Origin of the sequence: Streptomyces sp. NPDC093586, from assembly GCF_044764905.1 — a bacterium.
Taxonomy (GTDB): domain Bacteria; phylum Actinomycetota; class Actinomycetes; order Streptomycetales; family Streptomycetaceae; genus Streptomyces.
Genome location: NZ_JBIWJA010000037.1, coordinates 1 through 56,328, shown reverse-complemented (window position 1 = coordinate 56,328; position 56,328 = coordinate 1). Strand labels below are relative to the sequence as shown.

Sequence of the window (56,328 nt, the reverse complement as noted above, 5' to 3'; positions counted from 1 at the left end):
TGCGGTCACCGTCCAGGGTGACCGCTTCGGCGTCGATCAGGTCGATGAGTTCCGCCCCCGCGAGAGCCAGCGAGAGGTCGCCCTCCTCCACGGGACGCTCGGAGGCGACGTCCAAGGTGACGGTCAACAGGTCCATGGCTGTGGTCATGTCGGGCTCCATGTCAGAGTCGCTGGTGGCGACACGTCACCGCTCCCGTCCGGGGCCGGGCGCTGACCGCCGATGCGGGTTCTCGTGACCGGCGCGGCACGTCCCACCACCATGTGCTTCGGGAGCCCGACGCGCAGCACGGGGACGGCAGTGGCGACGGGAACCCACATCGTCCCCTTCGTCACGCCGACGGAGCGAACGGGGACCGTGACCAGAACGGACGAGATCGCGCCGCTCCACATGGCCCGGGGCATCGGGCAGCCCCTTCCGTGCAGCGGCCCCGAGCAGTACCAGCCTACGATCGGCTCCCCGGCCCCGCACACTCCTCACCGCGGACACGCTCCAGGCGTCGACCGGCCTGGGACCGGTAGGGGCGACAGGGTGTCCGCGCCGGGGCCGGACGGGTGGCCGGGCCTGCCCGCCCGGCCGGGTGCTACCGCATCAGCGGTGCCGCTCGTGCTCAGGCAGTGTCTTCCGGTCCGTGACCGCGAAACCCTCCCGGCCCGGTATGAGCCCGGTGCGGCTGCTGGTTCCATACGCGCATGGAGAACGTCCCGAACGTGGAAGCCCCGCTCTCCGACCCATGGCGTGCGCACTTCGCCGACCGCGGGCACACGGGTGTCCGCCGTATCGGCACCGGTGTCGAGGGTGTCGTCTACCGGCTGGGCGCGGGCCGGGCCGCCAAGGTGTGGAACGGGCGGCCACCAGCCGGTTTCGAGCTCATCCGCCAGGTGTAAGCGGACATCGCGCAACACCCCCTGCCGTTCTCCACTCCGGAGATCCTCGACGTCGAGGACCACGGGGGCGTCCTGGTGACGTACGAGCGCGAGCTGCCCGGAGTCCCGATGCGGGACGGCTCCGCGCACACGGACCATGGACGCGGGCCGTCCACCCGGCACAGCGACGTTCTCCTGGCCGTTCTGCGGGGACTGGCCTCCGTGCCCGGCACCGACGCCATGCGCCGGCTGACCGTCCAGGGGGACGACCGTCCGCTGTGGCGGGGTCACGACTGCTTCCGCGATGCGCTCACGGCCCTGGTCACCCGGGCCGTGGCCCGCCACGGTGCTGCCCTGGCCGGTTGCGTGCCGGACTTCGAGGCGGGAGTCGAACGCACACAGAAGGCGCCGCGCTCGCTCCCCGACACCCCGGTGACAGCGATCCACGGCGACCTCCTCCCGTCCAACATCCACATCGACGAGGCCGGCCGGCCCGTCGCGGTGCTCGACTTCGGCTTCCGCACGACCGCGGGCGACCCGGCCTTCGAGGCAGCCGTCGCCGTCGTCTGGGACATGTACGGGCCGCGCGCCGAGGAGCAGACCGCGGAACTCACCGGGCTCTTCGCCCGCGAACTCGGTTACGCACCGGCGGCCCTGACCACCTATCAGGTCGCCTCCATCCTCACCGCCTACGACCTCTTCGGCCCGGACGGCAGCGGCGGGCACTTCCGGTGGTGCGCGGAACCGCTGCGCAGCAACGCCGTGTTCAGCGCCTGAGAAGACCGGCCGCCGTCCAGTGGCGGTACCTCGTGGTGCGGCTCCATCGCCCCGCGGAGACAGGGTCCCGCGGAGACAGGGTCCCGCGCGCCACGGCCCCGGCCCACTCGGATTCGCCGCGCGCTCGCCGCCCATGGCGAGCGGGACGGCGCGTCGTGGCCCGATGACGAACTCCTCGCCTCCCCCGGCCCCTTCTCGTCCTCCGCCGCCGTCATCGTGTGTGCGGGATCCGGACAGAAGCCGCCCGGGCACCGTCACCGGATCAGCGGTCCCGCCTTCGGCCCCGGCCCGGACACCGGCCTCCGCGACGGCCGCAGGGCGCCCCCCACGAGCTTTCGTGATCATTTCATTGCGGTCTTGTGGCAGGACGGTCCGGGCGGTGACCGGAACGGCAGAGTGAGGGCCACGTGACACCGCCCTCGAAGGAGCACCGTCCCATGAAGTCCACGCGCCGCCGAAGAACCGGTGCGACCGTCGCCGTCCTCCTGACCGCCCTGCTCGGCGCGTACACCGCCGACGCGGCCGCCGCCGACACCGCGCGGAAGGCCCCCCGCCGGGTGGTGGAGGACCTCGACCGCGGCCTGGTCGCCGTCCCCTCCGGCGAGGGGACCTTCCTGAGCTGGCGGTTGCTCGGCACCGAGTACGCCCGCGAGGGTGACGACATCGCCTTCGACGTCTACAAGAACGGGCACAGGCTCAACCGCACGCCGATCACCCGCTCGACGACGTACCGGGACGTCTCCAGGGGCAGGGGGACGTACACGGTGCGTGCCGTCGTCGACGGGCGGGAGGAACGGCCGAGCCGTGCCGCGCTCGAACTCGCCGACGGATACGCCGAGATCCCGCTCGCCGCCGCCGACGGCTACACGGTGCAGCACGCCTGGCCGGGTGACCTGGACGGCGACGGGCGGTACGAACTCGTCGTCAGCCGGCTCTCCACGGACCGCACCGGAACCGACCTGCTGGAGGCGTACACGCTCACCGGCCGCAGGCTGTGGCGCGTCGACCTCGGGCCCAACTCGCTCGCCCAGGCACCCGGCAACGGGGCCAACGACCCGGCCCCCGCGGCCGTCAGCGGCTCGACCGCCATCGGCGGCTACCGCAACGACGACAACGTGACCGTCTACGACCTCGACGGCGACGGCCGCGCCGAGGTGCTGCTGCACACCGCCGACGGCACCACCTTCGCCGACGGCGCGAGGGTCGAAGCGGCGTCGCCCGCCGCCCAGTTCGTCTCCGTCGTGGACGGGCGCACCGGCAGGGAACGGACCCGGCAGCCGGTGCCCGAGGACTTCACCGCCGACGGCCCCTCCGGCGGCCACTTCGGCGTCGCCTACCTGGACGGCTCCCGTCCCAGCCTGGTCACCAAGCTGGTCACCCGCGCCGGCGCCAAGCGCGGCGCCTTCCGCATCCTGTTCCAGACCTGGGACTTCGACGGCACCGACCTCACCCGCCGCTGGAAGTACGTGGTGCCCGCCGGCAGCGGCGCGACCAGCTTCCACCAGATCCGCACCGTCGACCTGGACGGCGACGGCCGGGACGAGATCGCCGACGGCAACTACGTCGTCGACGACGACGGCACCCTGCGCTATGTCATCGACGGCGCCGGCCACGGCGACCGCTTCGACATCGCCGACCTCGACCCCGCCCGCCCCGGCCTGGAGGGCTTCGCCATCCAGCAGACCGAACTGGGCGTCACGTCCCGTTTCCCCTGGTACTACTACGACGCGGCCACCGGTGAGCGCCTGGTGACCGGTGCGCACCCGGCCCACCCGGGGAGCGACGCCGACCTGGACGTCGGTCGCGGCAACGCCGCCGACATCGACCCCGGGCACCCCGGCTACGAGTACTGGACGTCCACCGCCGACGTCACCCGGCCCGGCGCGGGCGTCTTCAACGTCCGGGACGGCAGGATCTCCGCGACCACCCCGAGCATCAACTTCCGCATCTGGTGGGACGGCGACCGGGCCGCCGAACTCCTCGACTCCACCCACGTCGAGAAGTGGGATCCGTCGACCGGGACGAGCACGAAGCTCTTCGACCCCTCCGGCGTGGTCTCCGGAGCCCGTAACGCGACACCGTTCTACGGCGACCTGCTCGGCGACTGGCGCGAGGAGATCCTCACCGAGACGGCCGACCACACGGCGCTGCGCCTGTACACCACCACCGAGCCGACCTCCACACGCCTCTACACCCTCGCGCAGAACCCCGCCTACCGACTGGGCTGGACCGTGCGCGGCTATCTGCAGTCCACGTACACCGACTACTACCTCGGCACGGAGACCCGCCGGGTCCCGAGGCCCGCCCTCACCACCCCCACAAGGAGCCGGCTCCCATGACCACCACACGTAGGACCTTCGCCGCGCTGGCGGCGGGAGCGGCGCTGGCCGCCGCCGTCCCCACGGGCACCGCGCAGGCGGTCCCGGGCCGCCGTCGCGGGCGTCTCCTCGCCCACGACGACTTCCGGCACGGCCTGCGCCGGTGGGCCGTCGAGCTGGAGGACGGCGGTACCGTCACCGCCTCCCGGGGCACCCTGGAGATCGACGTGCCCGCCGGCGCCACCGTCTGGTTCAAGGAACGGCTGAGCGGCCCGTACGTCCTGGAGTACACCGCCACGCCGGTCTCCGGGAGCGGCCCCCACGACCGGGTCTCGGACCTCAACAACTTCTGGAACGCCACCGACACGCGCTCCCCGCACGACCTCTTCGCCACCCACCGGGACGGCACGCTGGCCGACTACGACCGGTTGCGGACGTACTACGTCGGCTACGGCGCCAACACCAACACCACCACCCGGCTGCGCCGTTACGTCGGCGAGGCGGGCGTGCGCCCGCTGGTCCACGACTACACCGAACCACTGCTCGTGCCCGATCGGCCGCACCACGTCCGGATCCTCTCCGACGGGCCGACGGTGCGCTGGTGGAACAACGGCCGTCTGGTCTTCGACTACCGGGACCCGGAGCCGTACACCGCCGGGCACTTCGCCTTCCGCACCACGTGGAGTCACTTCCGCATCACCGACTTCCGCGTGTGGCGGGTGGCGTCCGGCCTCCGCTGAGGACCGTTCTCCGCGGTCCGTCGCGGGCTCACGCGCCCCGGACGGCGTCCTGACCGTCCCCGGGGCCCTGGCACCGAGGCGGCGGGGCCGGCAAGAGAGGACTCGTCGAAGGCGAGGTGCCGGTGGCGGGGGAGCCGCCCCGGCGAGCAGGGCCCGGAGCTCCTGGTCCTCCGGGCCCTGTTCGGACCGGCATCTTTTGACAGGGGCCCCGGGCCGTTCCAGGGTGGGGAGAGTTCTGGGCTTCGAGGAACGGGCCCGAGGGCCGGAAGGGGTGAGCCCGATTCTCTCCGCGGACCTCACCGCGCGCGACGGCCGCTCCACTGTGAGCGTGGTCGGCGCCATCGATCCGTCCTGCGTCCAGCAGCTGACAGACGTCCTGGTGGCCGGGCACGTGAGGCCGGCGTGGCCTCGTCGTCACGGGCGTCACCATGCTGCCTGCGGTCAGGTTCTTCCGTCCGGCGGACGTGGGCCCACCGCTCGGACCGCACCCCCTCGACGCCATGCCGGTCGCCCCGCGCGGTCGGGCTGCCCCGGGAAGCACCCGGGGAATGCAAAGGACCGGGTGACATACGGGGCGAGGCCAGGCAATGCCCAGCGTTTCGGCTTCCCGGCGTCCGAGCCGACGACAATGATCGACCACCCGGCGTGGCAGCACACGGCTGCCCGACGTTCGTTCCCCAGCGAAGGAGACAGGCCATGGCCACCGGCACAGTGAAATGGTTCAACGCGGAGAAGGGCTTCGGTTTCATCGAGCAGGACGGCGGCGGGCCGGACGTGTTCGTCCACTACTCGGCGATCACCGGCGGCGGCTACCGGGAGCTCAGCGAAGGCCAGAAGGTCCACTTCGACATCACCCAGGGAGACAGGGGCCCGCAGGCCGAGAACGTCAGCCCGGCCTGAGAGACCCCGCCGGACCCGTGGACCGACACGAGTCCGGCCCACGGACCGGCGCGGACGTCCCGGTACGCGTTCTCCGGCGGCTTCGCCCCGGGAGGCGAGGCCGGCTGCCCTCGGTCGCGTCCTTGGACGTGGTGTACGGGCTCCCCCGCCCGGCTGATGTCGTCGTCCCGCATCAGGCGGGCGGTGCCGACCCTGCCACGCCCGCACGTCGGGGACGTCTCACGCCGTGCGGGCGCACAGCTGTCCGACGGCTTCGCGACAGGGTGCCGGCCGATCGTCCGCCAGGAGGTCCCATCGGCCCGTGTCCGTGCCCGGTCCGCCGGCCTGGCCGCCATGTTCGCGTGCTTCACCACCGTCGGCCTCACCGCGCTGCGACGCGAGCGTTCCGAGGCCGGCCGGCCCAGCTTCGCCCACTGGGCCGCCGGGCAGGAGTGGCCCGTACTCCCGGCCCCCGCCCGTCGGACCGGTGACATCCCCGCCCACGGCTCGCACCCGTCCCTTGCCGAGGGCCTCGCTCTCCCCCTCACTCCACGGCCATCGAACGGAGCCGGGCAAGCCCGACCGAAGCGGCGGCGCGCACCGGGCAGCGGCCTCTGGTCCCCGGCGGGCTCGTCGGCTTTCTCCTCGTGGGTGTTTCGGTCTTGTGAACACCCGGGCGGAAGACGGTCCCCGGGGCCCGCTCCGCGCGGATGAGAGGCATGATCCGTCTGGTGAGAGGCGGCAGGCCCGTGGGGGCACCGGTCGGTGGGAGTCGGGGTGGAGATGGGTGACAGGGCGCTGAAGAGGCTCGGGTTCCTCACGATCGGGCTGTTCGACGAGGACGATCCGGGCCGTGGGCACGAGGACACGCTGCGCATGCTGGAGCTGGGGGAACGGCTCGGCTACGACAGCGCGTGGGTGCGCCACCGCCACCTCCAGTACGGGATCGCCTCGCCGGTGGCGGTGCTCGCGGCCGCCACCCAGCGCACCAGCCGCATCGAACTGGGAACGGCGGTCACGCCGTTGGGGTGGGAGAACCCGCTGCGTCTCGCCGAGGACTGGGCGACCGTGGACATCCTGTCCGGCGGGCGCCTCAACGCCGGTGTGAGCACCGGAGCGCCGATGCACTACGAGCGGGTGAGGGACGCGCTGTACCCGGACACCGCCGACGCCGAGGAGTTCGGCTACGCGCGGGTGCGGCGCCTGCTCGACCACGTCGCGGGTGAGCCGGTCACGGACTTCCGCGGCACGGAGGGCATCGAGTCCTACTCCGATCGCGTGCAGCCCCACTCCCCCGGCCTGCGGCGGCGGATGTGGTACGGGGGCGGCAGCCTGCGCTCGGCCCGCTGGGCCGGGGAGAACGCGATGAACCTCCTCACCAGCAGTGTGGTCAAGGCCGAAGGACCCGAAGGCGGAACCGGGGCCGGGGATTTCGCCGCGATCCAGCTCTCCCACATCCGGGCCTTCCGCGCGGCGCACCCCGACGGGGAGGCCGCACGGGTCTCCCAGGGGCTCGTGGTGGTCCCCACCGACTCCGCCGACGCCGCGCAGCGCGCCAGGTACGAGGAGTACGCCGCGCGGCGGCTGCCCCGCACCAGGAGCCCGCAGGGCCCGGCCCGTCTGCTGTTCGCCCCGGACCTCGTGGGCCCGTCCGAGTGGATCGCGGAGCGCCTGCGGGCCCACGCGGCGTTCCGGGAGGTGGACGAGGTGGCCTTCGCCCTGCCGTTCACCTTCGGCCCGGAGGACTACGAGCAGATCCTGACCGACATCGCCGGCCGGCTCGGTCCCGCGCTGGGCTGGAGGCCGGCGGCCTGACGGTCACCGTGCCGGATGGGCGGCGGAGCCGGCCTCGGCGTGTCCGGGTCGTGGGTTCCAGTCGGTCCGGACGGCGGAAGCCGGCAGAGACGTCCGTCGCGCCCCGGGCGCCTGTGTGCCGAGCCCGCACACGGTATGGGCTCGGCACCCGCTACGGGCTCGAGGGGCTGTACGGCCCGGAGACGTCCCCGTCCCACGGTTTCCCGGCGGCCCCGGCAGGCGGATCTGCGGACCACCGTCCCCGGCGGGGGCAGTGGCCGCGGTCTGCCGTCCGGGGCCGGTGACTGTGCGCCGGTCGGGCGTGGTCGCTCATGCGCCGCTCCCGTGGACGATCCCGGCCGCGATGTCGACGGCGGCGGCGACGTCGCCGCCGGGCGGGTAGAGCAGGGCGCGCCCGACCACCAGTCCCCGCATGGCCGGGAGCGACATCGCCGTCGCCCAGGACGCGTACGTGTCGTGCGGATCGCCCTGCGGGTCACCGCCGAGCAGCAGGGTCGGCAGGGTGGTCGCGTCCAGGACGCGCTCGAGTTCGTCGACGACCGGCAGCTTCAGCCAGGTGTGGGCGCTGCTCGCGCCGAGTGCGCTCGCGATGTGGATCGACCTGATGACGCTGTCGGGGTCGAGGAGGTTGCGGGCGCGGCCTTCCTCGCGGACGGTGAGGAACGGCTCGACCATGGCCATGAGGCTGTGCTCGGCGAGGCTCGTGACGGCGGCGGCGGTCGCCTGCAGGGTGGCCACGGTGCCGGCGTCGTCGAGGCAGATCCGGGTGAGCGTCTTGCCGCCCTCGAGTCCGTGCGCGGCGATCGCCTCCGCGGTGTAGGCGGTGAACCGGTCGTCGAACTCGAAGGAGGCGCCCTGGAGGCCGCCGCGGTTCATCGACCCGATGGCGATCCGATCCTCCAGGGCTCCCATCAGCAGCAGGTCGTCGAGCAGGTCGGGGGTGCCGAGCACGCCGTCCACCCCGGGGCGCGACAGGGCGGTCGCCAGGCGGTCGAGCAGCGCGGTACGGCTCGCCATGGCCGCCTCGTCGCCGCGCGCCCCCAGGGCTCCCCGGGCGGGGTGGTCCGCGGCGACGATGAGCAGGCGGCCGTCCTCACCGGTCAGCGGGCGGCGGGAGCGCTTCTGCCAGGACCGTTCGATACGGCCGGGCTCGCGGACGCGGATCTCGGTCAGGTGTGCTGCGTCCATCACGCGGTCCCTTCGCCGTGGCCGGGCGGGTGGTCGTCGACGCCGGTCCGTCCGTCGACGGCGGGCTCGTGGGCCATCGGTCAGTGCTCCACGGCGTCTGCGGCAGACCCGTTGTCGGTGGCGAGGGAGCGGAGGTGGGCGACCGAGGCGCGGACGTCGTCGAGGGGATCGGCGCCCCCGTCCTCGCCGGGTGCGGCCCGCAGGATGGTGTCCTGTTCGAGTACGTACCATCCGGCGTACCCGTCCGCCTCGAGCAGCCGGACGATTCCGGCGATGTCGACGTCGCCGGCGCCCAGGGGGACGTACATGCCCTCGGCGACGGCCTCGGTGTACGTCGTGCGGCCGGCCCGCACCCGGTCGGCGAGGTCCAGGCGCACGTCCTTGAGGTGCACGTGGGCGACGCGGCCGGGTTGCCGGGCGGCGAGGGCGAGGGGGTCGCCGCCGCCGATGAGCAGGTGTCCGGTGTCCAGGCACAGTCCGATGCCGGACCCGTCGAGCACCCGCTGTGTCTCCTCTCCCGACTCGACCATCGTCCCCACGTGGGGGTGCAGGGTCGCGAGGACGCCCGCGCCGGCCGCGGCGGTGGAGATCCGGTCGAGGTTGGCCAGGAGGACGGACCACCCCGCCGCGTCGAGCACCGGCCGGTCGTCGTAGCCGTCGGCCCCGGTCGCCGCCGCGACGACGACCGTGCGGGCGTCGGCGGCCAGGAGACCGGTGAGGGCCGCCTCGACCTCGGGGAGCGGGTCGTGGTCCGGGTCGTGGAGGACGACCGGCACGAACTGGCCGACGGCGCGCAGGCCGTGCGAGGCGAGCGTCGCGGCCTTGTCCGCGGGGGCGTCGGGCAGGAAGCCTTCCGGTCCGAACTCGGTGGCCGCGAGTCCGGCCTCGCGCATCTGCCGCAGGACCAGGTCCGTGCCGAGCTGGTGTCCCCAGCCCGGGACTTCGCAGACGCCCCAGGAGATGGGGGCTCCCGCGATGCGCTGGGTGAGGGGTGCGGTCACGGCCTGCCTCCTTCGGCGACGTGGACGGCGTGGGTCGACCTGATCGGCATCCGTGCCTCTTCTCTGTCCGTCGTGGTGTGCCGGGCAGGCGCCCGGCTCTCGTGATCGAGCCTGCCCTCACCCGCAGCGACCTGTCAACCTATTGTCCTTACATATTGACTGACATGTTCCGGCGGTGGGGGCGGCGTCCTTCAGTCCGCCTCGTCCTGCAACAGCGTCACCTCGGTGATCCCCTCACGGCCGGAGAGGCGGGGCACCAGCTCGTCGTGCACCCCGTTGCCGGACAGCTCCAGCAGGACGCCCACCTGGGCGGGGGCCGCGTCCACCGACGGGAAACCGGCCGTCCGCAGCCCGGCCACGTGGAATCCCGCCCCCGTGCATTCCCGGACGATGTCGCGCAGCAGTCCGCGCCCGTCCAGGTAGCTGACGCGCAGCAGCACCGTCTCCGTGGGCGAGCGGGGCAACTGCCGCGCGACCAGGGGGAACACGAACGCCACCACGAGGTAGGCCCCGGTCACGGCGGCGGCCAGCACCAGCAGCCCCGCGCCGGCCGCCGCTCCGATCGACGCCGCCAGCCACACGCTGGCCGCCGTCGTCAGACCGCGCACCGCGTCCCTGCGTACGAAGATCAGTCCGCCGCCGATGAAGCCGATGCCGGACACGATCTGCGCGGCGACACGCGACGGATCCAGTCCCACGCCGGGCATCCCCAGCATGTCCGCGAAGCCGTACTTCGACACCAGCATGAACAGCGCCGATCCCAGGCCGACCAGCACATGGGTGCGCAGGCCCGCCGATTTCTGGCGGTACTCGCGCTCCAGCCCGATGACGGCGCACAGCGCGAACGCCACTGCCAGGTGGACGAGTGATGTCCCGTCGTGGTTCACCGCGCCACCACCCCGCCCGCCGACCGGACCGCCGTCGGCCGGGCCACCGTCGGCCGGGCCGGCACGGCGTCGTGGACCAGGCCGTCGCCCGCCACCGTCGTGTCGTCACCGGACTGCCGGGCACGGCCGTCCCGGACCGCCGGGCTGCGGGCGGCCATCGGGATTCCGCGGTAGTGACCGGTGGCGCCGTCCACCGAGTCGGTGAACCGCGTCGGCCGGTCGCGGTCGAAGGGCGCCGGACCGTCGCCCTCCTCCCCGACCACCGCGTCACCGGGGAGGTGGGCGGCGAGCCTGCCGCGGATCGGACGCTCCACCCGCCGGCCGGTGCTCGTCCGGACGTCCGCCACCGACGCCTTCGGGCGGGCCCGCCGCGGTCGGGTGGGCGCTCCGATCACCGTGGCCGCCTCGCGGACGGTGCGGATCGCGGCGGACAGCCGCTCCGTGCGTGTCATCTCTCCTCTTCCGGGTCCGGAGCGCGTGCGGGGCCGCCGGGAGCCAGCAGCAGCCCCGGCCGGGCCAGCAGCACCGGGCCGGGGAACCGTGCCGCCGCCGCGGCCAGCGACCGGCCGGCGTCCTCCCACGGCCGCAGATGGGTCACCGCCAGGAGCCCGACGCCGGCCCCGGCGGCCAGTTCCCCGGCCTGCCGGGCGGTGAGGTGGTGCGGAGGCGGTCCGGTGTGATCGCCGTCCCAGCCGTGCCCGTCCCGGCCGTGCGGCGCGGCATCCGGCCCGTCGCCGGGTCCCAGCGCCGCCTCGGCCAGCAGCAGCCCGCTGCCGCGGGCCAGTTCCACGAGCTCCCGGCACGGTCCCGAGTCGCCGGTGTACGTCAGCGAACCGTCATCGGCCTCGACCCGTACGGCGTACGTCTCCACCGAGTGGCGGACCGGCGCCAGGCGCAGCCGGAACGGCCCGCACTCCAGCTCGCCGGGGCGGGAGTCCTCGAAGGCCAGCGGCGACGGGCGTCCCACCCTCGCCTCCGTCCCGGCCGGTGCGATCACCCGGGTCGGCACGGGGCGGGCGGTGAGCTTCTCCTGGGCGTACGCCAGCGCCGCCAGGTCCGCCGAGTGGTCGCCGTGCCGATGACTGACGACGACGGTGTCCACCTGGCCCGGCCGGGCGTGGGTCAGCAGCGTGCCGAACGCGCCCGTGCCCAGGTCGAGGAGCAGCCGGTGTCCGCGGTGCTCGACCAGGTAGCCCGAGCACGGGTTGCCCGGACCCGGCACCGACCCCGAGGACCCGAGGACGGTGACGATCACCGCCCGGTGCCTTCGACGACGCGCTCGACGAGGTCGGCCACCGCGCCGAGCGCGCACGGTCCCACCACGACGTCCGCGGCGGCACGGACCTCCTTGTGCCCGTCGCCGACCGCCGCGCCCAGCCCGGCGGCCCGCACCATGGCGGTGTCGTTGGGGTTGTCACCGATGGCCGCGACGCGGTCCATCGGCACGCCCGACCGCTCGGCGAGGTGACGTACCGCCACTTCCTTTCCCGCGGCGCCCGGCAGGATCTCCAGGTAGGTGTCCTCCGACTGCAGGAGGCGCGCCGCCGGGCAGTGCCGGGCGGCGAGCCGCGCCAGCGGGCCGAGGCCCGGCCGGTCGGCGATCAGCATCACCTTCGTCGGGGCCTGGCGTACGGGGTCCTCGCGCAGTTCGATCCGGTCGCGTCCGGCGTACGCCGCCAGCGAGGGGGCGTGCCGCAGCACGTGGGCGTCCTCGCCGGCGAAGGCCACCGCTCCCACCCCCTCGGGCAGTTCGGGGAGCAGGTTCTCGCACAGCGCGTGCCACGAGGGGCCCAGGTCCAGGTCGAGCAGCCTCCTTCCGGTCAGCGGATCGACGACGCGGGCACCGTTGTAGACGATCATCGGTGTGCTCAGGCCGAGTTCCCGGTGGTAGCGGCCCGCCGACACCTCGTTGCGGCCGGTGGCGACGACCACGGTGCCGCCCATGTCCTGGTAGCGCCGCAGTGCCCGGGCGCTGCGGGGCACGATCCGCAGGTCGCGGTCGACCAGGGTGCCGTCGAGGTCGGTGACGATCCACAGGTAGCGCAGGTCCGCTCCGGGCGGTGTCATGAGGCGCTCCTCGCGGGCAGGCGGGAGAGGTACCAGTCGACGAACTCCCGGGCGGCGACCGGTTCGAGGTTCGCCCCGTGGGCGAGGTAGCCCGGCTGGTCCCAGCCGTCTTCGCCGGCGAAGGCCTGGTAGACGCCGCCTGAGCGCCGCACCAGCACCCGGGCGGCGCAGATGTCCCAGGCGTTGACGGAGGTGCCCAGGGCCGCGTCGCACCAGCCGGCCGCGACGTGGGCGAGGGTCAGCGCGGCGCTCCCGGTGCGGCGTACGGTGCCGTAGCGGGCGACGAGTTCACCGAACCGGGGCAGCGTCTGCGGGTCCTTCCACGCCAGTTCGCGGGTGGTGGGGAAACCGGTGATGAGCAGCCCGCGGGCCTCGTCGCGCACTCCGCCGGGGCGCAGCGGCTCGCCGCCCAGGTGGGCGCCGGTGGCATCGGCGGTGAAGACGTGTCCGGCGACCGGGTCGACGATCGCGCCCGCCACCGGTTCGCCGTCGACCGTGGCACCGACGGAGGTGCAGAAGAAGGCGAGTCCGCGGGCGAAGTTGGCGGTTCCGTCGATGGGGTCGACGTACCAGGCGATACGGCCGCCGCCGTCCTGGCGGCCGCCCTCCTCGCCGACGACGGTGCTGTCCGGCACCCGGTCGAGCAGCAGTTCGCGGATCCGCTCCTCGGCCCGCCTGTCGTGCACGGTGACGGGGTCGTGCTCGTCGCGCTTGAAGTCGACCTCCATGGCGTCGCGGAAGGCCGCCGCCAGGTCGGGGGCGACCGCCAGCGCCGCCTCGGTGGCCGTCTCGCGCAGCCGCACCGACAGCTCGTCCAGTTCGTTCATGCCGCCGCCTCCTGCCCGGTGGTGTGTCCGGCGCCGTGGGCCAGTGCGGTACGCAGCAGGCCGAGCAGTTCCGTTCCGTCGGCGACCTCGACGTCCGGCTGCGGACGGGCCTTCGGGTCGCGGCGGTCGGCCGGGCGCATCAGGATCGTCGCGCCGGCCCCGGCGCGCTTGCCGCACACCACGTCGCGGTCGTAGTGGTCGCCGACGTACCAGCAGTCGGCGGGGTCGACCGACAGGGCACGAGCGGCCAGCCGGATCATCTCGGGGTCGGGTTTGCGCAGCCCGGTCTCGTCGGAGTAGACCTGCACGTCGAGCAGGGGGTGGGTACCGAAGCGGTGGGCGAGGTCGCGGTTGAGCGAGCCGACCAGGGTGTTGGACACGATGCCCGTGCGCACGCCGTGCTCGCGGGCGAGCCGCAGCGTCTCCAGCATGCCCGGGGCGAGGGTCCTGTCGCTCTCGGCGAGGACCATCTCGCGGCACAGCGGGACCGCCTCCGCGCCGACCAGGGCGCGCGCCGCGGGGGGCCAGTCGGCGGCGATGAAGTCCTCCCACAGCTCGCGGTGTCCGGTCTCGCGGGGCGCGGGGGTGCGGGCGAGCCCGTTCTTCCAGGCGCGGTAGGCGGCCCTGCCGGCCTTGATGTCCCCCAGCACGACGTCGCGGTCGAGGCCCGCCGAGGGGCCGATCAGCGCGTGCACGCGGTCGGCGAAGGCGGCCATCCGCTCGGGGTGCTTGACGGACCGCATCAGCACACCGCCGTGGTCCAGCAGCAGCGCCCGCGGGGGGCGGAGCGTCGTCACGGGGTCTCCCCTCGGGTGGTTCGGGTGGTCGGAAGGGTGCGCGGCGCGCGGCCGGCCGGCCCGGGCCCCCGGGCGGCGCCGGGGCGGGCGGGCCTCATCGGGCCTGCGGGGCAGCGGCCCCGAGGAGCAGTTCGCGCAGCCCGTCCGGGTCGCCGACGACGGCGTCGGGTTCGGCCCGGACGGTGTAGGGCCGGTCGTAGGTGCCGCGGGCTTCCATCAGGACGGTCGCGCCGGCCCCGGCGCGTTTGCCGCACACCACGTCGCGGTCGTAGTGGTCGCCGACGTACCAGCAGCCGGCCGGGTCGGTGCCCAGGGCACGGGCGGCGATGCGGATCATCTCGGGGTTGGGTTTGCGGACGCCGGCCTCGTCGCTGTAGACCTGCACCGCCACCCGTTTGTCGAGGCCGTGCCCGGCCATGTGGTCGCGGTGCACCGATCCGGCGAGCGCGTTGGAGACGACGGCGACGGCGATACCGAGGTCGTCGCAGGTGTCGAGGAGCTCGGGGATTCCTGCGCGGGTGGCGCGGTCCTGCTTGAGTTCGCCGAGGCGGTGGCAGAGCGGATCGGCGTGGGCGGTCACCCAGGCGTGCGCCGCGGGGGGCCAGTCCGCGGCGACGAACTCGCTCCAGAAGCGCCGGTGGGTCATCTCCTCGGGGGCCGCCGGCCGGCTCATCGCGTTCTTCCAGTGCGCGTCGGCCGCGGAGCCCGCCTCGAGGTCCGTCTCGATGTGTTCGACGCTCAGTTCGCGGCAGCCCGCCGCGGTCAGGGCGGTGTGCAGTTCGGTGGCGAGTTCGTGCGCCCAGGTGGGCCGGTTGGTCGTGGCCACGACCACCCCGCCGAAGTCGAGCAGGAGGGCTGTGGGGCGGGTCAGCTGGCCCATGTGGCGGTGTTCTCCTTCGTCGGTACGGCGTCGGACGCTTCGTCGGGCAGCCTGTCCCCCGACGTGTCGAACAGGTGCAGGTCGCTCGTGCGGACGGCGCAGCGCACGACCGAGCCGGGGGCGGCGCGCACGTCGGTGTACGCGACCAGGTACAGCTCGGTGTCCTCGGCGCCCACCAGCACGGTCCAGCTGGATCCGGTGGGCAGCGCGGTCTTCACGGTGGCCTCGAAGACGAAGGCGTCCGCGGGCGGCCGGTCGCCGTCGCCGAGCATCCGCAGGTGCTCGGGGCGGGCGCCGATGGTGGCCGGCCGGCCGGTGAGACCGGGACGTTCGGCCAGGACCCGGTCGCGGGCGGCCTCGGTGAACGCGTCGGCGCCGACCTCGAAGAGGTTCATCGGAGGGCTGCCGACGAAGCGGGCCACGAAGGTGTTGGCCGGCCGGTTGTAGACCTCCATCGGCGGGGCCATCTGCTGGACGAGCCCCTTGTTCATCACCACGACGTGGGTGGCCATGGTCATGGCCTCCAGTTGGTCGTGGGTGACGAAGACGATGGTGTGGCCGGTCTCGTCGTGGAGGCGCTTGAGTTCGGCCCGCATGTCCAGCCGCAGCTGGGCGTCGAGGTTGGACAGCGGCTCGTCGAGCAGCAGCACGTTCGGGTTGACGGCGAGCATGCGGGCCAGGGAGACGCGCTGCTGCTGGCCGCCGGAGAGCTGGGCCGGGTAGCGGTCGGCGGCCCATTCGATCTGCATCATCTTCAGCGCGGCGGCGGCGCGTTCGGCGCGCTCGGCCGGTTTGACCCTGCGGACCCTCAGGCCGAACTCGACGTTCTTGGCGACCGTCAGGTGCGGCCACAGCGCGTAGTTCTGGAAGACGAGGCCCATGCCGCGCTTCTCCGGCGGGACGAAGACGCCGTCGCGGGTGGAGTCCATGATGCGGCCGCCGACGGTGATGGTCCCGGCGTTGAGCGGCTCCAGCCCGGAGATCATGCGCAGGGTGGTGGTCTTCCCGCACCCGGAGGGGCCGAGCAGGCACGTGAACGAGCCGTCGGGGATCTCCAGGTCCAGGTTGTCGACCGCGGGCGGTCCGGAGCCGTAGCTCTTGCGCACCGACGAGAGCGTGATGGTCGGCATGACGTCTTCAGCCTCCGAGTCCGGACGACAGGTTGGTCTTGGTCAGGCGCTGGGTGAGATAGGTGGCGAGGAAGGAGACCAGCGCGATGACGAGCACCACCGCGTTGGCCATCTGGTCGTAGGCGTAGTCGACGAGGTTGATCGACAGCGTGGTCAGCAGCTGGGTGCCGGTGGTGGTGAGCATGATGACGATGCTCAGTTCCTTCAGTCCCGAGATGAACGGCAGGATCACGCCGGTGGTCAGGGCGCCGCGCTGGATCGGGATGATGATCTTGCGCAGCCGGGTGAACCAGCCGGCCCCGGAGACCTGCGCGGCCTCCTCGGGTTCCCGGCCGAGCTGTGTCATGGCGCTGATGCCCGAACGCGAGGCGTAGGGCAGGTGGGTGACGGCGAGGACGATCACCAGCAGGCTGACCGAGCCGTACAGGGCGGGGACCGGCCCGCGGCGCACGGCGAACAGCGAGAGGAAGGCGGCCGCGAAGGCGATGCCCGGCACCATGTACGGCAGGAAGCTGATCTGCCGCAGGAGCGAGCCGATCCTGCTGCCGCCGGCGCGGACCACGACGTAGCCGACGAGCAGTCCCACCACACCGCAGATGAGGGCGGCGAGGCCCACGATGCGCAGGCTGTTCCACGCGGCCTCGTAGAGCGTGCTGCCGCGCAGCACGCCGTGCGGGAAGCCGGGGGCGCCCGGCAGGTGGGCGCCGATCCAGTACTTGAGGGTGAAGTTGTCGGCGCGGAAGACGCCGGGGGTCTTGCTGACGGTGGACAGGGCGAGGGTGGCCACCGGGACGACGACGCCGGCGGTGAACACGGCCAGCGCGGCGCCGAATGCGGGCCGGCGCCAGCGTCCGAGGGCGGAGACGCGGTCCATGGCACCCTTGCCGCCCACCGTAATGAACCGTTTCTGTTCCCGGGCGAGCCGGGTGTCGACGAGGATCACCAGGACCCCGATCACCACGATGACCGCGGTCAGCACGGCGGTGACACCGCGCTGGTGGCTGTTGACGGCCCGGAACAGCGAGGTGGACAGCAGGCTGTAGTCGACGGGCAGCCCCAGGATGTAGGGGGTGCCGAAGGTGCCGAGGATGCGGCCGAAGACCAGCAGGACCGAGGACGACAGCGACGGCAGCATCAGCGGGAGGGTGATCCGGGCGGCGACCGTGCGGCGACCGGCGCCCAGGATGCGCGCGGAGTCCTCCAGCTGGCTGTCGATGCGGCGCAGCGCGTTGCCGAACAGCAGGAGGACGAACGGGTAGTAGTGCAGGCCCAGGCAGAGGATGATCGGTACCTGGCCGTACGCCAGCCAGTCGGGCGTGTGCACGCCCCACGACTCCAGGATGCCGATCTGTCCGCCGGAGGAGTCGTTCTTGAACAGCGCCAGCCACGCCAACGCGAAGGTCCAGGACGGCAGCATGTACGGCACGACCAGCGCGGTGGACAGCCACTTGCGGCCCGCCACGTCGGTGCGGGTCAGCAGCCAGGCCATCGATCCGCCGAGCACCACGGCCACGACCGTGACCCCGATCGCCACCACGACGGTGTGCAGCAGCGGCTCCCAGAACAGCAGCCTGGCCACCGGTGAGCGGAAGACCCGCCAGAAGTAGTAGCTGGTGACGCTGCCGGGCCTCTGCCGGGCCTGGCCCTCGTCGCCGTACTGCACCCGCGTGGAGTCGGAGAGCACCGCGATCAGCGGTGCCAGGACCAGGTAGAGGAGGACGGCGACGAGCAGGACGCCCAGGAGGTGCGTCGGCTCGTGCCTGAGGACGCTCAGCCGGTAGCGCAGCCGGCTGAGCCGGGTCCCGGCCGGCCCGTCGTCGGCTTCGGGCTGGGCGGTGGCGGGTGAACGGGTGGCGGCGGCCATACGCGGGTCTCCGTAACGTGTCCGTGTGCGGGCCGGCCCGGCCCGGGCGGACGGGGCCGGCGGTCGGTCAGCCGTGGTTGAGGCGCCAGAGGTCCTGCATCGGCTGGAGGTTGTCGAAGTCGCTGCCGAGCTTGGCCGGGTCGAACACGAAGAGCTGCTTGTTCCAGTCGGTCAGGCCGTCCGGCATGAACGAGCCCTGCTTCAGCTTCGGATTGCCCGGTACGCCACCGGTCTTCAGCTGGGTGTCCACGCCGTCCTGCGTGAGCATGAAGTACACGAACAGCTTGGCCGCGGCGGGGTGCTCGCTCTTCGTGGCGACGGCCGCGTACTTCGGGTACTGGTAACCGGTCCAGGGCCGCATCCCGGTGCAGACCCTCATGCTGTAGTTCTTCTCCTCCACGTCACGGAACTTCGCGTTGGACACCAGCGCGACGCGGTCCTTGGTCTGGTTCGGCGAGGCGACCGCGGCGGCGGCGTCGTCGTCGGAGGAGGTGAGGATCGGGCTGTTCTTGGCCAGTCCCTTGATCCAGGCCTCCGCGGCCGAGTCACCGGCCGGCAGTTCCTTTCCGTACTTCGCCCGGTACGCCTGCCGCAGCTGGGTCTCCCCGCCGGCCTTCAACTGGTTGAAGAACTCGACGATGTTGGGCTTGCCCAGCGGGTCCTGCAGGGCGACCTTGCCCTTCCAGGCGGGGTCGGCCAGGTCCCAGATGTTCTTCACCGGGCACCCCTTGGGGAAGAGCTTGGGGTTGTAGATCCACATGTTGCCCTTGGACAGGATCTGCAGAGGGCTCTGCCGGGCGGCGGGGATGTCCTTGGCGAGGCTGCCGGGTATCCAGGTGTAGACGACCTTCTGCGCCAGCAGCTGGCCGACGAGCGAGGGCCCGTCCTCGTAGAAGGTGGCGTCGATGGTGACGTTGCCCGCCTGGTTCTCCCGGGTCATCTTCTCCAGGGTGTCGCCGACCTTGCTCTTGACCCCTGTGGCCTTGATGCCGTACTTGGCGGTGAAGGCCGCGGCGGTCTTGGTGATGTCACCGGTGCTGTCGTAGACGGTGACGCTGCCCTCCTTCTTCGCCTCGGCGACGAGCGTGTCCAGGTCGAAGCCGGAGTCGATCTGCGGCTTCGCGCTCGCCTTGGCGCCGGCGTCCGAGCCGGTACCGGTGGAGCCGCCGGACGGCGCGCAGGCCGCCGCGGCGCCGAGCGCGCCGGCGAGGACGACGGAGACGGCGATGCGCCGACGACGACCGCCGGACAGGGCGACGGACCGGAAAGAGGAGCTGGGCATGGTGTGACCTCCCGCGGTGTCCCGGAGGGAAACCGGGCTCGAATGGCGTGGTCCGAGGCCATCGAGCACCGCTCGGCGACCTGATGCCCGACAGCTTCGACCGGCCCGAAGCCGTATGTCAAGACATCAGGATGAAACCAGAACACACGATGTTCACCTCCCGGCAACCCGCAGGCCACCCGCCGTACACCCGGAGAGCGGCCGACAGACCCCTTTATTTGTCAGCACATTCTTATGTAAGGTCCGTTCTCACCGATGGGGTGACCCACCTTCGTCAAGGAGGAACCATGCACAGACGCACCCGCCTGGCCGCCGGCCTCGCCGTGCTCGTGACCGGGCTGACCGCCGCCACCGCCACCGCCTCCACGCCCCCGCACCCGGGCGACCAGACCGTCGCACCGGCGTACGCCAAGGCCGAGACACGGGCTCTCTTCGACGACGAGGCCGGCGGCAACTCCGACGCCGACGACCCCGCGATCTGGTACAACGCCGCGCGCCCGGGCTCCAGTCTGGTGCTGGGCACGGCCAAGGAGGGGGGCCTGGACGTCTACCGTCTCGACGGCGGCCTGGTGCAGACCCTCCCGGCCCCGGCCGCGCCCGCGGCCGACTCCGCTCCCGGCCGCTTCAACAACGTGGACGTGCTCACCGGCCTGCGCTTCCCCGACGGCCGGCGCTCGGACGTCGCCGTCGTCACCGACCGCGGCCGCGACCGCATCCGCTTCTACCGGATCGACGGCTCCCGGCCGGGCACGCCGCTGACCGACGTCACCGATGCGGCCGTCCCACGCGCCTTCGCCGCCACCGAGGCCGAGGTCGACGACCAGTACACGGCGTACGGCACCGCGGTGTGGCGGGACCCCGACTCCGGCCGCTCGTACGTGCTCGCCAGCCGCCGCCACGCCCCCGACCTCGCGCTGTTCGAGCTCCGTGTCACCCGGTCCGGCACCGTCACCTACGAGAAGGTCCGCACGCTCACCCTTCCGAGCAGCTTCCGCACGCCCGGCGGCGTCTGGAGCCCGTGCCAGGACCCGGGCGAGGGCCCGCAGATCGAAGGCCTGGTGGTGGACGCCGAGGAGGGTGACCTCTACATCGGCCAGGAGGACGTCGGCCTCTGGAAGGTGGACGCCGACCTGGACGACGAGCCGGAACTGATCGACCGGACGCGCCAGTTCGGCATACCGGCGGTCTACGACCCGGAGACCGACGAGTGCGTGGCCGGTGCCGACCCGGGGTACGGCGGCGAGCACATCACGGCGGACACCGAAGGGGTCACCCTGTTCCGCGGGCCCTCCGGCCGGCAGTACCTGATCGTCTCCAGCCAGGGCGACTACACCTACTCCGTCTACGACACCTCGGACGACGACGAGTGGGTCGGCTCCTTCCGGGTGGCTCCGGGTGCGGTGATCGACGGCTCCGAGGAGACGGACGGCATCGCCGCCACGGGCCGTGCGCTCGGCAGCGCGTTCCCGAACGGCCTGTTCGTCGCCCAGGACGGCTACAACGCACCGGCCACCGGTGACGACGGCGACCGCTCCAGCACCAACTACAAGCTCGTCGACCTGTCCGACGTGCTGCGCGCCGCCGGGGTGCGCTGACCGCACGGACCGCGCGGGGAGGACGGCGGCCACCGTCCGCGCCGTCCTCCCCCTTCCGCGGACCCGCCGTGTGCCGACCGCGCCCCGCGTCCGTGCCGTACCCGGAACCCAGCCGTGAGAGAGGTCCTCCGTGACCGTCACCGTCGCCCTGTGCGTCACCGCAGTCGCCTTCGTCTTCATCTGCGGGGCCAACGACGGCGGTGCTCTGCTGGAGCTCGCCGTACGGCACCGCAGCCGCTCGGCGGGACCGCTCCTCGCGCTGCTGGTCCTGGCCGTCGGGCTGGGGCCGGACCTCTTCGGCCTCACCGTCGCCCGCACCTTCACCGGGCACCTCGGCCAGGGACCGCCCGACGCGGCGCGGCTGGTCTTCCTCGCGGGCGCCGGCGCCTCGGTCGTCCTCGTCCTGCTGCTGACCTGGCGCGGTGTGCCCACCTCGCTGACCCTGTCCGTCCTGGGCGGACTGGCCGGGGCGGACGTCGCCCTGGGGGTCCGGCCTGCCTGGGGGCACCTCGGCGTGGTGCTGGCCGTCGGCGCCGCCGCGCCGCTGGTGGGGGTGGGAGCCGGCTGGCTCATCGGCCGCGCGGTGCACCGGCTTCCCTCGCTGCGCGGCATGCCACGCGTGGTGAGCGGCCTGCAACTGGCGGCGTTCGGCTCCCAGTGCCTGGCCTACGCGGCCAATGACGGGCAGAAGATGTTCGCGGTGGTCGCCGTGGCCTTCGCCGGCGACGCGCTGATGCCGCAGCCGTGGCAGGCCGGTGACGTCATGGTGGCCGCGGTGTTCGCGGTGGGCGCGATGGCGGGGGCGCGCAGGGTGGCCCGCGGCGCGACCAGCCGTCTGCTCACCACCCGGCCCTGGCACGTGATGTCCGCCGAGTTCGCCTCGTCTGCGGCGGTGCTGTCCACCGCCGGTCTCGGCATGCCGGTCAGCATGACCCAGTCCGTGGCGGGCGGGCTCGTCGGCACCGGCGCCAGCGAGGGCGGACGGCGCGTGCGCTGGCAGTTCACCGTGCCGCTGCTGACCGCCTGGCTGGTGACGCTGCCGGCCAGTTTCGCCACCGGCGCCGTGGCCGGCCTGATCCTCAAGGGAGTCACCTCATGATGATGAGCGCGACCGTGCGCCGCATCATCGGCGACCTCACCGGACGCTCGCACCGCAGGACGATCGACCTGCTGACCGCCCAACTGGACGCGACGGTCGAGGGCGTCGACCTCGCGGCGGATCTCGCCACCGGGCGGGTCGCTCCGGCCGAGGCGCGCGTCCGCATGGCCGACGTGGAGCACGAGGGCGACGGATGCCGGGCCGCGCTGGTGGCGGAGCTGTTCACGACGCTGACCACGCCGATCGACCGCGAGGACCTCTACCGCTTCTCCCGCTCCGTCGACGACGTCCTCGACGGTCTGCGGGACCTGGTCCGCGAGACCGATCTGTTCGGTGTGCCCGGCGACCCGGCCGATCTACCCGCGCTGGAGGCGGTGCGCGAAGGACTGGTCCGGCTGCGCGAGGCGGTCACCGAACTGCTGGGCGACCCCGGGCGGGTGCACGAGGGCGCCATGGCCGCCCGCAAGGCCGCGGGACGGGTGCGGCGCGCGTACCAGGAGGCCGTCGCCGCACTGCTGCGTGAGGAACTGAGCGCCGGCACGCTCAGCCGCCGGGAGCTGCTGCGCCGCCTCGACGGCATCGGGCTGCGCCTGAACGACGCCGCCGCCGACCTGTCCGACGCACTGCTCAAGCGAGGGCACTGATCCGCGCGGCGCCGGGCCTCCCGCGCACGCCGCCCCTGCGGCGGTCCCGCGCCGTGCCCGGGCACCGGTGTGCCGGCCCGCCCCGCACGTCAGTGCGCGGCGACGGTCATCTCGAACGAGTAGCGGGAGGCCCGGTAGACGTGCGTTCCGTACTCGACCGGCCGCCCCGAGCCGTCGAAGGCGGTGCGGGTCATGGTGAGCAGGGTGGCACCGCGGGTCTCGTCGAGCAGCCTGGCCTCCGCGGCCGTCGCCCCCCGGGCACCGATGGTCTGCTCGGCGGTGCTCAGGGCGACGCCGGACCGGCGCAGCATCTGGTACAGGCCCCCTTCGGCCAGCGCCTCGAGGGTCAGCTCGATCAGGCCCTCCGGCAGGTAGTTGTGCAGGAGCGCGATCGGCTGGTCGTCGGCGAGACGCAGCCGCTCGACGGACAGCACCGGCTGTCCCTCCTCCAGACGGAGCGCGGCGGCGACCTCCCCCTCGGCCGGGACGGTCTCGACGGAGAGCACCTGCGTGGACGGGTGACGGCCGTCCCGTTCCAGATCCTCGTAGAGGCTGGTGAACTCGACCTGGCGTCGTATGCGGTTGGTGACGACCTGGGTGCCCACGCCCCGCTTGCGGGCCAGCAGCCCCTTGTTGACGAGGTGCTGCATGGCCTGACGCATCGTCGGGCGGGACAGCCCGAACTCGTCGGCCATGGCGATCTCGTTGCTCAGCCTGGTGCCGGGCGGCAGCTCCCCCGCCTCGATGAGGCTCTGCAACTGCTGGGCGAACTGGAAGTACAGGGGGACCGGGCTGCTCCGGTCGATCGTGATCTTCTTCGTGAGCGGTTCCACGTCATCCTCCTGCGCACTGCTGCCGTCGCCCGTCAGTATGCCTCACCTCCCGTTAAGCTCTGTACGTCTTTATGTCTGAACAAACCCTTGCTCTCCCGCTTCCCGAGGGATAGAAAGCACCTGGGCCGCTCCGGCTCCTTCCCACGTCCGCACGAAAGGCTCCGCACATGCGCATCGGACTCATCGGTACGGGCCGTATCGGCGCGTTCCACGCCTCGACACTGGCCGCCCTGCCGGCCGTCACCGGCCTGGTCCTCCATGATCCCGACGAGCGCTCCGCCCGCACCGTGGCGGACCGCGTCGGGGCGGAGTTCGCCGGTGACCTCGACGCGCTGCTCGGCGCCGGTCTGGACGGAATCGTCATCGCGGCGCCCACCGGTTTCCACGCGGAGCTGATCCTCGCCGCGCACCGCGCGGGACTGCCCGCCTTCTGCGAGAAGCCGGTCGCCGGCACCCTGGAGGAGACCGATCGGGTGCTGTCCGCACTGGAGGGCTCCGACATCCCCCTGCAGATCGGCTTCCAGCGCCGTTTCGACACCGGCTACCGGGCGGTGCGTGAGGCCGTCGCGGCCGGACGGCTCGGCTGGACGCACACCCTGCGGGCCTGCACGTCGGACCCCGCTCCCCCGCACCCCGGCTACATCCCCGGTTCGGGCGGGATCTTCCGCGACTGCTCCGTGCACGACTACGACGTCGTCCGCTGGGTGACCGGCCGCGAGGTCACCGAGGTCTACGCCACCGGCGCCAACCGCGGCGAGGAGTTCTTCACCGCCGCCGGAGACGTCGACACCGGCGTCTCCGTGCTCACCCTGGACGACGGCACCCTGGCCACCTGCACCGCCACCCGCTACAACGGGGCCGGCTACGACGTACGCCTGGAGGTCTGCGGTTCCGAGGGCACCCTCGTCGCCGGCCTGACCGAGCGGGCGCCCCTGACCTCGGCCGAGGGGACGGCGTGGCCGGCCGGCACTCCGTATCCAGGCTTCATGGAGCGTTTCCAGGACGCCTACCGCGCCGAACTGACCGCGTTCACCGAGGTCGTGGCGGGCGTCCGCCCCAGCCCGTGCACCGGCGAGGACGCCCGTGCCGCCCTCGCCGTCGCCGAAGCCGCCACCCGCTCGCGGGCCGAGGGCCGCCCCGTTCCGGTCTCCGCACCGGCGCGGTCCCGGGTGCTCGGCAACCGGCGGGCCTGAGCGGCGCGGGAGGGGCCGCGGACCGTGCCGATCGTCTGCCGGGCCGGCGGACCGCGGGGCACCTGAGGGCGGGCGCGTGCCGGAGCGGTCCGCGCCCGCCGGATGCCCTACCCGGCGGCCCGGGGCGCGATGCCCGCTCATCCGGGGAGCGCGGGGATGCCGGCTCCAGGACCGCTGGTGTGCCGAGCCGGCACGACGGGCCCGCCGTGCGCGCTGTCGGAGGCAGCGGTCGGGATGACGGTCGTGACAGACGGAACGACCTGGCTCGCCGACCGACGGGCCATGGCTTTCGGGGACTACCACGTGGTGCTGGCCCCCGGCCACTGCCCACTGCTCGCCGCCGGACTGGTGGACCGTTTCCGAGTGGTCGTCTTCCCGGTCGTCACCGGTGTCACCGGGAAGGAGCGGATCTTCGACGAGTATCCCGACCTCGCTCTCGACCTGGTCGAGAGCCGCACGTTCGACGGCCGGATCCAGTTGCTGGAGTACGTTCCCACCGTTCTGGACGGGCCCCCGGTACCCGCGTGAACACCCCTGCGGGTCAGTACACCTGGGACACGCCGCACCGCGGACGGCGCCTCGCGCTCCGTCGCGGCGACGGGCCGGTCAGGGTGCGGGGACGGGGCCGCCGGGCCGGAACCGCTCCACCCCGACGATGTGCCGCACCTTGAGCGGGCGCACGATCACCGCGACGCGCTGCTCCCCCGGCATGATCCATTCGAAGCGCTCGCTGCCCAGGTACTTCCGGGCCAGGCGGTCCATCCGCTCGTGTGCCTCCTCGCCCTCGACGAAGCGGGACACCACACCGCTGATCTGCACCCGATCGAAGGGATCGGTGGCATCGGCGTGCGACAGGTAGACGCGGGGATCGCGGCGCAGGTTCTCCTCCTTCACCCGGCCCACCGACGTGTTGAAGGTCAGCTCCCCCTCACCCTCCAGATCCACCCACATCGGGCTGACCTGCGGCGCCCCGTCGGCGAACACGGTGCCGACGTACCAGATGTTGGGGGCCTGCAACCGGGCACGGACGGCTTCGTCGAATGTCGCAGTCATCCCGCGAGGCTATCAACCATGATCAGCGGGGCCGGGGTCCGGGGCGAGCGACTGTTCGGTCCAGATGACCTTGCCGTGTCTCGTGTAGCGCACGCCCCACCGGTCGGCGAGCTGGGCCACGAGGAACAGGCCGCGTCCGCCCTCGTCGAACTCGGCTGCCTGGACCACGCGCGGCGCGGTGCTGCTCGCGTCGCGCACCTCGCAGATCAGGAGGTGGTGGCGAAGGAGCCGAACGGTGACGGGCGGCGCTCCGTACCGAACGGCGTTCGTGATCAGTTCGCTGAGGATGAGTTCCGTGGTGAAACCCGTGTCGGCGAGTCCCCAGCTCTCCAGTTGCCGCATGCACCGGGCCCGGACGGCGCCGACCGCCGCGAAGTCGGCGGGGACGTCCCACTGGGCCATGTCCTCGGCCGGGAACCGGCGGGCGGCGGCGACGAGCAGGGCGACGTCGTCGCGCGACCTGTCCGGCACCATGGCGTCGATGACGGTGCCGCAGGTGCTCTCGCTGCTCGGCTCCGTGCGGGCGAGGACCGATCGCAGCAGCTCCAGTCCGGTGTCGATGTTCCCGTCGCGGTTCTCCACGAGCCCGTCGGTGTAGAGCACGAGGCGGCTTCCCCGCGGAAGGCCGACCTCGGCGGTCTGGAACGGAACGCTTCCCAGTCCGAGCGGCAGATTGGCCGGCACGTCGACGAACTCGACCGAGCCGTCGGGCAGGACGAGCGCGGGCGGCGGGTGCCCGGCACCGGCGACGACACACCGGCCGTCGATCGGGTCGTAGACCGCGTACACGAGCGTCGCGCCGGTGACGGTGTGCTCCTCGCCGCCTGTCTGGTCCGCGGCGTCCAGGCGCGTGGCGAGCTGGTCCAGGTGGAACAGGAGGTCTTCCGGGGGCAGGTCGAGGGCCGAGAAGTTGAGGACCGCGGTTCTCAGTCTGCCCATGGTGGCGGCGGCCTGCAGGCCGTGCCCGACCACATCGCCCACCACCAGGGCGACCCGGGCGCCCGACAGGGGGATGACGTCGAACCAGTCACCGCCGACGCCCGATCGGGCGGGCAGATAGCGGTGGGCCGCCTCCACGGCGTCCTGCGGGGGCAGGTCCCGCGGCAGCAGGCTGCGCTGGAGCGAGACCGCGGTGGCGTGCTCCCGCGTGTAGCGGCGCGCGTTGTCGATGCACACCGCCGCGCGGGCCGTCAGTTCCGCCGCGGGCGACACGTCGTCCGGCTGGAACGGGGACCGGCGCCCGCGCCAGAACATGACGAGCCCCAGCATCACCCCCCGGGCGCGCAGCGGCACCGTGATGAGCGAGTGGAAACCCAGCTGGAGAACGCGCTGCGCGCCCTCCGGGTCGGCCGCCCGCCAGCCCTGCGACCGTGCCAGGTCGGGCACCAGCACGGCGTCGTCCCCGTCGGTCGTCCGGCGCTGCCGCGTGACCGGTCCGTACTCCAGGCCGCTGCCCGTCTCGTGCCAGGGCCAGGCACCGTCCGCCCCACGGACCGCCACGCGCCGCACGGACGACGCCACACCCGGTGTGGGTTCGTCCCCGCACAGCACCGCGTCGAAGAGGTCCACGGTGACGACGTCCGCGAACTGCGGGACGACGAGGTCCGCGAGCTCTTCGGCGGTGCGGACCACGTCCAGGGTGCTGCCGATCTCCGCGCTCGCCCGGTACAGCAGTTCCAGGCGCTCGCGTGCGACCTCCGCCCGCCCGGCGAGGGCGCGGAGCTCGGTGGTGTCCCGCAGCGTGGCGACGCCGCCGACCGGGCCCTCCCCGTCGCGGCCGGTCCGTCGCACATTGACCGCGAGCAGACGGCCGCCCACCGGCTGGACGGCGTCGTCCACGCTCCGCTCGGACGCCAGCAGCCGCACCATCGAGGAAGGCAGGCCGAGGTCCCGCAGCGACCGCTGCTCCGCGTCCGCGGGCAGCTGCAACAGCCGCCGTGCCTCGTCATTGGCCAGCGACAACCGGCCGTCCGCCCCGATCACCACCACCCCTTCGCGCGCCGCGTGCAGCACCGCGTCGTGGTGCTCGTACATGCGCGTCACCTCGGTCGGCCCGAGCCCGTGCGTCTGCCGGCGCAACCGCCGGTTCACCAGCCACGCCGCGCCCGTGGCCAGCACCAGCGACCCCGCGACGCCGGCCGCCAGCAGCGGAAGCTGCCGGTAGAAGGCACCGCTCACCGTGCTGGTCTCCAGGCCGGCCGTCACGATGCCCACGACGTTCCGGTCCGTGTCGGTGACCGGAACGACCGCGCGTACGGCGTCCGTCGGCTTCCCCTTGAACCATTCGGTGTAGGACTCGCCGGCGAGGGCCCGGCTGAAGTCCCCGCCCGCCCGCCTGCCGATCAGCGGATACCGGGCGTCGGTGTAGCGGACACCGTTCCGGTTCAGCACGACGACGAAGTCCACGCCCGAGGTCCGACGCGCCTTCTCGGCCAGCGGCTGCAGGACGGCTGTCGGGTTCGGGCTCTTCAGGGCCGCCGCGACACCGGGAGAGCTGGCGAAGCCCGCCGCCACCGCGAGCACCTCGCGCCGTGCCCCGTTCACCGCCTCGCTCCGGGTCTCGTACACCAGGGTGATGGCGCTCAGCACGGCCAGGAGCAGCACGACCAGCAGTTGCAGCACGAACACCTGCGCCGCAACGCTGTGCGGCCATGGTCTCCGTGGTGTCGGTGATGCGCCGCTCGTCCCCTCACGCATTCACCATTTTTAGCACCTCTTGTCCTGATACCGCCCGACCGAGGACGCGGCACGGTCCCCTCTTTCGCACCACGCCACGGCACCGGGCGACCGCTGGGACCGCTGGTGGGGTCAGTGGGCGACGGCCTTGACGGCGGTCAGGTCCTCGCCGGTCAGTTCCGCGACGCGGTGCGCCGGGACACCGGCCGCCAGCGCGCGGGTGAGCAGTGCCTCGCGGCCGTCCGTGCAGGAGCGGTAGGCCAGCAGCTCCTGCTCCAGTCGTGCGACGTTCTCCGGCGCCGTACGGTGGCGCAGACGGCTCAGTTCCTCCTCGCCGAGGGGGACGGGCAGCCGCTCGGCGTCCTCGGGGATGGCCTGCGTCTCCTCCGGCGGCAGCAGGCGCAGCGCGGGGGACGAGGCGGTGACACCCTGCGCGTCGAGCCAGGCGCGTACGGCGGGGGTCTGCATGCAGGCCAGGTCCCCGAGAGCCGTGGGGGGCGTCCCGAGCGTCGGGGCCGGGTCGTTCAGCAGGACGAGGTAGGCGTCGTCGGTCATGCGCGGTTCCTCACAGGGTGGACGGTCTGCTCCGCATGCCTCCTCCTACCCGCCGCGGGCGGCTTCACCGGGCGGTGCCGGCACGCTCGCGAAGCCGTACGCGCGGGCGAGGGGGCTCAGGTACGAGGTGGCGGGGCCGGAGGCCGCCGAGCGGCTCCCCTGTCGTCCGGCGCGGGTGTCCGTCGGCCCGCCTCGGGGAGCCCGGCCTGTCAGGCGTGGGCAGGTGGCCGCGGGTCAGCCGACGTGCCAGGTGAAGCTGCCGCCGTTGTTGGCCGCGACGGCGAACATCACGATCATGAGGACGATGTCGAGCACGCCGAGGCCGATGTCCCACTTCGCCATCAAGGAACCGGTCTGACGCAGCGCCACGGCGCCGAAGATGATGGCCAGGGGGCCCAGGACGATCGGCAGGACGAACAGGCCGACGATGCCGCAGACCAGTCCCGCGATCGCCAGTCCGCTCGTCCGGCTCGTCTTGTGCGCACCCGCTCGGCTGTAGGACGACATCGTCATCTCCCAAACTGTGGTGGTTGGCTTCTTCTCCTTGGGTGCCTTTCTGGTTGCCCGTCCCGGCCGGGACATTCCTGTGACGGGCAGTCAATTGCTGTCACGGCACGGCTAGTTGCCGGTACGTCACCGGGACGGCGGTGGAGGGTCGTCCGTCGGGTCCGCGAAGAGTCCGAGGGAGCGCCACCGCCGGGTGCGGACCGTGTCCGGAGGCACCGGCCGACGTGATGCCTCCGTGGATCGGCGGTGGGCGGGGTCATCGGTGCCTGACCCCCGGCCGGGCGCCGGGGGCGAGGGTGGGTTCGGTGACCGGGGTGTCGCCGAGGGCCCGGTCGATCGCGGCCAGCAGGTCCTCGGACAGTTCCACGCCGGAGGCGGCGGCGTTCGCGTGGACCTGCTCCGGACGGGAGGCGCCGGTGATGGCGGAGGCGACCTCGCTGCGGCGCAGGACCCAGGCGAGCGCCAGGGTGGGCATGCTCATCCCGGCCTGTTCGGCGATGGGGACGAGGTTCTGGACGGCTTCGAGGGTGGCGTCGCTGTAGACGAGGTCCTTGGACACCGCCATGTCGGCGGAGGCGAACCGGCTGCCCTCGGGGACGGGCTGTCCGGGCTTGTACTTGCCGGTCAGGACGCCCTGGGCGAGCGGGGACCAGACGATCTGGGAGATGCCGTGGGCGGCGCACAGGCCGAAGACCTCTGCCTCGGGGGCCTGCCACAGCATGGAGTACTGCGGCTGGGAGGAGACGAACAGGCCGGGGCCGGCGATGTCGAGCGCGGCCCGGATCTGCTCGGGGGTCCACTCGCTGAACCCGATGCAGCGGGCCTTGCCCTGGTCGACGACCTTCTGGAACGCCTCGACGATGTCCTCGACCGGCACGGTCGGGTCGAAGCGGTGCGCCTGGTAGAGGTCGACGTGGTCGGTCTTCAGGCGGGTGAGGGAGGCGTCGATCTGCCGGGCGACCTGTGCCGGGGACAGGCCCTGGTCGGCCGGGTCGACGGACATCGGGAAGTAGACCTTGGTGGCCAGGACGTAGGAGTCGCGGGGGTGGGAGGAGAGGATCTCGCCCCAGGCCCTCTCCGCGGCGCCCTGTCCGTAGACGTTGGCGGTGTCGAAGAAGTTGATGCCCGCCTCGAACGCCGCCTCGGTGCAGGCGCGGGTGGTGTCGGCCTCGATGCCGCCGGAGTAGGTGAGCCAGGACCCGAGCGAGATCTCCGAGACCTCCAGGTCCGAGCCGCCGAGCTTGCGGTACTTCATGGCCACTCCTCGTGGTTCCGCCGGTCTGTCCGGGGCGGGTACCCGGTCAGCGCCGGAGCGAGGCCGGCCGCGTCGAGCGGATCGCCGCTGTGGTGGGCTCGCCGGTTCGGACGTCCTCGCGGCGGGGACTCGGGCGGGCACAGCACGCCCGGGCTGCGGGTACGGCGTCACCGGCGCACCCTGGAGACATGGCGAGCGCTCCGAGGGTCGCGCATCCGCCGCTCGGCGCGGATGGCCGACGGATGACCGTGTACGGCCGGGTCCTCGGCCTCGCGCGCAGCGACCGGGACGTCGTCGGGCTCCCGCGCCACGGCGGCCCCGGGGACGCCGGGCCGGTCCTCGGCAGTCCGGCGGTGCCGGCGTGGCGGGGAGGCCGGACGGTCCGCCGCGCGACAGTACGGCCGCCCGCCCTGAGTTTCCCCTTCGCGAGGTGATCGACCATGAGCCCGGACGAAACACGTGAGCGGCTGCGGCGGATGCGGGAGAAGGCCAAGAACCTGGCCGACGCCGCGGAGCGGACCGACGATCCTCAGCAGCGCGCCCGGCTCCAGGAGGAGGCACGCTCGCTGCGGTCCCGGTGCGAGCAGGAGAGCGCCATGCGCACCGGGGACATCTACCCCTCGGAGTAGCGGGTCCGACCGGAGCAGGGGGCCCTCTCCCCGGCCGCGCGGCCGGTCGTCGCCGACGCCACCGCCTCGGGCACCGGGCACCTGCCCCGGACCGTGCGGCGCGGCGGGTGGCACGGTGGGCGGTGTGCCGGCCGGGGACCGGACGTTCCGTCGTGCGGGGTGGGGCGCCTGTCCGCCAAAGAGGCCGGCAGGCAGACCCGTACGACGGCCTGGGCGGCCGTCGCCACGGTGCGGCTCGCGCCGTCCCCGTCGATCACTCGCCGTGCCAGCGACCCGGCGCTGACGGCGAGCACGGGCCGGCGGAACCACGGCCCCCACCGGTTGCCCGCCCCGGCTCATGAGGGTGGGGCGGGGCGGCCGGAGCGCGGCGTCCCGCGGTCTCCCTTTCCCGTCCCGCCCCTGCTGCCGCGTCCGGCCGGCGGTCAGATCCGCTCGACCAGCATCCACGTGGCGACGGCCAGAAAGAGCACCCCGGTCACTCGGTGCAGGGCGTACCCCTTGCCGGTGGGTTCGGTCGCCTCGGGGTTCTTCACCCAGCCCCGCTGCATGCGGCTGTCCAACCGCCACAGCAGTCGCGGGCGTACGACTCGGACCAGGCCCATGACCAGGAAAAGGCACAGGATCGCGATGAGCGCCGGGTCGGTGCCGCCGTCCCCGGACGATGCCTGGACCAACGCTTCGTGACCCATGGGCTCCCGGATTCCCTGTCGTCCGTCCGGGAAACGGCTGAGGTACCCGGCACGTCGGTCGGTCCTGCCGTCGGGCACCGACCGGCGGTCCGCGCCGGAAGCCACGTCGGGGAATCGCAACCCCCAGCGTTCTCCGTGGAGTTCCCGCTTCCCCGGTCGTTCCGGTGGCGGATACCGGTCACGGCACAAACCCGCCTCACCACAACACCGCTGCCCCACCTGTCTCTCTGTCAGGGTGTCGCCACCGCACACCTCTGACTGGGGAGACCGATGCGCGCGATATTGCGGAATGCTCTGGTCACGGCCATGGCCGTGGCTCTGGCCGCGACCGCGGCCGCGCCGTCCGTGGCACGGCCACGGACGGCCGAGCCGGAGAAGAGACCGCTGGTGGGAAGCGAGGCCGCCGCCGCGAAGGGGCAGCACTCGACCGTCACCCTGGTCACCGGGGACCGCGTCCTGGTGAGCACCGACACGTCCGGCCGCAGTACGGCCGTGGCACTGCCCGGCGAGGACGGCGGCGTGCCCGTCGTCCAGACGAGGAGGCAGGGCGACGACCTGTACGTCTACCCGGAGGCCGCCGTCGAGGCGCTGGCCGCGGGCCGCGTCGACGAGGAACTCTTCAACGTCACCGGCCTGGTCCGCCAGGGCTACGACGACGCCCGCACCGGGTCTCTGCCGTTGATCGCGGTGTACGACACGTCGGTCGACGTGGCCCGTACCACCCCTGTCGCCCCGTTCGGCGCGCAGCGCGGTCTGGTCCTCGACGCCGTCGACGGTGTCGCCCTGAAGGCCGACAAGAAGAAGGCGGCCGGTTTCTGGGCCGAGGTCTCCGGTGCCACGTCCCGCTCGTCCAGGGACCTGAAGAAGCTGTGGCTGGACTCCAAGGTCCAGGCACAGCTCGACCGTTCGACGCGGCAGGTGCACGCCCCCGAGGCCTGGGCCGCCGGGTACGACGGCAAGGGCAGCAAGGTCGCCGTGCTCGACACCGGTGCGGACGCCGAGCACCCGGACCTCAAGGGCCGTATCACGGCGCAGCGGAACTTCACCGGCTCCGCCTCCACCGACGACCGCCAGGGACACGGCACCCATGTGCTGTCCACCGTGGGCGGCAGCGGCGCCGCGAGCGGAGGGAAGAAGAAGGGCGTCGCACCCGGCGCGGACCTGCTCATGGGCAAGGTCCTCGACGACGGCGGTTCGGGCGCCGAGTCCTGGATCATCGCCGGGATGGAGTGGGCGGTCGAGCAGGAGGCCGACGTCGTCTCCATGAGCCTCGGCTCCCAGCAGCCCACCGACTGCACCGACCCGATGAGCGTGGCCGCGCAGCGGCTCGCCGAGACCTCGGACGCCCTGTTCGTCGTGGCCGCGGGGAACGCGGGGCCGTCCCTGAACACCGTCTCCTCGCCGGGCTGCGCCCCCGGCGTCCTCACGGTCGGCGCCGTCGACCGGGACGACTCCACCGCCTGGTTCTCCAGCCGCGGCCCCGCCTCCTTCACCCACACCCTGAAGCCCGAGATCACCGCGCCCGGAGTGGACATCTCCGCGGCTGCGGCGGGCGGCCGGGGCGTGTACGCGTACCGGTCGATGTCGGGAACGTCGATGGCCACCCCGCATGTGGCGGGCGCCGCCGCCGTCCTCAGGCAGCGGCACCCGGACTGGACGGCTCGGCAGCTCAAGGCGGCCCTGGTGTCCTCCGCCGACAGCGGCGTCCCCGGTGACGTGCGCGAGACCGGCGGCGGTCTGCTCGACGTGAAGGCCGCGACCGACGTCACCGTCCTCGGCGCCCCGGCGGTGCAGGGCGGCACCTTCAACTGGCCGCAGGACGCCAGCGACCGCACCACCGTCGACGTGCCCTACACCAACACGGGCGACAAGGCGGTGCGGCTCGGCCTCCGCGTCGAAGGGGTCACCGGCAACGACGGCTCGCCCGTCCGGTCCGCTGTGGCCAAGCTCGGCAGCCGCTCGGTCACCGTCCCCGCCGGCGCCACGGTGAAGGTCCCGCTGCGCATCGACCCCACCGCCCGCCTCGCCGCGAGCCAGTACGGAGACGTCACCGGCCGGGTCATCGCCGAGGCTGGCGGGGTGGCGGTCTCCACGCCGTTCTCCCTCTACGTCCAGCCGGAGACCGTCTCCCTGCGGGTCAAGCTCGTGGACCGCGCGGGCGAGCCGGCCGGCGGGAGCTCGTCCCTCGACGTGATCGGTACCGACGACGCCACCGGTGAACGGCGCTTCAACGACGGCGCCGCCGACCAGACGTACCGGCTGCGTCCCGGCAGCTACTTCCTGTCGAGTTTCGTCGAGACGCGGGACGCGGAGGGAGGCATGACCGACTCGGTCACCTATCTCGGCCGTCCGCAGCTGAAGCTGACCAAGGACACCACGGTGATCCTCGACGCGCGCAAGGCGCACCGGCTGGTGGTCGCCGCCGACCGGCCGGCCGAGACCCGGTCCGCCACGCTCTCCTACTCCCGCACCTGGGGCGAGAGCTGGGTGCACGCCGGAACCATCACCGCCCAGGGCACCGTCCGCGGCTTCTACGCCTCGGTCGAGGGCCGCGCCCAGGACGGCGGTTTCTCGTTCGGCAGCCACTGGCGGCAGTTCGCCCCGCTCATCTCCGAGTTGAAAACCGCGGACGGCCTCGCACTGCATCCCGTCCCGTCCGGCAAGGGCAGCACCAACCTCGACGGCACCGGACAGGCGGAACTCGTCGACGCGGGCAAGGGTTCGCCCCGGGAGCTGGAGGCCGCGGGCGTCAAGGGCAGGATCGCCCTGGTCCTCGTACCGGACGACGGCGCCGTCGCCACCCTGGCCGCCGACGCCAAGGCCGCGGGCGCCACGGCCCTCGTCGTGCACCGCTCCGCCCCCGGCCGCTGGCATCCGCGGGCCGGCTTCGCGGGTCCGGTACTGCCGACCCTCGCGATCCCGGCGGACGAGGCCGGCGCGCTGCTCACCAGGCTCGCCGCCGGCGAGGTGACGCTGCGCTGGAAGGCCACCGCCAGAAGCCCGTACGTCTACAACCTGTCCTTCCCCGAGAACGCGCAGATCCGCGGTGACCGGACCTACCGGGTGCGCGACGACCGGCTCGGCAGGGTCACGTCGACGTACCACGCGATGGGTGTGGCGGGCGACTTCTTCGACAGCGCCAGCGCGTACCTGCCCGACGGGACCACGGCGTCCCTGGGCTTCGGCGAGCCCGTCCCGGTGCCGGGCAAGCGCACCGAGTTCTACTCGGCGGGCGACGTCTCCTGGGGGCACGCCGTCTCCAGCAGCTTCCCCTGGGGCGAGGCGATGCTCGACCAGCGGCGCACCTACCGGGCCGGCAGCGAGCGTTCCGAGTCCTGGTACGACGGCGTGGTGGCCCCCACCGCACCACGCGACACCGAGGGCGTGCCGGTGCTCGCCGCCGAACGGCAGGGCAACCTGATCGGCTTCTCCGCGGCCATGTGGGGAGACGGCACGCACTACGCCCAGTCCGGGTCCTTCGGTGACATCGGCAACCTGATCCTGCGCAAGGACGGCGAGGAACTCGCCCGCAGGAGCTACCCGTTCGGAGCCTTCGACGTGCCGGCCGGGGAAGCCGCGTACGAACTGGAACAGAACATCGGGAAGTTCAGTCAGCCCGCCCGGCCGTGGCAGCGGTCGCAGCAGGTGCAGACCGTGTGGAGTTTCCGCTCGAAGCTCGACGAGAGCCGGTACTCGCAGGGCCTGGGCATCCTCTTCCCGCGCTACGACCTGCCGGAGGACGGTCTCAAGACCGTGCCCGCGCGGGACGGCCTGCGGATCGGGCTGCGCGCCACCGGCCACGCCGGATACACGCCGGGCAGGCTGACGTCCGCGAAGCTGTCCTACTCCTATGACGAGGGCAGGACGTGGACCGAGGCGGACGTCACCGTCTCGGGCGGCGGCGCGACGGCCACGGTGGACCACGCCGGTGCCGCCGGCCGGCAGGTCTGGCTCCGGTCCGAGTTCACGGACGCCGCCGGCAACTCCGTGCGCCAGACCGTGTCCCGCGCCTACGACGTACGCCCGTAGCGTCCTCGCGGGTCCGTGACCAGTCCGCCGGGCGGCTCTCCTGCGGGGGCCGCCCGGCGGATCTCTTTGTATAGTACGTACACGTCCCGAACAACCCGGCCGGGAGGCGGAAGCGATGACACAGGAGGACGTGGCCCACCCCGCGCCCCGCGAGGCGCTGGCCGGACTCGGCCCCCTGGCCCGCCAGTTGAACCAGGTGCACAACCGGCTCTGGTACGAGCTGGTCCATCAGGACGTCACCGGCCCGCAGTTCACCGTACTGAGTCTGCTGGACGCCCACGGCGACATGGACCAGGGCACGCTCGGCGCACTGGCCCGTCTCGACAAGTCGACCGCCGCCCCGCTGCTCGAACGGCTGCGCCGGCGGGGTCTGCTGGAGATCGCGCGGGACGAGAGCGACCGCCGGCGCAAGCTGGTCCGCATCACCGAGGAGGGCCGCGAACTCGCCGCCCGGCTCGCCCCCGCGGTCGTCGCGGTGAGCGATCGGATGCTCGCCCCGTTCTCGCCCGAGGAGCGGGAGCAGTTGCTGACGCTGCTGCGGCGGGCGGTCAGCGCGCCGGAAGCCTAGTCCTCCGACCGGAGTCCGCTGTCCGAGCCGTCCCCTCTCCCGCTTCGCCGGCGGCGGCCGGCCCGTCGTCCGCGAGGATGTCCCGGCAGTGGGCCAGGAATCCCGCGAGTGTCAGGCCGAAGGCGTGGTCGGCCCGGGACGGCCCCGTGGCCGCCTGGGCCCGGGCGAGCCGCGGGGCCTCGTTCTTCTCCTCGACCACCCACATCACCTCGGGCGCCGACATGTCCAGGGCCGATCCGAGGACGATGTTGTCCAGGCCGGTGATGACCGGCATGACGGCCTCCGGTGCGAATCCCGCGTCCAGCAGCAGGCCGGCCACCCGGTCGTACTGCTCGATCACCCGCGGCGCACGCACCGGCGAGGTCATCAGCATGGGGATCGCCCTCGGGTGGGCCGCGAAAGCGGCGCGGTAGGAGCGGGCCCACGTCTCCAGAGCGACGTCCCAGGGGCGTTCGTCGAGCGCCGCGAGGTCGAGTCCGTCGACCACCCTGTCGCGCAGCAGTTCTATCACCCCGGCCCGGCCGTCCACATGGTGATACACGGAGGCGGTCTGCACCCCGAGTCTGCGCGCGATCTCGGGCACGGTGAAGTCGCCCGTCTCGTCGACGAGTTCGAGGGCCGTACGGCCGATGCGCACCCGGTCGAGCAGGGCCTTCCGCGGCCGAGCCATATGCCGTTCTCCTGACGTGAGGTCTTCCCGAATCGTACGTCCTCCGTCTACATTGCCTAAACCGAAATGGTTTAGGTTTCGCGGCGGCCCCGCCCCCACCCCACCTCCGGACGCTCAGGGCCGCCGCACCCCCGATCCTCCGTCGAAGAAGGGCCGAGCGTCATGGCCATCGAGTCCGCCTCCCGCGAAGGAGCAACGGAAGGCACCCCGCCGCAGGGGACGAGCACGACAGAGGGCACGAGCGCACCGGACGGGAGCGGGTCCCCCGGGCTGCGCCGGGCCAGCCTCGGCGTCGCGGACATCGCGTTCTTCGTGGTCTCCGCCGCCGCGCCCCTGACCGTCATGGCCGGTGTGGCACCCCTCGCCATCGGCATCGGCGGCATCGGCGCCCCCATCGGATACCTGATCGCCGGCGCCACGCTCGCCCTCTTCGCCGTCGGCTTCACCGCCATGACCCGGCACGTCCGCCACGGCGGCGGGTTCTACGCCTTCATCACCCGGGGCCTCGGCCGGCCCGCCGGCTTCGGCGCCGCCACCCTCGCCCTCCTCGCCTACAACGGCATGCAGATCGGCGTCTACGGGCTGCTCGCCACCGGGACCCAGGACACGCTGGAGGCCCTGTGGGGCATCCATGTGCCCTGGCCGGCCATCGCGGTCGCCGGCGTCTTCGCGATCTGGTTCCTCGGCCACCGCAGCATCGAGTTCGGCGCGAAGGTCCTCGGCGTGCTGCTGCTCGCGGAGACCGGCATCCTCGTCCTGCTCGCGGGCGGCGTACTCCTCGACGGCGGCGCCGAGGGCCTCGCCCTGGACTCCCTCACCCCGGGCAACGTCCTGGTCCCCGGCACCGGCGCGGTGCTCACCTTCGCGTTCGCCGCGTTCACCGGCTTCGAGTCCACCGCGATCTACCGCAGCGAGGCGCGCAACCCCGAACGCACCATCCCCCGGGCCACCTACGCCGCCGTCGCGTTCCTCAGCCTCTTCTACGCGTTCTGCGTCTGGATCGTCATCCAGGCCTTCGGCGGCTCGCAGATCATGAAGGCCCTCGCCACCGACCCGATGGGCCTCTTCTTCACCGCGACCACGCACTACGTCGGCGGCTGGGCGACCGACCTCATGCACATCTTCATCGTCACCAGCATCATCGCCTCGCAGCTGGCCTTCCACAACGCGATCAACCGCTACGGGCTCTCGCTCGCCCAGGAAGGCGTCCTGCCGAAGGCACTCGGCCGGATCCACCCCGAACACCGTTCCCCGCACGTGGCGAGCATCGCGCAGAGCGTCCTCGCGCTGGTGGTCGTCGCGGGCTTCGCCCTGGCCGGCGCCGACCCGTACCAGCAGCTCCTGCTGTGGGTGAACACCCCGGGCGCGATCGGGCTGCTGGCGCTCCAGGCGGTCACCGCCGTCGCCGTCCTCCGCTACTTCCGGCGCATCCGGCACGAGGAGGGCCGCTGGCGCACCGTGATCGCGCCGTCGGCCGCCGCCGTCCTCATGGCCGGTGCGATGTGGCTGGTCATCAGCAAGATCGACCTGATGACCGGGGCGCCGTTCACCACCAACGCCGTGCTCGTCCTGCTGGTCCCCTGCGCCTTCCTCCTCGGCATCCTGCTCTCCCTGCGCATCCGCCGCAGCCGGCCCGAGGTGTACGCCCACTTCGCCCAGGAGCCGGACGGCGAGGTGAGCTGACCCCACACCGTCCCGGTCCTCATCCCCTCAGTCGCCGGCCCACCCACGGGGGCCGGCACCCGATCGGCACCAACAGCAAGGAATCTCCTCCGTGTCACACTCCCCCGCATCCCGTTCCGCCGTCGCCGACACGATCCTGACCGGCGCCCGGATCCGCACCCTCGATCCGGACCGGCCCTCGGCCCGTGCGGTCGCGGTCAAGGACGGCCACATCGTCGCCGTCGGGGACGAGGCGGACGTACGCGACTGGCGCGGCGCGGACACCGAGGTCATCGACCTGGCCGGGGCCACCCTCACCCCTGGACTCGTCGACGGCCACAGCCACCCGTACCTGGGCCTGACCATGGCCACCGGGCTCGACCTCTCCGGCTGCCAGGACCTGGACGCGCTGCGGGCGACGCTGGCCGCGGCGGCCCGCGCGGCCGGCCCCGGCGAGTGGGTCCTGGCCCACAGCCTCGACCACAACACCTTCCACGGCCGCCCGGTCCACCACGACGAGATCGACCGGGCCCTCGGCGGCGTGCCGGCCTTCATCCGGCTCTACGACGGCCACTCCGCCCTGGCCAGCGGCCCCGCCCTGGCGGCCGCGGGCATCGACGGACCGCGCCGCTTCGAACAGCGGGCGCAGGTCGTCTGCGACCCGGACGGGCGGCCCACCGGGCACCTCGTGGAGTTCGCCGCGATGAGCCTGATGGATCCCGTCCTGCCCCGTGAGAGCGCGACCGTGCGCCGGGAACGCCTCCTCGCCCTGCTGCGCGACATGGCGGCGACCGGCCTCACGGGCGCCCACGTCATGGACCTCCAGGAACCGGACCTCCTCGGCCTCCTGGAGGGCATCGAGGAGGACGGCGAGCTGCCGCTGCGCCTGCGGATCGCCCCCTGGTGCATGCCCGGCACGGACAAGGCGGGCCTCGACGACCTGGTCGAGCTGCAGCGCGCGCACGGGCGGCACTGGCGCGTCGGCGGCGTGAAGTTCTTCATGGACGGCACCGTCGAGGGCGGCACCGCCTGGCTGGAGCACCCCGACTGCCACAACCAGGGCACCGAGGCGTTCTGGCCGGACCCCGCCGCCTACACCCGGGCGGTCCACCATCTCGCCCGCGCCGGGGTCCGCACGGTCACCCACGCCATCGGGGACGCGGCCGTGCGGCACGTTCTCGACACCGTCGAACTCCTCCCCGACCCCCGGCAGCGCGTCCTGAACCGGATCGAGCACATCGAGACCGTGCCGGACAGCCAGCTGCCCCGCTTCGCCCGGCTCGGAGTCGCCGCCTCCATGCAGCCGACCCACCTCGCCTACACCCGCGCCGACCACCGCGACGAGTGGTCCCTGCGGCTCGGTGAGGAACGCGCCGACCGGGCCTGGCGCTGCCGGGACCTGCGGGACGCGGGTGCGACCCTGCTCCTGGGATCGGACTGGCCCATCGCGCACTACGACCCGCGTGAGGTCCTCGCCACCGCCCGCCTGCGCCGGCTGCCCGGACAGCCGGACGTCGAGCCGGTCGTGGCCGAGCAGGCCCTCACCGGCCTGATGGCCCTGGAGGGCTACACGTCGCACTCGGCACGCGCGGTCGGCGAGGAGGACGTGGCGGGGCGCATCGCACCGGGTCACCGGGCGGACCTCACGGCCTTCGCCGTCGACCCCGTCACCGCGCCCGCGGACGAACTGGGCGAGGCGCCCGTCGTGTTGACGATGACCGGCGGGACGGTCGTGCACCGGGCCTGAGCCGGGCGGCGGCGTCACCGGCGCGGACGACGCCCACCGGACCCGACCGGGCGGGCGCCGTCCGGCGCCCCGCACGTGCCGTCGGGCTCACGGCAGGAGCTCCTTCACGAGCGCGGCCACCTGCTCCACCTCGATGAGGAAACCGTCGTGGCCGCAGGAAGACTCGATGACCCGCAGGCCGTCGGCCGTACCGATGCCCGCCGCCAGTTCCGCCTGCTGCGAGAGCGGGTAGAGCCGGTCGGAGTCGACGCCGGCCACCAGGGTCCTGGCGGCCACGCGGCCCAGCGCCGCGCGCACACCGCCGCGGCCGCGGCCGATGTCATGGCTGTTCATCGCCTCGCACAACACGACGTAGCTGCCCGCATCGAAGCGGCGCACCAGCTTGGCGGCGTGATGGTCGAGGTAGGACCCGACCCGGTACCGCCCGCCCGACCACGGATCCTCCTCGGCCTGGGCGAAGCGGCCGAAGCGGCCCTGGAGTTCCGGCTCGCTGCGATAGGTGACGTGGGCGATCCGCCGGGCGAGGCCGAGTCCGGCGTGCGGCCCCCGCGCCGTGGCGTGGTAGTGGCCCTCCTGCCAGTGCGGGTCGGAGCGGATGGCACGCAGCTGGATGCCGGCCCACGCGATCTGCTCGGCGCTCGCGGCGGCCGTCGTGGCGAGCAGCAGCAGCGCGCCCGTCCGCTCCGGGTGCGTCACGGCCCACTCCAGCGCCCGCATGCCGCCCATCGAGCCGCCCACCACCAGGGCCCAGCGGTCGATGCCCAGCGCGTCCGCCAGACCGGCCTCGGCGGCGACCTGGTCGCGCTGTGTCAGGAACGGGAAGTCGCCGCCCCAGTGCCGTCCGTCGGGGCGGCGTGAGGCCGGCCCCGTGCTGCCCTGGCAGCCGCCGAGGACATTGGGGGCGACGACGAACCAGCGGTCCGTGTCGAGCGCCCGCCCGGGTCCGACGAGCCCGTCCCACCAGCCAGGGGTCGGGTGTCCGGGCCCGGCGGGGCCGGTGACGTGGCTGTCACCGGTGAGGGCGTGCAGGACCAGCACGGCGTTGGAGCGGTCCGGCGCCGGCCTCCCCCAGGTCTCGAACGCCAGTCGCGGTGCGGGCAGTCGGCCACCTGCCTCCAGGGCGAGCGGCGTCTCGCGCTCGTACCACCGGCGACGCCCGGGCGGGTCCCCCTCCCGCCAGGCCCCGGAGGCCGGCGGAAGGGGGACCCGCGACGGCGTCGGCACGGTGTTCAGGACGCGCCCTTCGCCGCCCGGAACCCGGCCTCCAGGTCGGCCTTCAGGTCGGCGAGGTTCTCGATGCCCACCGAGAGCCGCACCAGGCCGGGCGAGGCGCCGGTGGCCTCCAGCTGCCGCTCGTCCAGCTGGCTGTGGGTGGTGGACGCCGGGTGGATGATGAGACTGCGGACGTCGCCGATGTTCGCGAGGTGGCTGAACAGTTCGACGGCGTCGACGAAGCGCTTGCCGGCCTCGACACCGTCGCGCAGTTCGAAGGCCAGAACGGCGCCCGCGCCGCGCGGCAGATAGCGTCGGCCGGCCTCGTACCAGCGGTTGGACGGCAGTCCCGGGTAGTGGACGGCGGCGACCTCGTCGCGCTGCTCCAGCCATTCCGCCAGGGCCTGGGCGTTCGCGGAGTGCCGCTCGATGCGCAGGCTGAGCGTCTCCACGCCCTGGAGCAGAAGGAACGCGGAGTGCGGGGAGATGGCGGGGCCGAGGTCGCGCAGCAACTGGACGCGCAGCTTGACGGCGAAGGCGCCGGGGCCCAGCGCGGGCCAGTACCGCAGGCCGTGGTAGCTGGGGTCGGGCTCGGTGAAGTCGGGGAAGCGCTCGGTGTGGGCACCGAAGTCGAAGGTCCCGCCGTCGACGACGACACCCCCGATGGTGGTCCCGTGCCCGCCGAGGAACTTGGTGGCCGAGTGGACGACGATGTCGGCGCCGTGCTCGATGGGCCGCAGCAGGTACGGCGTGGGCACGGTGTTGTCCACGATCAGCGGCACGCCGGCTCCGTGCGCGACGTCCGCCACGGCCCGGACGTCGAGCACGTTGCCGCGCGGGTTGCCCAGGGTCTCGGCGAACAGGGCCTTGGTGCCGGGCCGGATCGCCGCCCGCCAGGCCTCGACGTCGTCCGGGTCGTCGACGAAGGACACCTCGATGCCGAACCTGGGCAGCGTGTGGCGGAACAGGTTGTACGTGCCCCCGTACAGGGAGGCGCTGGAGACGACGTGGTCGCCGGAGCCGGCCAGGGCGAGGATCGCCAGGGTCTGCGCCGCCTGCCCGGACGCCAGCGCCACCGCCGCGACGCCGCCCTCCAGCGCGGCGACGCGCTGCTCGAAGACGTCCTGGGTGGGGTTGTGGATGCGGGTGTAGATGTTGCCGGGCTCGGCGAGCGAGAACAGGTCGGCGGCGTGCTGCGTGTCCCGGAACACGAACGACGACGTCTGGTAGATCGGCGTCGCCCGGGCGCCGGTCGCCGGGTCCGGTGCGGCGCCCGCGTGGATCTGCTTGGTCTCGAAGGACCAGGCCGAGGTGTCGGGCCCGGTGGGCTCCTCGTCGGGCGTGTGACCTGCGGTGACGGAGTCGATCGGCTGGCTCATGGTGCTGCTCCCTTGCATGGAGGGCGGTGTGCGTGACGCGCGGGTGCGCACCGCGACGGGCGTCGCGGAACGCCGGTGGTGCGGAACGCCGGTGGTGCGGAACGCCGGCGGTGCGGAGGAAGAGCCGCGGGACCGAGCGCCGTGCCCGGACGGGGGACGGGGGTCGGTGCGGCGCGGAGGAGAGGCGGAGCGGAGGCCGGCCCGAGCGAGGCGTCAGCCCTGGGCGGTACACCCCGTCGTGGTGACACGCACGTAGTCGACGTGGCGGCGGGTCACGAGCACGGTCATGGGTTCAGAGAAGCACACGCCGACGTCGAGGCACCAGCACGACGGGCGATGACGCGGATCCTGACACACGGCCGCAATACAACTGTCGTGAACGCGCCTCGGGTCGCCCGGAGGGCGGGCCGGTCTTCGGCCGTCGTCCGGCGGAGCCGGCCTGTCGGGCCGGGCTGATCCGCGCGACTCCGGCCCGCACGATGCGGCGCCCCAGCGAACGGTCCCGATGAGCGGGGGGCCGGGGCGCCGGTGAGGAGTGCTGCCTGCACGTGGCCGGTCGCGGCGCCGAAGCGGTGAGACGTGTGCCCGGCGCGCTCAGGCCGGTGTCCTCACTGCGCCTGGGCGCGCAGTTGCTCGTTGATGCGGAGGGCTTCTTCGAGCTGGTCCTCGAGGACGATGATCCGGCACGCGGCTTCGATCGCGGTGCCGGCGTCGACGAGTTCGCGGGCGCGGGCGGCGATGCGCAGTTGGTAGCGGGAGTAGCGGCGGTGGCCGCCTTCGGAGCGCAGGGGGGTGATCAGGCGGTGTTCGCCCAGGGCACGGAGGAAGGCGGGGGTGGTGCCGAGCATGTCGGCGGCCCGGCCCATGGTGTAGGCGGGGTAGTCGTCGTCATCGAGGGGGATGGCGGGGCGGGTACTGCGAGGGGGCATAGACCTCTTCTTCCGGGGACGCGTCGAGGGGCCCGGACGCCGACTGGCGCCCGGGCCCCGAGCTTTCAACACCATCTGCCGACTGACGTGCGCCGGCTTCCTTCTTCCGCTGCCGTTCGCCTGGGAGGGCGGGGCCGCGGGGATCGCGGATGCGTGACCGGGGACCACCTTCCAATCCGGGGTCTGCGGTACCCGGGCGGTCCTGCTCGGCCCGGGCGATCCTGATGGCGTTCTGCTCCTTACCTGTTTCCGTTCGTGCCGTGCATGCACGGCAGTTCGTCTCTGCCGTGCCCGTCGACTTCTGGGTTACAACAGAAACCTTAGCCTCAACCGACAGCAATGTCTACATCGGACACGACAGGTTTGCTCCATCCGTGGGCTGCGCGATATTGCCCCTCCCCGCACTCGATCCGTCCGGGCGGACGGCGGTTCAGGACTCGACCGGCAAGCCGGCCGTCCGGACCGGCGGCCCCGGTTCCCGGCGATCCAGGATGCGCCGAGTGCCGCCCGCACGAGCGGGGCGGCCACCGGGCCTGCCGTGAGGCGGACGCGGCAGCCGGGCAGGTGTGCGCGCGACCACGCCTCCTCGCCCTGATGGGCGCCGGTCCCCGCGTGCAGGAGTTCCAGGCTCGCGAATCCCGGCGAACGGCGAGAGGACGAACAGGCCGCGGGCGAGAGTCTCGGTGCCGATCTGCCACAAGCCCGTGCGGACGGCCTTTCGTGTATCGGCGAAACAGCACACACGCCCCCGGCCGATCAGAGACTTCGTTGCACGCGCAGTTACCGATCCCTGTTCCGCACCCCCGAGTTCACTCCCTTCCTGCTCTCCTTCGCCGCTTTCACCGCGGCCCAGACGATCGGCGGCCTGGCCCTCGGCACGCTGGTGTTCCGGGCCACCGGATCGCCGTTCCTGTCGGCGGTGAGCATGGTCGGCCCGCAGCTCGCGCAGTTGCTGGGCGGCGCGTTCCTGCTCTCGGGCGCCGACCGTCTACGCCCTCGAGCGCTCCTGACCGGCCTCGGTCTCGCCTTCGCGGCCGGTACGGCGGTGCTGGCGCTGCCCGGCCTGCCCGTCCGGGCGGTCTTCGGCGTCGTCCTGCTGCAGGGCCTGGTCGCGTCTCTGGGTGGCGGGGTGCGCGGAGGGCTGCTGAACGAGATCCTGCCCGAGGACGGCTACGTCCTCGGGCGTTCGGTGTACGACATGCTCTGGGGCCTGCTGCAGATGGCCGGTTTCGCGACGGGTGGCGCACTGCTGGTGCTCCTGTCCCCCCGCGCCTGTCTGCTCCTCGCGGCGGTGGTGTACGCGGTGTCGGCCCTCGTCACCAGTGCCGCGGCAGGCGACGTTCGCCCGGTGAGGAGCGGCGTCCGGCGCGTGCTCCGGGGGTCCCCCCGGCCGGAGGCTGGGGGAGTGCCGGCCGGAAGCCCTCGTACCGGACGCACTCGGGCTTCCGGCCGGTGCGGCGAGTGGGGGCACCCCCTCCGGGGGAGCGTGCCGGACGCCGCGACGGGGCGAACGCCTCCTGCCGCGGCACTAGTCACCCATGAACCACACGTAGCTGCCCGGTGCTGCCGCACACGCCTCAAGGAGTTCGGCGAGATCGAGCAGTGCCGCTTCCTGGTGGTGATCTGTGCACTCCTGCAGCAAGGCGGCGACTTCCCGGCGGGCGGCTCGCGCCTCCTGTTCGTTGAACAGCGTGTCGCCGTACGGCTCCACCCGGCCGAGCGTGCCCGAGCCATGCCGGTCGAGGGTGCCCAGCACCCTCGACAGCGCTTCGCCGTGCTCGTAGGAACCCCGCAACAAGGTGTTCCGGGACGGCCCCTTTCGCGTGGGCCGCGCCGAATGCAGTTCCCACTCGATCCCCATGGCCACTCCTTCAGGACTCGGACACCGAAGCTTCGCAGAGGCCATGGGGCGCGGCGGCACTGGTCCGGGGTGCCGAGGCCGTGCCCGTGGACGCCGAGCGTGGCGGCGCTGCGGACGGCTCGTTCGGCACCGGGGCCATGCTGGTCCCCGATCCCGCGTGTCAGTGGAGGGTGGGCCGGTAGACGAGCTCTTGGATGTGGCCGTCGAGGGTCCGGTGCTCGAGCAGTTCCAGGTCGAAGTCGGCCGCACCCTGGAAGATCGGGTCCAGTCCGGTCCGACCGGTGATGACGGGGAAGAGCGTCACCTGCAGGCGGTCGACCAGGCCGGCGGCCATCAGCGCCCGGTTCATCGACAGGCTGCCGTGCGAGCGCAGCGGCACCTCGGACTCCTCCTTGAGCCGGGCGACCACGTCGACGGCGTCGCCGCTCACGACGGTCGCGTCCGGCCAGTCGAGGGGGCCTTCCAGCGTCGTCGACACCACGGTCGCCGGCAGGCTCCTCATCCGAGTGACCCAGGGATCACGCACGTCGGACTCCTCGGTGCTCGCGGCCAGCATCCGTGCGAAGGCCCGGTACGTGTTGGCCCCGAGAACCATCCGCTGGTCCGGGCCGTAGAGGGCGAGGCGGTGATCGAGCAGTTCGGGGCCCTGCTTGCCCCAGTAACCGGTCCAGCCGCCGCCGGCGGCGCCGAAGCCGTCGAGGCTGGAGAAGACGTCGAAGGTGTAGGTCGTGGCCATGTCGTGCTCCTCGAGTGCGGTGTACCGGTGGGGTCTGACCGGCGGTCTTCCTCGGGTGGGCTTCGGCGACCGTCACACCCATGGATCCAGCACTCTTCCGAAACTCGTCGCTCTTCCCACCACACAAGCGGCCACGATCACTCGCATGGCACGTGATCAAGGGCCGGCACTCCTCTGCACGGGCGATCACACGCGCGAGGACGGTGACTACGCCGCAGTGCCATGGCCTGCCTCGCCGGGGTCACCGACGGGCCGGGTCGGCGCGTCGTCCTCCCCCGCCCGTCGGCCCGGCTCCGTCTCGTCCAGCTCCCAGTGGTGCCGGCAGTCGTCACAGCGGTACTCCACGCCCGTATCGACCGTGAGTACGGCCCCGTACGGGCATCCGCTGCCGTCCCCGCGGCCCACGCACTCCCCTCGCCCGGTAGCCCCCATGCGTCCGACCGTGCGGCGCGCGGCCGGTTTCAGGGAGAGGGCTCGCAGGGCGCACAGGCGCTCACCGGCGGCACAACGCCCCAGCACCCGCCAGAAGTCCCATATGCGTCCCGGGCGGTGACGAGCGGTGTCGTAGGTGGCTGGGCCGGCACGCACCGGACGGAGTGAGCTGACGTTCGGGAGGGCGGGTCAGGGGCAGACGGAGCGCGGAGGGCGAGAGGAACGCCGGGTCGCGCCCTGGACGGTGGTCGCCGCCGGAATCGTCGGGGCGCCGGCTTTCGCCCCGCTCTCGCTGCGGCCCGCCGAAGGGCTGCTGCGCTCCGGCAAGGGGCCGCTCGGCCACCGGGGCGTCGTCGCGGAGCGCAGCCGCATGCTGCGAGGCCGCGCCGACTCGTCCTGCTCGCTCCAAAGACCCCTCACGATCCGAACGAGTGAGGCGGGAGCACCGGGAGCGCTCGAAAAACCGGTGGGGCAGCACGGTCACATGTGTGGCGTCGAGTACGTCATGAGTGCGATGCCGTCTACTGGAGGGTCGTGTGATCGTGAATCCACCTGCGTTTCTGGCCGATCGGTTCGAGGAGCAGCGTCCTCATCTCAAGGCGGTCGCGTACCGCATGCTCGGTTCGTTGGCCGATGCGGACGACGCGATACAGGAGACCTGGCTGCGGTTGACCCGGTCCGACGACCGCCGGATCGACAACCTCGGCGGTTGGCTGACCACCGTGGTCGGCCGGGTCTGCCTCGACATGCTCCGCGCCCGGAAGCGGCGGGGTGAGGAGTCGCTGGAGGCCCGGCTGCCCGATCCGGTGATCAGCCAGGAGCACGGGGCCGACCCCGAGCAGCAGGCGTTGACGGCCGACGCGGTCGGGCTGGCCCTGCTGGTGGTGCTGGACTCGCTCAGCCCGGCGGAGCGGCTGGCGTTCGTCCTGCACGACATGTTCGGGCTGCCGTTCGAGGAGATCGCGCCGATCGTGGACCGCACACCGGGGACGGCCAAGAAGCTGGCCAGCCGGGCGCGGCAACGGGTCCGCGGCGCGACCCCGCCCCCGGACCCGGACCCGGCCGGCCGGCGCCGGGTGGTGGACGCCTTCCTGACCGCCGCGCGCGGTGGCGACTTCGACGCGCTGCTGGCCCTCCTGGACCCGGACGTGGTGCTGCGGGCGGACGGCGGCGTACTCGCGGGGGGGCTGCGGGTCATCCGTGGCGCCGACGCGGTGGCCGGGCAGGCCGCCACCTTCCAGCGGATGGCCACCGCCGCCACTACGCACCCCGCACTGGTCAACGGCCTCGCCGGACTGGTCAACACCCTCGACGGGCAGCCGCTGTCCGTCATGAGCTTCACCGTCGCCGACGGCAGGATCGCCGCCATCGACATCCTGGCCGACCCCGAACGCCTGGCCCGGCTCGATCTCGCCTCCGTCGAAGGCTGACCTTCCCGCTCCCGGCCCCCTTCCGATGTCTCCGGAGACATCGGAAGGGGGCCGACGCGTGGGTGGGGACCCATGCCAACCGGCCGGGGGACCGGATTCTTCGAAAAAGATCCGGCGCAGTGGTCACCTTCACCCGCTGCGGGTCGTCAGTGCAGTGAACGAGCCGATACCGGCGGGCGCAACGGCCCGCACCCTGGAAGGGACATCCCCCATGAACACTACTGCTGACGACTTCGACACCGTCACCTCCCGGTTCTCCGACCCGCAGCGGCTGGTCCCCGAACTCGGCGACGTCAGCGCCGCCCTGTTCAAGATCGTCGGTAACGGGGTGATCCCGCGAAGCACCGTCGGTCTGGTCCACCTGCGCGCCGGGCAGCTCGTCGGGAACACCTACCTGACGGTGCTGCACACCGGCAACCTGCGCCGCGCGGAGGTGCCGGAGGAGAAGATCACCGCCGTGGCCTCCTGGCGGGACGCTCTCTGCTTCACCGATGCCGAGCGGGTCGCACTGGAGCTGGTGGAGGCCGTGCTCACGCCCGGCGGGCACGAGGAGCGCGTCCCCGACGCCCTGTACGCGCGGGTGGCCGAGCACTACGACGCCACGGCGCTGGCCACGCTCGCCATGGTGATCGGGCAGGTCAACTTCTTCATCCCGCTCGCGCTGATCGGCAAGCCGCTGCCCGGCGTCTCGCCTGCTGAGCAGTGGCGTGCGGCCACGGCCGGGTAGTTCCCCGCAAGGACGGGCTCCCTGGAACCGGGCCCCGGGCGGATGCCGCCCGAGACCCGCCCGGGAGGCCCTTTCCCGCCCGGGAGGCCTTTTTCCCGCCCGGGCCGGCGCGCGTGACCACGCCCGCGCCGTCGTGGTCCCCGGTTCTGGCGGGCCCCGGCGAAAGAAGTGATCACGCGCATGCCCCAGGCGGGGGCTCCCACCCGCACCGCACGGAAGGAAGAGCGTTCGACCATGTCCTCCCCCGAGACCCGCAATCCGCTGCTCACTCCCACCGGGGCCGCATCCCCGACCGCCGCCGCCCCGTCCGCGGCGACGCCCGCCACCACCGGCACCGTCTGGCACGGCGCGTGGACAGCGGCGGTCATGCGGCCGTCCGGTGCGCCGTGGTTCGAGACCTGGGCCGAGCAGGGCTTCAGCGACCAGTCGGTCCGGCAGGTCGTCCGGGTGAACACCGGCGGCACCAAGGTCCGGATCCGGCTGTCCAACGCCTACGGCACCACACCCCTGCACCTCACCGGCGCCGGCATCGGCCGCACCGCCGCCGGCGCGGCCGTGCAGCCTGGCACCATTCGCCCGCTGCGCTTCGCGGACTCCCCGTCCACCACCATCCCCCCGGGGGGACATGCCGTCAGCGACCCGGTCGCCCTGCCCACCAAGCCGCGCGAACGACTCACGATCACGCTGTACTTCAAGGACGCCACCGGCCCGGCCACCTACCACCAGGTGTCGATGACCACCACCTACCGCGCCACCGGCGACCACCACCGTGCCGCGGCCGCCACCGCCTTCACCGACAAGGTCGAGCCCGGGTTCGGGTCCTGGTACTACCTGGAAGGCGTCGAGACGTCCGGGGGTCACCCGCAGCCCGACGCGGTCGTCGCCTTCGGCGACTCCCTCACCGACGGGTTCGGCGCGACCATCGACGGCGACGACCGCTATCCCGACGCCCTCGCCGAGCGCCTGATCGCCGCCGGCCGTCCCCGCCCGGTGCTGAACGCCGGCATCGGCTCCAACAAGCTGCTCACCGACTCGGCCTGCGGCGGCGACGCCGGGATCTCCCGGTTCGCCCGCGACGTCCTCGGCCGGCCCCACGTGGGCACGGTGATCGTCCTGATCGGCATCAACGACATCCAACTGACCGACGACCGGCTGTGCGGCGTCGACCGCGACGACCCGCCGGTCACCGCACAGCGGCTGATCGACGGCTACCGGACGCTGATCCGCGCCGCCCACGCCCGCGGGGTCAGGGTCGTCGGCGCCACCCTCACCCCCTACCGGGGATCGGCCGGCTGGACCGCCGAGGGCGAGACGATCCGCGACCAGGTCAACCGGTGGATCCGCACCAGCGGCGAGTACGACGCCGTCGCCGACTTCGACCGCGCCCTGGATCCCGCGGGCACCGGCCGCATCCCGGACGGCCTGCACATGGCCGACCACATCCACCCCAGCCCCGCCGGTTACCGGGCCATGGCCGACGCCATCGACCTGGCCTCCCTGGGGCAGTGACGCCGGTCCTTCCCCCACGGTCCTCTCACAGGAACAAGGGGAGCGACTACCGCCCGCCGGACTCCCGAGGGGAAGCGGCGCCGTGAGGGTCCTCCTCTCCGGCGCCGCGGCTGGTCCGCCGTACGGCGGCGAGTGCGGCGAGCGCCGCTCCGGCGGCGACGACCACCAGTCCGCGCAGCCACACCTCGGCCTCGATCTGCGTGGCCAGCGCGACACAGGACGCGGCACCCAGCACGGGCAGCACGGCCGGGGTCCGGAAGTGGTCGGCGCCGCCCGGGTCGCGGCGCAGGACCAGCACGGCCGTGTTGACCATGAAGAAGACCACGAGCAGCAGCAGGACCAGGGTGGACGCCAGGGTGGCGACACCGCCGGTGAGCGCGAGGGCCATCGCCGGCAGGGTGGTGACCGCGATGGCGGCCCACGGCGTACGGCGGCCGGGCAGCACCTTGGCCAGCACGGCGGGCAGGAGTCCGTCCCGGGCCATGCCGTAGGCCAGCCGGGAGGACATGATGCCGGTGAGCAGCGCGCCGTTCGCGACGGCGACGAGCGCGACGGCGCTGAACAGACGCGTCGGTACTCCTCCGGCCGCCTTGACGACTTCGAGCAGCGGCCCGCTCGACCCGGCGAGCCGGGACGTGGGTACGGCCGCGGACGCGGCGATGCCCACCAGCACGTACACGGCCCCCGCGGTGGCCAGGGCGCCGAACAGGGCGCGCGGGTAGGAACGCCGTGGGTCGCGGGTCTCCTCGGCGACGTTCACGGATGTCTCGAACCCGACGAAGGAGTAGTACGCCAGCACGGAGCCGCTCAGCACGGCCGCCGCGGCCCCCTTCTCCGGTGTGCCGAGCCGGACGAGCCGTCCCGGGTCGCCGTCACCGCGCAGCAGCAGCCATCCGCCGAGGACGACGATGACGGCCAGGCCGCCGACCTCGACGAGGGTGGCGACGGCGTTGGCGCGGGTCGACTCCCTGATGCCGCGGGCGTTGACCAGTGCGAGCGCGGCGAGGAAGAGGACTGCGACGGCGCCCACCGGGAGCGTCACGAAGGCGGACAGATAGTCACCCCCGAAGCCCCGGGCGAGTGCGGCCACGGAGACGATGCCGGCGGCGAGCATGCAGAACCCCGCGACGGACCCGGCGAACGGCCCGAAAGCGCGCGTCGCGTAGTGGGAGGCTCCGCCCGCCCGCGGGTACTTCGTCGCCAGCTCCGCGTAGGACGCGGCGGTCAGCAGCGCCAGCAGCAGCGCGACGACGAGCGGCACCCACACCGCTCCCCCGGCGTCGGCGGCCACCTGCCCCACCAGGACGTAGACTCCGGCGCCGAGAACGTCGCCCAGGATGAAGAAGTACAGCAGCGGAGTGGTCAGCGCGCGCTCGAGCGCGGGACCCGGCACGTCCGCCGACACGTGCTTTCCGAGATTCGCCATGCCGCCTCAGGTCCCCCGAACGCCGGGAAGCACGCTCGTGGTGGCGCGTCCCGTCGAGTGGGGCATGTCCCGTCCGGCCGCGACGACGGCCCCTTCCCGGATCCACCGGCCCCCGAGCCCTCTTCCCGAGGGGTGATGTGTCAAGTACGTGACGGAACCGCGAGCCATGTGTGAACGTCACACCTTCTTCGTGTCCTTCACCACAGCATCTGTGCAAATCGTGAAGACAAGAGTGTGGCGATTTGCCTCGACGATGTGCCGATTTACGCCACCCCGTCAGCCGAGAGACGGTTCCGCCAGCTCCAGGGCCCGGAGTAAACCTCTCCTCGTCGGCGGCTTTATGATCGTTAACGAACTGCCGCCCCACGCCCACGACTCCGTTCCGGATGATTCTTGACGACCGCGAACGCAGGAGACGGCGCGGGCCGCACGGCGGTGATCCAGTGAAGAAAGGTGGACTCCATGGCCCTCGGGCTGCTCCGACGCCGGCTTTCCCGCGGCACGTCCGGTGCTACACCGAGCCTCTCGGTCCCCCTGCCGCCCGGTGCGGGGGGATTCGGTTTCGAGGTCGTCGACCCCGTGGGACAGCCCATGGGGGGAGCCGACGTGACCGTGACCGCCCTGGACAGCCACCGCGTCGTGACACGCGGGACCACGGACCCGAACGGCTACTTCATGGCGACGCTGCCGGCCGGCTCCTACAGCGTGATGACGGCGGCCGAGGGCCTGTCACCGGCCCGTGAGGACCTCGACATCACCGCCGGAGTGGCGCTGCCTCCCGTGCGTATCACCCTGCAGTCCGCCCGCCAGCCGGAACTCCCGACCTCCGGGACCTGGCTGTTCGATCCCCCGCACACCGCGATCCGTTTCATCGCCAAGCACGTGGGCATGGCCCACGTCCACGGCCGCTTCACCCGCTTCGAGGGCGGCATACGCGTCGCGCCGGACATGGCCGACTCCCATGTCTCGGTGCGCATCGACGCCTCCAGCATCACCACGGGCAACAACACCCGTGACAACCACCTGCGGTCCGCGGACTTCCTGGACGTCGAGCGTTACCCGTACATCGACTTCACCAGCACCCGGTTCGCCTACCGCGGTGGCACCAAATGGACGCTGCACGGCACGCTCACGATGCACGGCACCAGCCGATCCGTCGGTCTCGACACGACGTACCTCGGAATGGTGAACGGCGGCTATGACCAGGAACTGCGCTGCGCGGCGCTCGCCAAGGCGGAACTCCACCGCGAGGACTTCACCCTCAACTGGCGTTCCATGCTGGCCCGCGGCATCGCGGTCGTCGGGCCGACCGTCCAACTGGAGCTGGACGTGCAGGCGATGTACCGCACCCACGACACCCCCACACCCCCGGAGTAGGCGACCGGCCGGCGGGGAACCGCCGGCGGTGTGCGGGCGCGGGCGTCGCGGTCAGCCGCCAGGTGCACCGCCGGCCGCCGGGACGCCCGCCTCGGACGGACCGTCCCAGGTGACTCGGACCGTCCCAGGTGACTCGGACCGCGCTGGGGGCGCCTTCGTCCGCCCGGCCCGGGCGACCGGCCCCCGGCCTCCCCACCACCGTTGTTACGCTCCCCGGGTGAGGATTCCGGGAACCGAAGAGATCCGTGCGCTGCACGAGAAGTACGCGCCGACCGCCGAGGCGTTCGACCTCGTGCACACCCACTGCGAGATCGTCTGGAGCATCGCCGAGCAGCTGCTCGCCGCTCCGCACCTCGGCCATCTCGACGCCGGACTGGTCCGCGCGGGCTGCCTGCTGCACGACATCGGCGTCTACCGCCTCTACGGGGAGGACGGGCGGCTCGACCACGGCAACTACATCCGGCACGGGCTGCTCGGGCACGAGATCCTGGAGAACGAGGGCTTCCCGGAGGCACTGTGCCGCTTCTGCTCCCACCACACCGGGGTGGGCGTCACGAAGGAGGACGTCGTGGGTCAGGGCCTTCCGCTGCCCGTCGCCGACTATCTGGCGGTGACGGACGAGGAGCGGCTGGTCATGTACGCGGACAAGTTCCACAGCAAGTCCAGGCCCACGGCGTTTCTGACCGCCGACGAGTACGCCTCCCAGGTGCGCCGCTTCGGTGCGGACAAGGTCACCGCCTTCCAGGCCCTGCGCACGGAGTTCGGTGATCCCGACCTGGCCGCGCCTGCCCCGCGGTGAGATGCCGGCCGACCGTGACCACGGCCCTGTCGAGCCGGTGCCGCTTCCTCCCATGGCACGATTCCCCCGCACATCACACGTATCTGGGGGGGGGACCGTGAGCCACCGCACCGTCATCGGCACCGCCGCTCTCGGGCTGCTCCTGGCAGCCCTGACCGGCTGCTCCTCGTCGGACGACGACACCGCCGACACCGCACCCACGAGCAGCGGCGCGGCGAGCAGCCCGGACGCCGGGCAGCCGTCCGCCGGTCCGACGCCGAGCGAGGACACCGCGCCGGCGAAGGCGGCGCTGGAGAAGGCCGTACGCGAGTACACCGCCGCCTACTTCGCCGACGAGCCGGACACGACGTACGGCATGCTGTCCGCACGCTGCCGGAAAGTCATCACCCCGGCCGGCATGGCGGTGCTGACCGAGCGGGCGGTCGGTGACTACGGGCAGCAGGACGTGAAGCGATTCGCCGTCGACGAACTCTCCGGGGACACGGCCCGCGTCTCCTACGGTGTCGGCCTGCCGACGTTCGACCAGAAGCAGCAGCCCTGGCTGCGGGAGGGCGACGTCTGGAAGTACGACGCCTGCTGACCGGGTCCTACGTCGTCGGCGGATCCTCGGGGCGGAGTGGAGGCCGTGCGCGTCTCTCCCGGTGGGAGCCGGCGCGGTCCGCGTTCCCGGAGGCATGCGCGGTGGCCGACGCGGTCCCGTCCCGGTGGAGGCGCCTGGGTAGGCTGGGCACGGCCAGCACACCGCGAACCAGATCAGGAGCAGACGTGAGCGAGCCGGCCTCCATCGCCCAGCAGCAGGAAATCGCCCGGGAACTCCACGTGGCGGAGAGCTTCGACGCCGAGCAGGAGATCGAACGCCGGGTGGCCTTCCTCGCCGAGCGGCTGACCTCCACCGGCCTGCGGTCCCTCGTACTCGGTATCAGCGGCGGAGTCGACTCCACGACCGCCGGCCGTCTGTGCCAGCTCGCCGCCGAGCGGGCCCGCGCCACCGGTCACGAAGCACGGTTCTACGCGATGCGGCTGCCCTACGGGACGCAGGCCGACGAGCACGACGCCCAGCTCGCGCTCTCCTTCATCCGGGCCGACCACGTGCTGACCGTCGACATCAAGCCCGCCGCCGACGCCGCGCTGCAGGCCGCGGTCGCCGCCGACGTCGCCTTCCGCGACGCCCACCACCAGGACTTCGTGCTCGGCAACATCAAGGCCCGGCAGCGCATGATCGCCCAGTACGCGGTGGCGGGGGCGCACGATGGTCTGGTCGTCGGCACCGACCACGCCGCCGAGGCCGTCTCCGGGTTCTTCACGAAGTTCGGTGACGGGGCCGCCGACCTGGTCCCGCTGACCGGCCTGACCAAGCGCCGGGTGCGTGCCGTCGCCGACGCGCTGGGCGCGCCCGCCGAGCTGGTGTGGAAGACGCCGACGGCCGACCTGGAGACCCTCGATCCGGGCAAGGCCGACGAGGACGCCCTCGGCGTCACCTACGACGACATCGACGACTTCCTGGAGGGCAAGCCGGTGGACGAGGCGGTCTTCGAGAAGATCGTCGCGCGCTACCGCCTCACCGAGCACAAGCGCCAACTGCCCATCGCCCCCTGAGAGATCCCGCGTCACCGCCCCGTCGGCACCCGACCGGCGGGACCGTCGTCCGCTTCACCCGGATCCGGGAGGCGCGGTGACCCAGCCGTACCCGGACCAGGACCAGCAGGTCTTCCACGAGCACCGGCGACTGCTGTTCTCCGTGGCCTACCGCGTCCTCGGCAGTGCGGCCGACGCCGAGGACGCGGTCCAGGA

At 72.8% G+C, this 56,328-nt stretch carries 50 protein-coding genes and 2 pseudogenes (1 of these 52 only partly in view); 25 read left to right on the top strand and 27 right to left on the bottom strand.

Translation table 11 applies throughout. The annotated features are described in order from the left end of the window. Nucleotides 1–148, bottom strand: the 5' end (the start) of a protein-coding gene (locus tag ACIRFH_RS29535; protein WP_403527262.1) for a GPP34 family phosphoprotein. 458 nt of this gene lie to the left of the window's left edge; 148 of the gene's 606 nt are visible here — the first part of the coding sequence; its start codon is at nt 146–148; its stop codon lies beyond the left edge, outside the window. A gap of 542 nt (nt 149–690) precedes the next feature. Here ACIRFH_RS29535 and ACIRFH_RS29530 point away from each other — a divergent pair. From ACIRFH_RS29530 to ACIRFH_RS29505, 6 genes are all read left to right on the top strand, one after another. Next, nucleotides 691–885, top strand: a complete 195-nt coding sequence (locus tag ACIRFH_RS29530) for a hypothetical protein (protein WP_403527259.1) — start codon at nt 691–693, stop codon at nt 883–885. A gap of 6 nt (nt 886–891) precedes the next feature. Beyond that, nucleotides 892–1,641, top strand: a complete 750-nt coding sequence (locus tag ACIRFH_RS29525; RefSeq protein ID WP_403527306.1) for an aminoglycoside phosphotransferase family protein — start codon at nt 892–894, stop codon at nt 1,639–1,641. 437 nt (nt 1,642–2,078) lie between these two features. Next, a complete protein-coding gene (locus ACIRFH_RS29520) occupies nt 2,079–3,980 on the top strand; it encodes a hypothetical protein (protein WP_403527256.1) in 1,902 nt (633 codons plus the stop codon). Continuing rightward, nucleotides 3,977–4,699, top strand: coding sequence for a DUF6250 domain-containing protein (locus ACIRFH_RS29515; protein ID WP_403527253.1), 723 nt, complete (start codon nt 3,977–3,979; stop codon nt 4,697–4,699). Before ACIRFH_RS29520 ends, ACIRFH_RS29515 begins: the two co-directional genes overlap by 4 nt. Nucleotides 4,700–5,395: 696 nt before the next feature. After that, nucleotides 5,396–5,599 carry a cold-shock protein gene (locus ACIRFH_RS29510; RefSeq protein WP_403527250.1) on the top strand — a complete coding sequence of 68 codons (204 nt, stop codon included), beginning with the start codon at nt 5,396–5,398 and terminating at the stop codon, nt 5,597–5,599. A 762-nt stretch (nt 5,600–6,361) separates the two neighbouring features. Then, entirely contained in the window at nt 6,362–7,393 is a 1,032-nt protein-coding gene (locus ACIRFH_RS29505) for an LLM class flavin-dependent oxidoreductase (protein ID WP_403527247.1), read from the top strand. Between the two features lie 309 nt (nt 7,394–7,702). On the opposite strand, the gene ACIRFH_RS29500 is transcribed toward ACIRFH_RS29505, so the two are convergent. The 12 genes from ACIRFH_RS29500 to ACIRFH_RS29445 all read right to left on the bottom strand — a co-directional run bounded on the left by ACIRFH_RS29500 (nt 7,703) and on the right by ACIRFH_RS29445 (nt 19,316). After that, on the bottom strand, nt 7,703–8,581 hold the full coding sequence (locus ACIRFH_RS29500; RefSeq protein WP_403527245.1) for a deoxyribose-phosphate aldolase: 879 nt from the start codon (nt 8,579–8,581) through the stop codon (nt 7,703–7,705). Nucleotides 8,582–8,661: 80 nt separating this feature from the next. Beyond that, nucleotides 8,662–9,582 (bottom strand): TIM barrel protein, encoded by a 921-nt coding sequence (locus ACIRFH_RS29495; RefSeq protein ID WP_403527242.1) that lies wholly within the window; start codon nt 9,580–9,582, stop codon nt 8,662–8,664. A gap of 191 nt (nt 9,583–9,773) precedes the next feature. Continuing rightward, on the bottom strand, nt 9,774–10,469 hold the full coding sequence (locus ACIRFH_RS29490) for an MgtC/SapB family protein (protein ID WP_403527239.1): 696 nt from the start codon (nt 10,467–10,469) through the stop codon (nt 9,774–9,776). After that, entirely contained in the window at nt 10,466–10,921 is a 456-nt protein-coding gene (locus ACIRFH_RS29485; protein WP_403527237.1) for a hypothetical protein, read from the bottom strand. Before ACIRFH_RS29485 ends, ACIRFH_RS29490 begins: the two co-directional genes overlap by 4 nt. Continuing rightward, a complete protein-coding gene (locus ACIRFH_RS29480; protein WP_403527234.1) occupies nt 10,918–11,724 on the bottom strand; it encodes an MBL fold metallo-hydrolase in 807 nt (268 codons plus the stop codon). The genes ACIRFH_RS29485 and ACIRFH_RS29480 overlap by 4 nt, the downstream gene beginning before the upstream one ends. Then, complete coding sequence (locus ACIRFH_RS29475; RefSeq protein ID WP_403527230.1) at nt 11,721–12,536, bottom strand: HAD hydrolase family protein; 816 nt, start codon at nt 12,534–12,536, stop codon at nt 11,721–11,723. The genes ACIRFH_RS29480 and ACIRFH_RS29475 overlap by 4 nt, the downstream gene beginning before the upstream one ends. Further along, nucleotides 12,533–13,363 (bottom strand): inositol monophosphatase family protein, encoded by an 831-nt coding sequence (locus tag ACIRFH_RS29470; protein ID WP_403527227.1) that lies wholly within the window; start codon nt 13,361–13,363, stop codon nt 12,533–12,535. Before ACIRFH_RS29470 ends, ACIRFH_RS29475 begins: the two co-directional genes overlap by 4 nt. Continuing rightward, entirely contained in the window at nt 13,360–14,160 is an 801-nt protein-coding gene (locus tag ACIRFH_RS29465; RefSeq protein ID WP_403527224.1) for an HAD family hydrolase, read from the bottom strand. The genes ACIRFH_RS29470 and ACIRFH_RS29465 overlap by 4 nt, the downstream gene beginning before the upstream one ends. Before the next feature lie 94 nt (nt 14,161–14,254). Beyond that, a complete protein-coding gene (locus ACIRFH_RS29460; protein WP_403527221.1) occupies nt 14,255–15,040 on the bottom strand; it encodes an HAD family hydrolase in 786 nt (261 codons plus the stop codon). Beyond that, entirely contained in the window at nt 15,028–16,170 is a 1,143-nt protein-coding gene (locus ACIRFH_RS29455; protein WP_403527218.1) for an ABC transporter ATP-binding protein, read from the bottom strand. Before ACIRFH_RS29455 ends, ACIRFH_RS29460 begins: the two co-directional genes overlap by 13 nt. 7 nt (nt 16,171–16,177) lie before the next feature. After that, entirely contained in the window at nt 16,178–18,034 is a 1,857-nt protein-coding gene (locus ACIRFH_RS29450; protein ID WP_403527215.1) for an ABC transporter permease, read from the bottom strand. A 67-nt stretch (nt 18,035–18,101) separates the two neighbouring features. Next, nucleotides 18,102–19,316: an ABC transporter substrate-binding protein gene (locus tag ACIRFH_RS29445; RefSeq protein WP_403527212.1), complete on the bottom strand. Its 1,215-nt coding sequence runs from the start codon at nt 19,314–19,316 to the stop codon at nt 18,102–18,104. A 287-nt stretch (nt 19,317–19,603) separates the two neighbouring features. On the opposite strand from ACIRFH_RS29445, the gene ACIRFH_RS29440 reads away from it, so the two are divergent. The 3 genes from ACIRFH_RS29440 (at nt 19,604) to ACIRFH_RS29430 (ending at nt 22,654) form a co-directional block, all read left to right on the top strand. After that, nucleotides 19,604–20,911: a phytase gene (locus ACIRFH_RS29440; RefSeq protein ID WP_403527209.1), complete on the top strand. Its 1,308-nt coding sequence runs from the start codon at nt 19,604–19,606 to the stop codon at nt 20,909–20,911. A gap of 130 nt (nt 20,912–21,041) precedes the next feature. After that, nucleotides 21,042–22,010: an anion permease gene (locus ACIRFH_RS29435; protein WP_403527206.1), complete on the top strand. Its 969-nt coding sequence runs from the start codon at nt 21,042–21,044 to the stop codon at nt 22,008–22,010. Further along, nucleotides 22,007–22,654, top strand: coding sequence for a DUF47 domain-containing protein (locus tag ACIRFH_RS29430; RefSeq protein ID WP_403527203.1), 648 nt, complete (start codon nt 22,007–22,009; stop codon nt 22,652–22,654). The genes ACIRFH_RS29435 and ACIRFH_RS29430 overlap by 4 nt, the downstream gene beginning before the upstream one ends. 89 nt (nt 22,655–22,743) lie before the next feature. Here ACIRFH_RS29430 and ACIRFH_RS29425 read toward each other — a convergent pair whose 3' ends face one another. Further along, complete coding sequence (locus ACIRFH_RS29425) at nt 22,744–23,487, bottom strand: GntR family transcriptional regulator (protein WP_403527201.1); 744 nt, start codon at nt 23,485–23,487, stop codon at nt 22,744–22,746. Nucleotides 23,488–23,654: 167 nt separating this feature from the next. Here ACIRFH_RS29425 and ACIRFH_RS29420 point away from each other — a divergent pair, with 167 nt between their 5' ends. Both ACIRFH_RS29420 and ACIRFH_RS29415 read left to right on the top strand, forming a co-directional pair. Then, nucleotides 23,655–24,680: a Gfo/Idh/MocA family oxidoreductase gene (locus ACIRFH_RS29420; RefSeq protein WP_403527198.1), complete on the top strand. Its 1,026-nt coding sequence runs from the start codon at nt 23,655–23,657 to the stop codon at nt 24,678–24,680. A gap of 330 nt (nt 24,681–25,010) precedes the next feature. Next, nucleotides 25,011–25,208, top strand: a pseudogene (locus ACIRFH_RS29415) (dihydrofolate reductase family protein); the annotation flags it as partial. Nucleotides 25,209–25,286: 78 nt separating this feature from the next. Here ACIRFH_RS29415 and ACIRFH_RS29410 read toward each other — a convergent pair. The 5 genes from ACIRFH_RS29410 to ACIRFH_RS29390 all read right to left on the bottom strand — a co-directional run bounded on the left by ACIRFH_RS29410 (nt 25,287) and on the right by ACIRFH_RS29390 (nt 30,726). Beyond that, on the bottom strand, nt 25,287–25,733 hold the full coding sequence (locus tag ACIRFH_RS29410; RefSeq protein WP_403527195.1) for a TIGR03618 family F420-dependent PPOX class oxidoreductase: 447 nt from the start codon (nt 25,731–25,733) through the stop codon (nt 25,287–25,289). Nucleotides 25,734–25,745: 12 nt separating this feature from the next. Next, nucleotides 25,746–28,355, bottom strand: coding sequence for a SpoIIE family protein phosphatase (locus tag ACIRFH_RS29405; RefSeq protein ID WP_403527192.1), 2,610 nt, complete (start codon nt 28,353–28,355; stop codon nt 25,746–25,748). 186 nt (nt 28,356–28,541) lie between these two features. After that, nucleotides 28,542–28,964 (bottom strand): DUF6003 family protein, encoded by a 423-nt coding sequence (locus tag ACIRFH_RS29400; RefSeq protein ID WP_403527190.1) that lies wholly within the window; start codon nt 28,962–28,964, stop codon nt 28,542–28,544. Nucleotides 28,965–29,198: 234 nt separating this feature from the next. Then, on the bottom strand, nt 29,199–29,471 hold the full coding sequence (locus tag ACIRFH_RS29395; RefSeq protein ID WP_403527303.1) for a DUF4190 domain-containing protein: 273 nt from the start codon (nt 29,469–29,471) through the stop codon (nt 29,199–29,201). Nucleotides 29,472–29,727: 256 nt separating this feature from the next. Beyond that, nucleotides 29,728–30,726: an aldo/keto reductase family protein gene (locus ACIRFH_RS29390; RefSeq protein ID WP_403527187.1), complete on the bottom strand. Its 999-nt coding sequence runs from the start codon at nt 30,724–30,726 to the stop codon at nt 29,728–29,730. A 440-nt stretch (nt 30,727–31,166) separates the two neighbouring features. On the opposite strand from ACIRFH_RS29390, the gene ACIRFH_RS29385 reads away from it, so the two are divergent. Continuing rightward, the gene (locus ACIRFH_RS29385; RefSeq protein WP_403527184.1) at nt 31,167–31,355 is read left to right on the top strand and encodes a DUF6381 family protein; all 189 of its coding nucleotides are present in this window, start codon (nt 31,167–31,169) and stop codon (nt 31,353–31,355) included. Between the two features lie 422 nt (nt 31,356–31,777). Here ACIRFH_RS29385 and ACIRFH_RS29380 read toward each other — a convergent pair whose 3' ends face one another. Then, complete coding sequence (locus tag ACIRFH_RS29380; protein WP_403527181.1) at nt 31,778–32,044, bottom strand: DUF6199 family natural product biosynthesis protein; 267 nt, start codon at nt 32,042–32,044, stop codon at nt 31,778–31,780. Between the two features lie 270 nt (nt 32,045–32,314). Here ACIRFH_RS29380 and ACIRFH_RS29375 point away from each other — a divergent pair, with 270 nt between their 5' ends. Beyond that, complete coding sequence (locus ACIRFH_RS29375; RefSeq protein ID WP_403527179.1) at nt 32,315–36,073, top strand: S8 family peptidase; 3,759 nt, start codon at nt 32,315–32,317, stop codon at nt 36,071–36,073. 115 nt (nt 36,074–36,188) lie between these two features. Further along, complete coding sequence (locus tag ACIRFH_RS29370) at nt 36,189–36,641, top strand: MarR family winged helix-turn-helix transcriptional regulator (RefSeq protein WP_403527176.1); 453 nt, start codon at nt 36,189–36,191, stop codon at nt 36,639–36,641. Here ACIRFH_RS29370 and ACIRFH_RS29365 read toward each other — a convergent pair. After that, on the bottom strand, nt 36,622–37,311 hold the full coding sequence (locus tag ACIRFH_RS29365) for a TetR/AcrR family transcriptional regulator (protein WP_403527173.1): 690 nt from the start codon (nt 37,309–37,311) through the stop codon (nt 36,622–36,624). The genes ACIRFH_RS29370 and ACIRFH_RS29365 overlap by 20 nt on opposite strands. Before the next feature lie 162 nt (nt 37,312–37,473). On the opposite strand from ACIRFH_RS29365, the gene ACIRFH_RS29360 reads away from it, so the two are divergent. Together ACIRFH_RS29360 and ACIRFH_RS29355 are read left to right on the top strand one after the other, a co-directional pair. Beyond that, the gene (locus ACIRFH_RS29360) at nt 37,474–38,994 is read left to right on the top strand and encodes an APC family permease (RefSeq protein WP_403527170.1); all 1,521 of its coding nucleotides are present in this window, start codon (nt 37,474–37,476) and stop codon (nt 38,992–38,994) included. 91 nt (nt 38,995–39,085) lie between these two features. Then, nucleotides 39,086–40,720, top strand: a complete 1,635-nt coding sequence (locus ACIRFH_RS29355) for an amidohydrolase (protein ID WP_403527167.1) — start codon at nt 39,086–39,088, stop codon at nt 40,718–40,720. An 87-nt stretch (nt 40,721–40,807) separates the two neighbouring features. Here ACIRFH_RS29355 and ACIRFH_RS29350 read toward each other — a convergent pair whose 3' ends face one another. The 3 genes from ACIRFH_RS29350 to ACIRFH_RS29340 all read right to left on the bottom strand — a co-directional run bounded on the left by ACIRFH_RS29350 (nt 40,808) and on the right by ACIRFH_RS29340 (nt 44,240). Next, nucleotides 40,808–41,944, bottom strand: a complete 1,137-nt coding sequence (locus tag ACIRFH_RS29350) for a homoserine O-acetyltransferase (RefSeq protein WP_403527165.1) — start codon at nt 41,942–41,944, stop codon at nt 40,808–40,810. 5 nt (nt 41,945–41,949) lie between these two features. After that, a complete protein-coding gene (locus ACIRFH_RS29345; protein WP_403527162.1) occupies nt 41,950–43,311 on the bottom strand; it encodes a bifunctional o-acetylhomoserine/o-acetylserine sulfhydrylase in 1,362 nt (453 codons plus the stop codon). 608 nt (nt 43,312–43,919) lie between these two features. Beyond that, on the bottom strand, nt 43,920–44,240 hold the full coding sequence (locus ACIRFH_RS29340) for a MerR family transcriptional regulator (protein ID WP_403527158.1): 321 nt from the start codon (nt 44,238–44,240) through the stop codon (nt 43,920–43,922). A 790-nt stretch (nt 44,241–45,030) separates the two neighbouring features. Here ACIRFH_RS29340 and ACIRFH_RS29335 point away from each other — a divergent pair. After that, nucleotides 45,031–45,639, top strand: a pseudogene (locus tag ACIRFH_RS29335) (MFS transporter); the annotation flags it as partial. Nucleotides 45,640–45,768: 129 nt separating this feature from the next. Here ACIRFH_RS29335 and ACIRFH_RS29330 read toward each other — a convergent pair. Together ACIRFH_RS29330 and ACIRFH_RS29325 are read right to left on the bottom strand one after the other, a co-directional pair. After that, nucleotides 45,769–46,101: a hypothetical protein gene (locus ACIRFH_RS29330; RefSeq protein ID WP_403527155.1), complete on the bottom strand. Its 333-nt coding sequence runs from the start codon at nt 46,099–46,101 to the stop codon at nt 45,769–45,771. Between the two features lie 160 nt (nt 46,102–46,261). Beyond that, nucleotides 46,262–46,837 carry a dihydrofolate reductase family protein gene (locus ACIRFH_RS29325; protein ID WP_403527153.1) on the bottom strand — a complete coding sequence of 192 codons (576 nt, stop codon included), beginning with the start codon at nt 46,835–46,837 and terminating at the stop codon, nt 46,262–46,264. A gap of 974 nt (nt 46,838–47,811) precedes the next feature. Between ACIRFH_RS29325 and sigJ the strand changes: the two genes are divergently transcribed. The 3 genes from sigJ to ACIRFH_RS29310 all read left to right on the top strand — a co-directional run bounded on the left by sigJ (nt 47,812) and on the right by ACIRFH_RS29310 (nt 50,935). Further along, entirely contained in the window at nt 47,812–48,699 is an 888-nt protein-coding gene (sigJ, locus tag ACIRFH_RS29320; RefSeq protein ID WP_403527300.1) for an RNA polymerase sigma factor SigJ, read from the top strand. Nucleotides 48,700–48,910: 211 nt separating this feature from the next. Continuing rightward, complete coding sequence (locus tag ACIRFH_RS29315) at nt 48,911–49,426, top strand: carboxymuconolactone decarboxylase family protein (protein ID WP_403527150.1); 516 nt, start codon at nt 48,911–48,913, stop codon at nt 49,424–49,426. Between the two features lie 234 nt (nt 49,427–49,660). Next, the gene (locus tag ACIRFH_RS29310) at nt 49,661–50,935 is read left to right on the top strand and encodes an SGNH/GDSL hydrolase family protein (protein ID WP_403527147.1); all 1,275 of its coding nucleotides are present in this window, start codon (nt 49,661–49,663) and stop codon (nt 50,933–50,935) included. 46 nt (nt 50,936–50,981) lie between these two features. Here the strand turns inward: ACIRFH_RS29310 and ACIRFH_RS29305 are convergent, their stop codons facing one another. After that, a complete protein-coding gene (locus ACIRFH_RS29305) occupies nt 50,982–52,361 on the bottom strand; it encodes an APC family permease (protein WP_403527144.1) in 1,380 nt (459 codons plus the stop codon). Nucleotides 52,362–52,823: 462 nt separating this feature from the next. Between ACIRFH_RS29305 and ACIRFH_RS29300 the strand changes: the two genes are divergently transcribed. The 5 genes from ACIRFH_RS29300 to ACIRFH_RS29280 form a co-directional block, all read left to right on the top strand. Then, the gene (locus ACIRFH_RS29300) at nt 52,824–53,738 is read left to right on the top strand and encodes a YceI family protein (protein ID WP_403527141.1); all 915 of its coding nucleotides are present in this window, start codon (nt 52,824–52,826) and stop codon (nt 53,736–53,738) included. A gap of 217 nt (nt 53,739–53,955) precedes the next feature. Then, nucleotides 53,956–54,537, top strand: coding sequence for an HD domain-containing protein (locus ACIRFH_RS29295; protein WP_403527138.1), 582 nt, complete (start codon nt 53,956–53,958; stop codon nt 54,535–54,537). Between the two features lie 97 nt (nt 54,538–54,634). Then, the gene (locus ACIRFH_RS29290) at nt 54,635–55,117 is read left to right on the top strand and encodes a hypothetical protein (RefSeq protein ID WP_403527135.1); all 483 of its coding nucleotides are present in this window, start codon (nt 54,635–54,637) and stop codon (nt 55,115–55,117) included. 185 nt (nt 55,118–55,302) lie between these two features. Then, nucleotides 55,303–56,133 (top strand): ammonia-dependent NAD(+) synthetase, encoded by an 831-nt coding sequence (nadE, locus tag ACIRFH_RS29285; RefSeq protein WP_403527132.1) that lies wholly within the window; start codon nt 55,303–55,305, stop codon nt 56,131–56,133. Between the two features lie 76 nt (nt 56,134–56,209). Next, on the top strand, nt 56,210–56,328 hold a 119-nt coding region (locus tag ACIRFH_RS29280; protein ID WP_403527298.1), incomplete at its 3' end, for a sigma factor.

What these genes read in the sequence shown, in the direction of transcription:
- ACIRFH_RS29530 (WP_403527259.1), top strand. Translation starts at nt 691, where the DNA reads ATGGAGAACGTCCCGAACGTGGAAGCCCCGCTCTCCGACCCATGGCGT.
- ACIRFH_RS29520 (WP_403527256.1), top strand. Translation starts at nt 2,079, where the DNA reads ATGAAGTCCACGCGCCGCCGAAGAACCGGTGCGACCGTCGCCGTCCTC.
- ACIRFH_RS29515 (WP_403527253.1), top strand. Translation starts at nt 3,977, where the DNA reads ATGACCACCACACGTAGGACCTTCGCCGCGCTGGCGGCGGGAGCGGCG.
- ACIRFH_RS29510 (WP_403527250.1), top strand. Translation starts at nt 5,396, where the DNA reads ATGGCCACCGGCACAGTGAAATGGTTCAACGCGGAGAAGGGCTTCGGT.
- ACIRFH_RS29505 (WP_403527247.1), top strand. Translation starts at nt 6,362, where the DNA reads ATGGGTGACAGGGCGCTGAAGAGGCTCGGGTTCCTCACGATCGGGCTG.
- ACIRFH_RS29500 (WP_403527245.1), bottom strand. Translation starts at nt 8,581, where the DNA reads ATGGACGCAGCACACCTGACCGAGATCCGCGTCCGCGAGCCCGGCCGT.
- ACIRFH_RS29485 (WP_403527237.1), bottom strand. Translation starts at nt 10,921, where the DNA reads ATGACACGCACGGAGCGGCTGTCCGCCGCGATCCGCACCGTCCGCGAG.
- ACIRFH_RS29475 (WP_403527230.1), bottom strand. Translation starts at nt 12,536, where the DNA reads ATGACACCGCCCGGAGCGGACCTGCGCTACCTGTGGATCGTCACCGAC.
- ACIRFH_RS29470 (WP_403527227.1), bottom strand. Translation starts at nt 13,363, where the DNA reads ATGAACGAACTGGACGAGCTGTCGGTGCGGCTGCGCGAGACGGCCACC.
- ACIRFH_RS29460 (WP_403527221.1), bottom strand. Translation starts at nt 15,040, where the DNA reads ATGGGCCAGCTGACCCGCCCCACAGCCCTCCTGCTCGACTTCGGCGGG.
- ACIRFH_RS29455 (WP_403527218.1), bottom strand. Translation starts at nt 16,170, where the DNA reads ATGCCGACCATCACGCTCTCGTCGGTGCGCAAGAGCTACGGCTCCGGA.
- ACIRFH_RS29450 (WP_403527215.1), bottom strand. Translation starts at nt 18,034, where the DNA reads ATGGCCGCCGCCACCCGTTCACCCGCCACCGCCCAGCCCGAAGCCGAC.
- ACIRFH_RS29445 (WP_403527212.1), bottom strand. Translation starts at nt 19,316, where the DNA reads ATGCCCAGCTCCTCTTTCCGGTCCGTCGCCCTGTCCGGCGGTCGTCGT.
- ACIRFH_RS29440 (WP_403527209.1), top strand. Translation starts at nt 19,604, where the DNA reads ATGCACAGACGCACCCGCCTGGCCGCCGGCCTCGCCGTGCTCGTGACC.
- ACIRFH_RS29430 (WP_403527203.1), top strand. Translation starts at nt 22,007, where the DNA reads ATGATGATGAGCGCGACCGTGCGCCGCATCATCGGCGACCTCACCGGA.
- ACIRFH_RS29420 (WP_403527198.1), top strand. Translation starts at nt 23,655, where the DNA reads ATGCGCATCGGACTCATCGGTACGGGCCGTATCGGCGCGTTCCACGCC.
- ACIRFH_RS29410 (WP_403527195.1), bottom strand. Translation starts at nt 25,733, where the DNA reads ATGACTGCGACATTCGACGAAGCCGTCCGTGCCCGGTTGCAGGCCCCC.
- ACIRFH_RS29400 (WP_403527190.1), bottom strand. Translation starts at nt 28,964, where the DNA reads ATGACCGACGACGCCTACCTCGTCCTGCTGAACGACCCGGCCCCGACG.
- ACIRFH_RS29395 (WP_403527303.1), bottom strand. Translation starts at nt 29,471, where the DNA reads ATGTCGTCCTACAGCCGAGCGGGTGCGCACAAGACGAGCCGGACGAGC.
- ACIRFH_RS29390 (WP_403527187.1), bottom strand. Translation starts at nt 30,726, where the DNA reads ATGAAGTACCGCAAGCTCGGCGGCTCGGACCTGGAGGTCTCGGAGATC.
- ACIRFH_RS29385 (WP_403527184.1), top strand. Translation starts at nt 31,167, where the DNA reads ATGAGCCCGGACGAAACACGTGAGCGGCTGCGGCGGATGCGGGAGAAG.
- ACIRFH_RS29380 (WP_403527181.1), bottom strand. Translation starts at nt 32,044, where the DNA reads ATGGGTCACGAAGCGTTGGTCCAGGCATCGTCCGGGGACGGCGGCACC.
- ACIRFH_RS29375 (WP_403527179.1), top strand. Translation starts at nt 32,315, where the DNA reads ATGCGCGCGATATTGCGGAATGCTCTGGTCACGGCCATGGCCGTGGCT.
- ACIRFH_RS29370 (WP_403527176.1), top strand. Translation starts at nt 36,189, where the DNA reads ATGACACAGGAGGACGTGGCCCACCCCGCGCCCCGCGAGGCGCTGGCC.
- ACIRFH_RS29365 (WP_403527173.1), bottom strand. Translation starts at nt 37,311, where the DNA reads ATGGCTCGGCCGCGGAAGGCCCTGCTCGACCGGGTGCGCATCGGCCGT.
- ACIRFH_RS29360 (WP_403527170.1), top strand. Translation starts at nt 37,474, where the DNA reads ATGGCCATCGAGTCCGCCTCCCGCGAAGGAGCAACGGAAGGCACCCCG.
- ACIRFH_RS29345 (WP_403527162.1), bottom strand. Translation starts at nt 43,311, where the DNA reads ATGAGCCAGCCGATCGACTCCGTCACCGCAGGTCACACGCCCGACGAG.
- ACIRFH_RS29340 (WP_403527158.1), bottom strand. Translation starts at nt 44,240, where the DNA reads ATGCCCCCTCGCAGTACCCGCCCCGCCATCCCCCTCGATGACGACGAC.
- ACIRFH_RS29330 (WP_403527155.1), bottom strand. Translation starts at nt 46,101, where the DNA reads ATGGGGATCGAGTGGGAACTGCATTCGGCGCGGCCCACGCGAAAGGGG.
- ACIRFH_RS29325 (WP_403527153.1), bottom strand. Translation starts at nt 46,837, where the DNA reads ATGGCCACGACCTACACCTTCGACGTCTTCTCCAGCCTCGACGGCTTC.
- ACIRFH_RS29315 (WP_403527150.1), top strand. Translation starts at nt 48,911, where the DNA reads ATGAACACTACTGCTGACGACTTCGACACCGTCACCTCCCGGTTCTCC.
- ACIRFH_RS29310 (WP_403527147.1), top strand. Translation starts at nt 49,661, where the DNA reads ATGTCCTCCCCCGAGACCCGCAATCCGCTGCTCACTCCCACCGGGGCC.
- ACIRFH_RS29305 (WP_403527144.1), bottom strand. Translation starts at nt 52,361, where the DNA reads ATGGCGAATCTCGGAAAGCACGTGTCGGCGGACGTGCCGGGTCCCGCG.
- ACIRFH_RS29300 (WP_403527141.1), top strand. Translation starts at nt 52,824, where the DNA reads ATGGCCCTCGGGCTGCTCCGACGCCGGCTTTCCCGCGGCACGTCCGGT.